General features: G+C 69.5%; 57 protein-coding genes, 1 tRNA gene and 2 riboswitches (2 of these 60 running past the window's edge). Of the genes, 23 read left to right on the forward strand and 35 right to left on the reverse strand.

Going from position 1 to position 55272, the window contains the following annotated elements:
* The 9 genes from ACFC0D_RS04240 to ACFC0D_RS04280 all read right to left on the reverse strand — a co-directional run.
* Positions 1-871: the 5' portion of a 2-aminoethylphosphonate ABC transporter substrate-binding protein gene (locus ACFC0D_RS04240; RefSeq protein WP_376430927.1), read on the reverse strand. The gene continues 197 nt to the left of window position 1, outside the view; only the first 871 of its 1068 coding nucleotides appear in the window; its start codon is at positions 869-871; its stop codon lies beyond the left edge, outside the window.
* A gap of 31 nt (positions 872-902) precedes the next feature.
* Positions 903-1700, reverse strand: a complete 798-nt coding sequence (locus ACFC0D_RS04245) for an ABC transporter permease (RefSeq protein WP_376430928.1) — start codon at positions 1698-1700, stop codon at positions 903-905.
* Complete coding sequence (locus ACFC0D_RS04250) at positions 1687-2601, reverse strand: 2-aminoethylphosphonate ABC transporter permease subunit (RefSeq protein ID WP_376431012.1); 915 nt, start codon at positions 2599-2601, stop codon at positions 1687-1689. Before ACFC0D_RS04250 ends, ACFC0D_RS04245 begins: the two co-directional genes overlap by 14 nt.
* Before the next feature lie 16 nt (positions 2602-2617).
* The gene (locus tag ACFC0D_RS04255; RefSeq protein ID WP_376431013.1) at positions 2618-3679 is read right to left on the reverse strand and encodes an ABC transporter ATP-binding protein; all 1062 of its coding nucleotides are present in this window, start codon (positions 3677-3679) and stop codon (positions 2618-2620) included.
* Positions 3680-3762: 83 nt separating this feature from the next.
* Entirely contained in the window at positions 3763-4416 is a 654-nt protein-coding gene (locus ACFC0D_RS04260; protein ID WP_376431014.1) for an HAD family hydrolase, read from the reverse strand.
* A 44-nt stretch (positions 4417-4460) separates the two neighbouring features.
* Positions 4461-5582 (reverse strand): TIGR03364 family FAD-dependent oxidoreductase, encoded by a 1122-nt coding sequence (locus ACFC0D_RS04265; protein ID WP_376430929.1) that lies wholly within the window; start codon positions 5580-5582, stop codon positions 4461-4463.
* Positions 5583-5719: 137 nt separating this feature from the next.
* A complete protein-coding gene (locus tag ACFC0D_RS04270; protein ID WP_376430930.1) occupies positions 5720-6484 on the reverse strand; it encodes a GntR family transcriptional regulator in 765 nt (254 codons plus the stop codon).
* Positions 6485-6543: 59 nt separating this feature from the next.
* A complete protein-coding gene (locus ACFC0D_RS04275; protein WP_376430931.1) occupies positions 6544-7710 on the reverse strand; it encodes a hypothetical protein in 1167 nt (388 codons plus the stop codon).
* Positions 7711-7834: 124 nt separating this feature from the next.
* The gene (locus ACFC0D_RS04280; protein ID WP_376430932.1) at positions 7835-9082 is read right to left on the reverse strand and encodes an ROK family protein; all 1248 of its coding nucleotides are present in this window, start codon (positions 9080-9082) and stop codon (positions 7835-7837) included.
* 56 nt (positions 9083-9138) lie between these two features.
* Between ACFC0D_RS04280 and ACFC0D_RS04285 the strand changes: the two genes are divergently transcribed.
* Both ACFC0D_RS04285 and ACFC0D_RS04290 read left to right on the forward strand, forming a co-directional pair.
* Positions 9139-10221: a Gfo/Idh/MocA family oxidoreductase gene (locus ACFC0D_RS04285; protein WP_376430933.1), complete on the forward strand. Its 1083-nt coding sequence runs from the start codon at positions 9139-9141 to the stop codon at positions 10219-10221.
* Positions 10218-10694, forward strand: a complete 477-nt coding sequence (locus tag ACFC0D_RS04290; RefSeq protein ID WP_376430934.1) for a heme-degrading domain-containing protein — start codon at positions 10218-10220, stop codon at positions 10692-10694. The genes ACFC0D_RS04285 and ACFC0D_RS04290 overlap by 4 nt, the downstream gene beginning before the upstream one ends.
* A gap of 33 nt (positions 10695-10727) precedes the next feature.
* Here the strand turns inward: ACFC0D_RS04290 and ACFC0D_RS04295 are convergent, their stop codons facing one another.
* From ACFC0D_RS04295 to ACFC0D_RS04310, 4 genes are all read right to left on the reverse strand, one after another.
* Entirely contained in the window at positions 10728-11585 is an 858-nt protein-coding gene (locus ACFC0D_RS04295) for a fumarylacetoacetate hydrolase family protein (RefSeq protein ID WP_376430935.1), read from the reverse strand.
* A 137-nt stretch (positions 11586-11722) separates the two neighbouring features.
* Positions 11723-12445 carry a YidC/Oxa1 family membrane protein insertase gene (locus tag ACFC0D_RS04300; RefSeq protein ID WP_376430936.1) on the reverse strand — a complete coding sequence of 241 codons (723 nt, stop codon included), beginning with the start codon at positions 12443-12445 and terminating at the stop codon, positions 11723-11725.
* Between the two features lie 87 nt (positions 12446-12532).
* Complete coding sequence (locus ACFC0D_RS04305; protein ID WP_376430937.1) at positions 12533-12826, reverse strand: DUF6412 domain-containing protein; 294 nt, start codon at positions 12824-12826, stop codon at positions 12533-12535.
* A 162-nt stretch (positions 12827-12988) separates the two neighbouring features.
* Entirely contained in the window at positions 12989-13762 is a 774-nt protein-coding gene (locus ACFC0D_RS04310) for a class E sortase (protein ID WP_376430938.1), read from the reverse strand.
* Positions 13763-13825: 63 nt separating this feature from the next.
* Between ACFC0D_RS04310 and ACFC0D_RS04315 the strand changes: the two genes are divergently transcribed.
* The 8 genes from ACFC0D_RS04315 to ACFC0D_RS04350 all read left to right on the forward strand — a co-directional run bounded on the left by ACFC0D_RS04315 (position 13826) and on the right by ACFC0D_RS04350 (position 25143).
* Positions 13826-14839, forward strand: coding sequence for an SEC-C domain-containing protein (locus ACFC0D_RS04315; protein ID WP_376430939.1), 1014 nt, complete (start codon positions 13826-13828; stop codon positions 14837-14839).
* Positions 14840-14921: 82 nt separating this feature from the next.
* Positions 14922-15392 (forward strand): very short patch repair endonuclease, encoded by a 471-nt coding sequence (locus ACFC0D_RS04320; protein WP_376430940.1) that lies wholly within the window; start codon positions 14922-14924, stop codon positions 15390-15392.
* A 218-nt stretch (positions 15393-15610) separates the two neighbouring features.
* On the forward strand, positions 15611-18157 hold the full coding sequence (locus ACFC0D_RS04325) for a Z1 domain-containing protein (RefSeq protein WP_376430941.1): 2547 nt from the start codon (positions 15611-15613) through the stop codon (positions 18155-18157).
* A complete protein-coding gene (locus tag ACFC0D_RS04330) occupies positions 18154-19179 on the forward strand; it encodes a PD-(D/E)XK motif protein (protein ID WP_376430942.1) in 1026 nt (341 codons plus the stop codon). Before ACFC0D_RS04325 ends, ACFC0D_RS04330 begins: the two co-directional genes overlap by 4 nt.
* Positions 19176-21161 carry a hypothetical protein gene (locus ACFC0D_RS04335; RefSeq protein WP_376430943.1) on the forward strand — a complete coding sequence of 662 codons (1986 nt, stop codon included), beginning with the start codon at positions 19176-19178 and terminating at the stop codon, positions 21159-21161. Before ACFC0D_RS04330 ends, ACFC0D_RS04335 begins: the two co-directional genes overlap by 4 nt.
* The gene (locus ACFC0D_RS04340; protein ID WP_376430944.1) at positions 21158-22054 is read left to right on the forward strand and encodes a hypothetical protein; all 897 of its coding nucleotides are present in this window, start codon (positions 21158-21160) and stop codon (positions 22052-22054) included. The genes ACFC0D_RS04335 and ACFC0D_RS04340 overlap by 4 nt, the downstream gene beginning before the upstream one ends.
* Positions 22054-23781, forward strand: coding sequence for a DUF6339 family protein (locus ACFC0D_RS04345; RefSeq protein WP_376430945.1), 1728 nt, complete (start codon positions 22054-22056; stop codon positions 23779-23781). Before ACFC0D_RS04340 ends, ACFC0D_RS04345 begins: the two co-directional genes overlap by 1 nt.
* A 9-nt stretch (positions 23782-23790) precedes the next feature.
* Positions 23791-25143: a DNA cytosine methyltransferase gene (locus ACFC0D_RS04350; RefSeq protein WP_376430946.1), complete on the forward strand. Its 1353-nt coding sequence runs from the start codon at positions 23791-23793 to the stop codon at positions 25141-25143.
* 290 nt (positions 25144-25433) lie between these two features.
* Here ACFC0D_RS04350 and ACFC0D_RS04355 read toward each other — a convergent pair whose 3' ends face one another.
* On the reverse strand, positions 25434-26069 hold the full coding sequence (locus ACFC0D_RS04355; protein WP_376430947.1) for an ATP-binding protein: 636 nt from the start codon (positions 26067-26069) through the stop codon (positions 25434-25436).
* Positions 26070-26164: 95 nt separating this feature from the next.
* Here ACFC0D_RS04355 and ACFC0D_RS04360 point away from each other — a divergent pair, with 95 nt between their 5' ends.
* From ACFC0D_RS04360 to ACFC0D_RS04380, 5 genes are all read left to right on the forward strand, one after another.
* Complete coding sequence (locus tag ACFC0D_RS04360; protein ID WP_376430948.1) at positions 26165-27523, forward strand: Tat pathway signal protein; 1359 nt, start codon at positions 26165-26167, stop codon at positions 27521-27523.
* A 59-nt stretch (positions 27524-27582) separates the two neighbouring features.
* The gene (locus ACFC0D_RS04365) at positions 27583-28068 is read left to right on the forward strand and encodes a TrmO family methyltransferase (RefSeq protein ID WP_376431015.1); all 486 of its coding nucleotides are present in this window, start codon (positions 27583-27585) and stop codon (positions 28066-28068) included.
* Between the two features lie 679 nt (positions 28069-28747).
* Positions 28748-29467 carry a hypothetical protein gene (locus ACFC0D_RS04370; RefSeq protein WP_376430949.1) on the forward strand — a complete coding sequence of 240 codons (720 nt, stop codon included), beginning with the start codon at positions 28748-28750 and terminating at the stop codon, positions 29465-29467.
* Between the two features lie 170 nt (positions 29468-29637).
* Positions 29638-30705 (forward strand): excalibur calcium-binding domain-containing protein, encoded by a 1068-nt coding sequence (locus ACFC0D_RS04375; protein ID WP_376430950.1) that lies wholly within the window; start codon positions 29638-29640, stop codon positions 30703-30705.
* 48 nt (positions 30706-30753) lie between these two features.
* A complete protein-coding gene (locus tag ACFC0D_RS04380) occupies positions 30754-31056 on the forward strand; it encodes a hypothetical protein (RefSeq protein WP_376430951.1) in 303 nt (100 codons plus the stop codon).
* Positions 31057-31314: 258 nt separating this feature from the next.
* On the opposite strand, the gene ACFC0D_RS04385 is transcribed toward ACFC0D_RS04380, so the two are convergent.
* The 4 genes from ACFC0D_RS04385 to ACFC0D_RS04400 all read right to left on the reverse strand — a co-directional run bounded on the left by ACFC0D_RS04385 (position 31315) and on the right by ACFC0D_RS04400 (position 35406).
* A complete protein-coding gene (locus ACFC0D_RS04385; RefSeq protein ID WP_376430952.1) occupies positions 31315-32676 on the reverse strand; it encodes a DUF445 domain-containing protein in 1362 nt (453 codons plus the stop codon).
* Positions 32677-32693: 17 nt separating this feature from the next.
* A complete protein-coding gene (locus tag ACFC0D_RS04390; protein WP_376430953.1) occupies positions 32694-33671 on the reverse strand; it encodes an ATP-binding cassette domain-containing protein in 978 nt (325 codons plus the stop codon).
* 3 nt (positions 33672-33674) lie between these two features.
* Positions 33675-34541 (reverse strand): ABC transporter permease, encoded by an 867-nt coding sequence (locus ACFC0D_RS04395; RefSeq protein WP_376431016.1) that lies wholly within the window; start codon positions 34539-34541, stop codon positions 33675-33677.
* A gap of 61 nt (positions 34542-34602) precedes the next feature.
* On the reverse strand, positions 34603-35406 hold the full coding sequence (locus tag ACFC0D_RS04400) for an ABC transporter permease (protein WP_376430954.1): 804 nt from the start codon (positions 35404-35406) through the stop codon (positions 34603-34605).
* 172 nt (positions 35407-35578) lie between these two features.
* Between ACFC0D_RS04400 and ACFC0D_RS04405 the strand changes: the two genes are divergently transcribed.
* Entirely contained in the window at positions 35579-37951 is a 2373-nt protein-coding gene (locus tag ACFC0D_RS04405) for a transglycosylase domain-containing protein (RefSeq protein ID WP_376430955.1), read from the forward strand.
* A 104-nt stretch (positions 37952-38055) separates the two neighbouring features.
* On the opposite strand, the gene ACFC0D_RS04410 is transcribed toward ACFC0D_RS04405, so the two are convergent.
* From ACFC0D_RS04410 to ACFC0D_RS04420, 3 genes are all read right to left on the reverse strand, one after another.
* On the reverse strand, positions 38056-38376 hold the full coding sequence (locus ACFC0D_RS04410) for a multidrug efflux SMR transporter (protein WP_189805276.1): 321 nt from the start codon (positions 38374-38376) through the stop codon (positions 38056-38058).
* A gap of 34 nt (positions 38377-38410) precedes the next feature.
* Positions 38411-38488, reverse strand: a riboswitch (guanidine-III (ykkC-III) riboswitch).
* 65 nt (positions 38489-38553) lie between these two features.
* Positions 38554-38892 carry a co-chaperone GroES gene (locus ACFC0D_RS04415; protein WP_329120126.1) on the reverse strand — a complete coding sequence of 113 codons (339 nt, stop codon included), beginning with the start codon at positions 38890-38892 and terminating at the stop codon, positions 38554-38556.
* 46 nt (positions 38893-38938) lie between these two features.
* Complete coding sequence (locus ACFC0D_RS04420; protein WP_376430956.1) at positions 38939-39259, reverse strand: DUF3618 domain-containing protein; 321 nt, start codon at positions 39257-39259, stop codon at positions 38939-38941.
* Between the two features lie 121 nt (positions 39260-39380).
* On the opposite strand from ACFC0D_RS04420, the gene bcp reads away from it, so the two are divergent.
* The 4 genes from bcp to ACFC0D_RS04440 all read left to right on the forward strand — a co-directional run bounded on the left by bcp (position 39381) and on the right by ACFC0D_RS04440 (position 41428).
* Complete coding sequence (bcp, locus tag ACFC0D_RS04425) at positions 39381-39848, forward strand: thioredoxin-dependent thiol peroxidase (protein WP_376430957.1); 468 nt, start codon at positions 39381-39383, stop codon at positions 39846-39848.
* Positions 39849-39999: 151 nt separating this feature from the next.
* Positions 40000-40650, forward strand: a complete 651-nt coding sequence (locus tag ACFC0D_RS04430) for an HNH endonuclease signature motif containing protein (RefSeq protein WP_376430958.1) — start codon at positions 40000-40002, stop codon at positions 40648-40650.
* Positions 40647-41321 (forward strand): HNH endonuclease, encoded by a 675-nt coding sequence (locus ACFC0D_RS04435; protein ID WP_376430959.1) that lies wholly within the window; start codon positions 40647-40649, stop codon positions 41319-41321. Before ACFC0D_RS04430 ends, ACFC0D_RS04435 begins: the two co-directional genes overlap by 4 nt.
* A gap of 23 nt (positions 41322-41344) precedes the next feature.
* Positions 41345-41428: transfer RNA gene (locus ACFC0D_RS04440), tRNA-Leu, on the forward strand.
* 43 nt (positions 41429-41471) lie between these two features.
* Here the strand turns inward: ACFC0D_RS04440 and rdgB are convergent.
* The 4 genes from rdgB to ACFC0D_RS04460 all read right to left on the reverse strand — a co-directional run bounded on the left by rdgB (position 41472) and on the right by ACFC0D_RS04460 (position 43634).
* Positions 41472-42074, reverse strand: a complete 603-nt coding sequence (rdgB, locus tag ACFC0D_RS04445) for an RdgB/HAM1 family non-canonical purine NTP pyrophosphatase (protein WP_376430960.1) — start codon at positions 42072-42074, stop codon at positions 41472-41474.
* A gap of 8 nt (positions 42075-42082) precedes the next feature.
* A complete protein-coding gene (locus ACFC0D_RS04450) occupies positions 42083-42463 on the reverse strand; it encodes a hypothetical protein (RefSeq protein ID WP_376430961.1) in 381 nt (126 codons plus the stop codon).
* Positions 42464-42547: 84 nt separating this feature from the next.
* Positions 42548-43279 carry a ribonuclease PH gene (gene rph, locus ACFC0D_RS04455; protein ID WP_329120115.1) on the reverse strand — a complete coding sequence of 244 codons (732 nt, stop codon included), beginning with the start codon at positions 43277-43279 and terminating at the stop codon, positions 42548-42550.
* A 73-nt stretch (positions 43280-43352) separates the two neighbouring features.
* On the reverse strand, positions 43353-43634 hold the full coding sequence (locus tag ACFC0D_RS04460) for a glucose PTS transporter subunit EIIB (protein WP_376430962.1): 282 nt from the start codon (positions 43632-43634) through the stop codon (positions 43353-43355).
* A 187-nt stretch (positions 43635-43821) separates the two neighbouring features.
* Between ACFC0D_RS04460 and ACFC0D_RS04465 the strand changes: the two genes are divergently transcribed.
* The gene (locus ACFC0D_RS04465; protein WP_376430963.1) at positions 43822-45123 is read left to right on the forward strand and encodes a PTS transporter subunit EIIC; all 1302 of its coding nucleotides are present in this window, start codon (positions 43822-43824) and stop codon (positions 45121-45123) included.
* Positions 45124-45386: 263 nt separating this feature from the next.
* Complete coding sequence (locus ACFC0D_RS04470) at positions 45387-46652, forward strand: PTS transporter subunit EIIC (protein ID WP_376430964.1); 1266 nt, start codon at positions 45387-45389, stop codon at positions 46650-46652.
* Between the two features lie 71 nt (positions 46653-46723).
* On the opposite strand, the gene ACFC0D_RS04475 is transcribed toward ACFC0D_RS04470, so the two are convergent.
* Positions 46724-47476 (reverse strand): MBL fold metallo-hydrolase, encoded by a 753-nt coding sequence (locus tag ACFC0D_RS04475; protein ID WP_376430965.1) that lies wholly within the window; start codon positions 47474-47476, stop codon positions 46724-46726.
* A 188-nt stretch (positions 47477-47664) separates the two neighbouring features.
* Here ACFC0D_RS04475 and ACFC0D_RS04480 point away from each other — a divergent pair, with 188 nt between their 5' ends.
* Positions 47665-48192 (forward strand): type II toxin-antitoxin system PemK/MazF family toxin, encoded by a 528-nt coding sequence (locus ACFC0D_RS04480; protein ID WP_376430966.1) that lies wholly within the window; start codon positions 47665-47667, stop codon positions 48190-48192.
* A 14-nt stretch (positions 48193-48206) separates the two neighbouring features.
* Here the strand turns inward: ACFC0D_RS04480 and ACFC0D_RS04485 are convergent, their stop codons facing one another.
* The 9 genes from ACFC0D_RS04485 to ACFC0D_RS04525 form a co-directional block, all read right to left on the reverse strand.
* Positions 48207-49157 (reverse strand): PLP-dependent cysteine synthase family protein, encoded by a 951-nt coding sequence (locus tag ACFC0D_RS04485; RefSeq protein WP_376430967.1) that lies wholly within the window; start codon positions 49155-49157, stop codon positions 48207-48209.
* Positions 49158-49162: 5 nt separating this feature from the next.
* Positions 49163-49450, reverse strand: a complete 288-nt coding sequence (locus ACFC0D_RS04490; protein ID WP_329120102.1) for a MoaD/ThiS family protein — start codon at positions 49448-49450, stop codon at positions 49163-49165.
* 95 nt (positions 49451-49545) lie between these two features.
* Complete coding sequence (locus ACFC0D_RS04495; protein ID WP_329120100.1) at positions 49546-49641, reverse strand: putative leader peptide; 96 nt, start codon at positions 49639-49641, stop codon at positions 49546-49548.
* A gap of 44 nt (positions 49642-49685) precedes the next feature.
* Entirely contained in the window at positions 49686-50471 is a 786-nt protein-coding gene (locus ACFC0D_RS04500; protein ID WP_376430968.1) for an ABC transporter ATP-binding protein, read from the reverse strand.
* Complete coding sequence (locus tag ACFC0D_RS04505; protein ID WP_376430969.1) at positions 50468-51721, reverse strand: FecCD family ABC transporter permease; 1254 nt, start codon at positions 51719-51721, stop codon at positions 50468-50470. The genes ACFC0D_RS04500 and ACFC0D_RS04505 overlap by 4 nt, the downstream gene beginning before the upstream one ends.
* The gene (locus tag ACFC0D_RS04510; RefSeq protein WP_376430970.1) at positions 51718-52686 is read right to left on the reverse strand and encodes an ABC transporter substrate-binding protein; all 969 of its coding nucleotides are present in this window, start codon (positions 52684-52686) and stop codon (positions 51718-51720) included. The genes ACFC0D_RS04505 and ACFC0D_RS04510 overlap by 4 nt, the downstream gene beginning before the upstream one ends.
* A 60-nt stretch (positions 52687-52746) precedes the next feature.
* A riboswitch (cobalamin riboswitch) is annotated at positions 52747-52820 on the reverse strand.
* Between the two features lie 31 nt (positions 52821-52851).
* Positions 52852-53280 (reverse strand): M67 family metallopeptidase, encoded by a 429-nt coding sequence (locus ACFC0D_RS04515; RefSeq protein ID WP_329120093.1) that lies wholly within the window; start codon positions 53278-53280, stop codon positions 52852-52854.
* Positions 53281-53357: 77 nt separating this feature from the next.
* Entirely contained in the window at positions 53358-54809 is a 1452-nt protein-coding gene (locus ACFC0D_RS04520; RefSeq protein ID WP_352187449.1) for an amino acid permease, read from the reverse strand.
* Between the two features lie 315 nt (positions 54810-55124).
* Positions 55125-55272 carry the 3' end of a DUF2017 domain-containing protein gene (locus tag ACFC0D_RS04525; protein ID WP_376430971.1) on the reverse strand. It continues 437 nt past the right edge of the window, so only the last 148 of its 585 coding nucleotides appear in the window; the start codon falls outside the window, past its right edge — the gene reads right to left on this strand; its stop codon occupies positions 55125-55127.

The following is a 55272-nucleotide window of genomic DNA, read 5'->3' on the forward strand; positions in this document are numbered from 1 at the left end:
TCAGCATGAAGTCGAGCAGCTTCTTGCCGTTCTCGCTGTGCGGGGCCTTGTTCACCAGACCCGCGGCGTACGGCAGGGCGAAGCTGGTGGGCCGACCGCCGTCCTTGGCCGGGAACCAGATGCCGAGGTTCGGCATGGACCTGGACTGGGCGAAGTTCATCTGGACATCGCCGTTGGCGACGAGGATCTCGCCCTTGTCGACCTTCGGGGCCAGCTTGGAGGTCGAGGAGGACGGGCCGACGTTGTTGGTCTGGAGCTTCTTCAGGTACTCCATCGCCGGCTCCTGGCCGCCGAAGTCGTGCATCGCCTTGATGACCACGGCCGTGCCGTCACCGGCGACACCGGGGGTGGAGTACTGCAGCTTGTTCTTGTACTTCGCGTCGAGGAGCTCCTCCCACGTCCTGGGGGCCTCCTTCAGCTGCTGCTTGTTGTGGATGAAGCCGAAGTAGTTGTTGACGACGGAGATCCACTTGCCGTCGGCAGCCTTGTTCCCGCCGTCGACCTGCTCGGCGCCCTTCGGGGTGTACGCCTGGAGCAGCCCCTTGGAGTCGGCCTGCTGGATGAAGGGCGGCAGGGTCACGATGACATCGGCCTGCGTGTTGTTCTTCTCGCGGACGGCACGCTGCACCATCTCGCCGGAACCGCCCTCGACGTACTTGACCTTGATGCCGGTCTGCTTCTCGAAGTCGGCGAAGACCTTGTCGTACCAGCCGTCGCCCTTCTCCCCCTTGAGGCCGTCGGCGCTGTAGACCGTGACGACCTTCTCGCCGGAGGCGGCGGAGGAGCCACCGCAGGCGGTGAGGCCGGCGGCGAGGACGAGGCTGCCGACGACGGCGGCGATCGGCTTGACGATCTTGGACGAGGTAAGCATGACGTCGTTCTCTCCTGAAGACTTGGCTGATCTATCGGTAGGACGCTTTGGTACGGATACGGGAGACGGCGAGCAGGACGAGCAGGGTCGCGGCCATGAGGACCACGGCGAGCGCCGAACCGGTGAAGAGGGAGCCGCGGTCGGTGGCCGTGAAGATCAGCACCGGGAGCGGCAGCCAGTCCGGCGGGTAGAGCATCATCGTGGCGCTCAACTCGCCCATGGACAGGGCGAAACAGAGCCCGGCGGCCGCGTTGAGCGACGGCAGCAGGAGCGGCAGCTTCACCCGGAGCAGCACATAGGACGGGCGGGCGCCGAGGCTGGCCGCCGCCTGCTCGTACATCGGGTCGAGACGGAGAATGGCCGCCGAAACCGACTGATGGGCGAACGCCGTGACAAGGATGGTGTGCGCGAGGATCACGATCCAGCGCGTGCCGTTCAGGAGCACGGGCGGCTGCGAGAAGGCGACGAGCACGGCGAGGCCGACGACGACCGAGGGCACGGCGACGGGCAGCATGAACAGCGCGTCGAGGAACCGACGGCCGTTCTTCCGCAGGGAGTTGGCCACCAGGGCCGCCCAGGTGCCGATGGTCAGCGCGAGCAGGCTCGCGGTGACGGCGGTGACCAGGCTGGTGGTCAGCGCCTGCAGGGACTCACCGCGCACGGCGGCCGTGTAGTGCTCCGCGGTCGGCCCGGAGGGGAAGGCCCCGGACCAGTTCGTGGAGAACGAGGCGGCGAGGATCACCAGGAGCGGGAGAGCGAAGAGCGGGACGAAGAGGACCGCGAAGACGGCCCAGGTCGTCGCCCTGCCCGTACGGCTATGCACCAACACGACGGCTCACCACCCGGTAGAGGCCGTAGAGGCCCACGGAGATCGCGACGTTGACGACGGCGACGACACAGGCGGCGGCGTAGTCGGACTCGAGGATGGCCTTGCCGTAGACGAGCATCGGGAGGGTCGTGACGCCCTTGGCGCCGGTGAAGAGGACGATCCCGAACTCGTTCAGACACATGACCAGGACAAGGCTCCCGCCGGCGGCGAGCGCGGGCAGCGCCTCGGGCAGGATCACCCGCCGGACGATGCGCAGCGGCCGCGCCCCGAGGGAGGAGGCGACCTCCAGCTGGGCGGTCTCCATCTGCGAGAACGCGGCGAGGAGCGGGCGCATCACGAAGGGCGTGAAGTACGTGATCTCGGCGAGGAGGACACCCCACGGCGTGGTCAGGAACTGGAAGGGCCCCGACTGGGCGCCCGTGACGTCCGTCCACAGGCCGTTGGCCATGCCGACCGTGCCGTAGAGGAAGAGGAGCGCGAGGGTGATGAGGAAGGAGGGGAAGGAGAGAAAGACGTCGATGAACTTCGACACCGCCTTCCCCCCGGGAAACGGCACGAACGCGATGACGAGCGCGAGCACGAACCCGAGGACGAGACACCCGACGGTGGCCCCGACAGCAAGCCACACGGTGGTGACCAGCGCCTCCTGGAAGGCCTCGGACCCGAGGACATCGGCGTAGGCACCGGGGGCGAGGGATTCCCGCATGACGAGGGCGAGGGGGTAGAGGAAGACGAGAGCGAGCGCGAGGACGGGCGGGAGGGCCCAGACCCAGGTGGGAATCGTGCGGCGCCCTTTGCTCTCGGACCGTTGTGGGCGATCGTCCGGCTGGGCGGTGCGGGTCCCCCCTGACGAAGTCTGGGGGAGGGTGGGCCCACCATCACGTGGGCGCTGCGCCGTCATGACCGGCGGCTCGGGGTCACCCATCGGACACCCCCACCCCCAGCAGCACCCCGTCCTCGGGTGCGAAGTGCAGGACCACCTCGTCACCGAGCGCCGGCGTCTCCCGAAGCTCCCGCACGTCCGCCTTGACGCGGTGCCCGTCGACGTCGACGTACAGCCGGTGCGTCGACCCTCGCCACTGCACCTCCGCGATACGACCACGCAGGGCGTTCGGGCCCTCCCCCACGCCGATGAGGTGGGGCCGTATGCACAGGGTCGCAGCGGCCCCCGGGACCACGCCGTCCGTGGCGACCTTCAGCTCGGCGCCGCCGAAGGACACTCCGCCCACGCCCACCGTCACCGGCAGCAGGTTCGCGTTGCCGACGAACGACGCCGTGAATTCCGTACGCGGACGTCGGTACAGCTCCTGCGGCGTGCCGCAGTCCTGGAGCCGGGCCCTGTCCATGACGGCGATCCGGTCGGCCAGGGTCAGCGCCTCGACCTGGTCGTGGGTGACGTACAGGATCGAGACGTCCGGCAACTCCCGGTGGAGTCGCGCCAGTTCGGCCAGCATCCCGGAGCGCAACTGCGCGTCGAGCGCGGACAGCGGCTCGTCGAGGAGCAGGACGTTCGGCCGGATGGCCAGCGCCCGCGCGATGGCGACGCGCTGCTGCTGTCCGCCGGACAGCTCGCGCGGATGGCGCTTGGCGTAGGCCGCCATCCCGGTCATCTCCAGGGCCTCGGCGACCCGCCCGGGAATCTCGGCCTTCGGCGCCTTCTGCGCCTTCAGGCCGAAGGCCACGTTGTCCTCGACCTTCATGTGCGGGAAGAGCGCGTACTGCTGGACGACCATCCCGATCCCCCGCCGGTGCGGCGGGAGGTCGGTGACGTCGCGGTCGCCGATGAACACCCGCCCGGAGACCGGCCGCACGAACCCGGCGACGGCACGCAGGGCGGTGGTCTTGCCGGAGCCGGAGGGCCCGAGGAGGGCCATGACCTCGCCGGGTTCGACGGTCAGGTCGAGCGAGTCGAGAACGGCGTGGTGCCCGTACGCGACGGAGACGGAGTCGAAGCGGATGCCGCTGCGGGCACCGGCCACGTGGGGCGTGGCGCGCGTGGTGTGCGCCACGGCGGTCGCGGAGGTCCCGACGGCCGCGGCGGTCCCGGCGGTCGCGGGCCCGGTCACCGGTCCGCCTCCGCCCGCGCTGCCGCCTCCGGCAGATCCGCGACCGAGGCCAGTACGTGCGTCGCGCCGTGCTCCTCGAGCGCGCCCGCGTCGTGCGCGCCCGTCAGGACGCCCGCGACGATCCCGGCACCCGAACGGACTCCGCTGAGCATGTCGTACGAGGTGTCGCCCGCGACCACGATCTGCCGGACGTCGTCGACGACTCCCGTACGGAGGAGGGCCGCGAGGACCATGTCCGGGTACGGGCGCCCCCGGCCGCCGGCGTCCGCCGGGCAGAGGGTCAGCTCGACCAGGTCGCGCCAGCCGAGCGCGTCGAGGATGGCGTCCTGGGTGACCCGGGCGAAGCCGGTGGTCAGGACCACCGTCCGGCCCTGGCCCTGCAGTTCGGCGATCGCCTCGGCCGCGCCGGGTATCGGGGCGATCCGGCCGCCGGAGACCAGCTCCCCGTACGCCGCCTCGAAGGCGAGGTTGGCCTGCTGGGCACGCGTCTCGTCGCCGCCGAAGAGGTGGCGGAAGACGGAGATCTTGGACTCGCCCATGGTGGCGCGGACGTAGTCGATCATCGTGGCCGGGTCCTCGCCGAGTCGCTCGGCGGCGGCCGTGAAGGCCTGCTCGACGAGGCCGCCGTCGGCGACCGTCGTGCCGGCCATGTCGAGTACGACGAGGTTGTGCTTGAGGTTCTCGGTCACGGTGTTCACCAGCCCAGTTCGTTCGCGGTCGTCTCGGCGATGGCGGGCGAGCAGGTCATGCCGCGTCCGCCGGGTCCGGTCACCAGCCACACGCCCTCGCGGACCTTCTGGCGGTGCACGACCCGGCCGGTGTCGGTGCACTGCGCGTACACGCCCGCCCAACGCCGCCGGATCTTCGGCAGCGGGCGGCCGAGGAAGGACTCCACGACGCGGGTGAGGTGCTCGTAGGGGTCTTCGAGGGTGTCGAAGGCGAACGGGTGCTCGTACTCGTGGGTGTCGCCGATGGTCAGTCCGCCGTCGACGCGCTGCACCATCAGGAGCTGCATCTTGTGCGCGGCGGCGGTCGGGTCCTGCGCCTGTCCCGCGTCGAGCGCGTCCAGAGCGTCGGACCTGTAGGCCGGGTAGTAGCGGAAGGAGTCGGCGTCGGCGACGGAGGTGGTGAGCGGCTCGCCGAGCGGGTCGGTCTGCATCATCTGCAGCCGGACCCGGCGGACCGGGATGTCACCGGCGAGCTCGCGGACGAGGCCGGTGAGAGCGGCGCCGGTGCAGAGGACGACGGCGTCGCCGGTGTGGACCTCGCCGCGGTCGTCGCGTACGGCATGCCCACCGACGACGTCCCGCACCTCGCGGTCGGGCAGGAAGGTGTACTTCCCGGTGGCCAGGAGGGCCTCGCGCAGGGCGAGTTGGGCGGTGCGCGGCTCGACCGCGGCGTCCCGCTCGCACCACAGGGCGGCCTCGAACGCTCCGCGCAGGGCGGGGTTGACGGCGCGGGCCTCGTCGGCGGTCAGCAGCTTGTAGCCGCGCGCCGCCGCGTCGGGCCGGGCCAGGGCGGCCTCGGCGACGGCCAGTTCCAGCTCGGTACGCACGGGGGTGAGCGAGCCGATGGCCCGGAAGCCGAGTCCGGGGACGCGGGCACCGATGCCCTCCCACAGTTCGCGGGCGCGCAGCGCGGTCTCCAGCTCCTCGCCGCCCGCGCGGCCGCTCACCCATATCTGGCCGAAGTTGCGGAGGGAGGCCCCGCGCGCCTCGGCCTCGCGCTCGATGTGTACGACCTCATGGCCGCGTTCCACTGCCTGCCAGGCGTGCATGGTTCCCACCACGCCGGCTCCTACGACGATCACCTTCATGCCGTTCACCGTCCTGGCGACGAGTGACCCGGACGGATCCGGTGGGCAACGGGACAGTGAACGGCCCGACAAGGTTGGCCTAGACCCGTTATCTCTCCGTTATCGAAATAGGTCGATCGGCACCTCGCGGCATGCGCTCAGCCCTGATGCCCCAGGTGGGCGGTGAAGCTGAAGCGGTCACCGCGGTAGAGGGTCCGGACGCGCTCCAGGGGCCGGCCGGAGGTGTCCCGGGAGATCCGGTGGATCAGCAGCATCGGGAGCGCGGGCGGGGTGCCGATCAGCAGGGCCTCACGCGGCGTGGCGAGGACGGTCTCGATCCGCTCGTCGGCGTCGCCGAACGCGATGCCGAGCTTCTCGCGGAGATAGGCGTAGAAGGAGGAGTCGGGGTCGAAGTCGGTGTCGAGGCGCGGGGCGCGTGCCTCGGAGACGTACGTGCTCTCCAGGCCGACCCGCTCGTCGTCGGCGAGCAGCACGCGCTCCATGTGCCAGACGGGCTCGCCGCGTTGGACGCCGATCTCGGGTGCGAGAGCGTCGGGGCAGGGGAAGCGGTCGAGGGAGATGAGCGTACGGCCGGGGCGGCGCCCTTGCCGTCGTACGCCCTCGGTGTAGCTCGCCAGCGATAGCGGCTGTTCCAGCTTGGGCCCGGCGACGACGGTCCCCCGCCCCTGGCGGCGCAGCCGCCCTTCGAGGAGCAGCTCGCGCAGGGCCTGACGGACGGTCTCCCGGGAGACCTCGTAACGGAGGGCGAGATCCCGCTCGGTGGGCAGGAGTCCCCCTTCGCCCAACTCGTCTATCAGAGAGGCGACTTTGGCCTTCACCGCGTAGTACTTGGGGATACGGCCGTGCTCGGGGATGCCGGAGCGGATGGGGGCGCCAGGTGCCTGGTCGTTCGGGTAGTCCACTGGGGGATGCTCGCAGATGGGAATGAACGGGAGGGTGTACGGAGAGCGACCGGAGGGTTCTACGCCCGGCGACGACCGCGGCGGACGGCGGCGACCAGTGCCGCGCCCGAGAGGAGCAACGCGCCGGTAGCGGGAGCGAGGGCGGTGGTCGACTCGGGGCCCGTTAGGGCGAGTTCGGGCCGGGTGGGGGCGGGTGGACGGGTGGTTTCGCCGGCCGAAGCCGAGGGGACGGGGCTCGGGCTCGTCTCCGTCCCTGTCTCCGTGCCCGTGTCCGTTTCCGTTTCCGTTTCCGTGTCCGTGTCCGTGTCCGTGCCGGTCGTCCCCTTCGGCGCGATGGTCAGGCGGTAGTCGTCGGACTCGCCGACCCAGTCCCCGTCGTCCCCTCGACGCTGCACGATCGCCGCGTTGGCGACGACCTCGTTGGGTGCGGTGTCCTCGCGGAAGGAGAGGCGGACGCCGACGGTGACCGTGCGGCCCGCGGGGACGGCGAAGCCGGGGAACCCGTTGAACACCCCGATGTTCTCGTCCTCGTCGGTCTCCTCGAACCGCACCGGCAGCCAGCGGCTCATTTCGGAGTCGTAGAAGTCGAGCCGGATCTGGTCGGGCCGGAGGACCCGGTCGCGGTCGGCGAGGACCAGGACCGGGTGGATGCTGTGGCAGGGCTCGGCGGTGGTGTTGGTGAGCTCGACCTCGAAGGTCCGGAAGGCGCTTCCCGGGACGAAAGTGCCGGGGCCGCCCTTGATCCGGGTGTCGAGGGGGAAGACGAGGTCGGTGGCCTTGCCGCAGGTGGGGGGCTTGGTCTGGGCCTCGGTTGCGGGGTCGGGGGCGGGGGTGGGCGCGGGGAGAGGGTTGGGCTCGGCGCGGAGGCCGGGGGCGGAATCGGGGCCGAGGCGCTCGGTTCCGAGGCCTGAGCGCTCGGTTCCGAGGCCGTGCTCGGTCCCGAGGTCGTGCTCGGTCTCACGGCCGGATGCGTGGCTCAAGCCGGCTCCGAGGCCAGGGGGTTCGGTTCCGGAGTCGAGCCGATCGGTTCCGGTGTCGAGCCGCTCGGCTCGGGAGCCGATGTGCTCGGTTCCCGGGGCGGCGCGCTCGGTTCCGGAGTCCGCGCCGGAGCCGGAGCCCGGGCCGGGGGCGGGCTCCGCCGAGGACGGGGCGACGGCGAGCGCGAGGACGGCGGTTCCGGTCGTCGCCGCGGTCACACCGAGGGCGAGGGCGTTGCGCAGTCGCATGGGCGGGTGCCTTTGCTGCTCGCGGGCGTACGGGACGGCCGCGACGCTGCCACCCGGGCACGGCGGGGTCGGGGAGCGACGCGGCGCGTACCCCCGGACGGCCTGTCCATTCCGCCCGATCAGCCTATTTTCCGAAGATAGGACTGAGGATCAGCTGTGCCGCGCCCTCGGCGACGGCGTACGGCGTGGCCGTGCCCGCGACCGGGGTACCCAGGCCCGCCCCGGCGAGGACCGCGCCCACGCCCTGCGCGAAGACCTCCGGCGCCGCGGTCACGGCCCGGCCGCCGAGGACGACGCGGTCGATGTCCAGGAGCCGTACGAGGTTCATGGCGCCGGTGCCGAGGATCCTGGCCGCCTCGGGGAGGTCACCGCGGGCCACGGCCGCGAGACACAGGACCTCCAGGCACCCGTGCCCGCCGCAGTCGCAGGGCGGGCCGTCGAGCTGGACGGTCTGGTGCCCGAACTCCCCCGCGCCGGTCCGCGCGCCCCGGTGGAGCGCGCCGCCCAGGACGAGGCCGGAGCCGAGCCCCGTACCGAGATGGAGGTACGCGAACGAGTCGGCGACCGGGGCGCGGAGGGCGAGCCCGAGTGCAGCGGCGTTGGTGTCCTTGTCGAGCTCGACGGGCAGCCCGAGCCGCCGCGCGAGGTCGTCCCGCAGCGGGACGCCCTCCCACTCCGGGTACCCGGTGACCCGCCCCGGGGTCCCGGTGAGGTGATCGAGCGGCCCGGGCATGGCGACCCCGACACCGAGGAGGGCGGGGGTGCGGGGGGTGGCGGGGTCCGGGGTCCCCGGGCCGTGGTCCTCTGAGCCTTGGGCCTCTGAGCCTTGAGCCTCAGGGCCGTGGGCCTCAGAACCTCGGGTCCCGGAGCCTTGGGCCTCAGGGGAGGCGGGGCCGAGCGCTCCGAGACCCGCCACCTCCCGCTCCACCACCTCGAACACCGCGTCCACGCCCGCACCGAGGTCCAGCGGAGCCCGGCGCTCGGCCACGCGTACCCCGGCAAGGTCCACCAGAACGGCCGTCAGCTCGTCGCGGTCCAGATGGACCCCGACCGCGTACGCCGCCGAAGGGACCAGCCGCAGGACGGTACGGGGTTTGCCGCCGGTCGAGGCGCGGTGGCCGGCCTCCCGTGCCAGACCCTCCGTCCGCAGCCGCGCCGTGATCTTGCTGACCGCCTGCGGGGTGAGCCCGGTCCGTTCCGCCAGCTCCAGGCGGCTGATCCCGGCCTCCCCCGCCGTACGCAGCAGATCGAGCACCAACGCCGCGTTGTGGCTGCGCAGCGCCGGCAGATTCACGCCCGCCGCGGCAACGGGACCAGCCCCGCCGACCGCACCGACCGCACCGCCCCTGACACCCCTGACACTCCTGTTCACCACCCCATTCTCCCCCTCGCTTGCACTTTGGCAACAGCGTTGCTTAAGTGGGTTCCATGACTGGCACCGACACCGCCCCCCTCCGCGTCGGACTCGTCGGCTACGGCCTCGCGGGCTCCGTCTTCCACGCCCCGCTGATCGCCGCCACCGAGGGCCTCGTCCTCGACACGGTCACGTCCGGCAATCCGGAGCGCCAGGCGCAGGCGCGCGCCGCGCACCCCGGCGTACGGGTCGCGGACTCCCCCGACGAGCTGTGGGCGCGGGCGGACGAGCTCGATCTGATCGTCGTCGCCTCCCCCAACAAGACGCACGTCCCGATCGCCACCGCCGCACTCGAAGCGGGGCTCCCGGTCGTCGTGGACAAGCCGGTCGCCGGCACCGCCGCCGAGGCGCGCGGGCTCGCCGCGCTCGCCGACGAGCGGGGCCTGCTGCTCTCGGTCTTCCAGAACCGCCGGTGGGACAACGACTTCCTCACCCTGCGCGCGCTCCTCGCGGACAGCTCGCTCGGTGACGTGCTGCGCTTCGAGTCGCGGTTCGAGCGCTGGCGTCCGCAGCTCAAGGGCGGCTGGCGGGAGTCCGGCGCGCCGGAGGAGATCGGCGGGCTGCTGTACGACCTCGGCAGCCATGTCGTCGACCAGGCCCTGGTCCTGTTCGGTCCGGCCGTGCGCGTCTACGCGGAAGCGGATGTCCGTCGTCCGGGCGCCGAGACCGACGACGACACGTTCATCGCGATCACGCACGCGAACGGTGTCCGCTCCCACCTGTACGCGAGCGCCACAACCGCCCAGCTCGGCCCGCGGTTCCGGGTCCTCGGGTCCGGCGCCGGCTTCGTGAAGTACGGACTCGACCCGCAGGAGGCCGCCCTGCGCGAGGGTCTGCTGCCGGCGCCCGGCACTCCGTGGGGCGTGGAGCCGGAGGCGATGTGGGGCACTCTCGGGGCCGGGGAGTCCCCGCTGACCGGCGGCGGCACCCCGGTCGAGACACTGCCGGGCGACTACCCGGCGTACTACGCGGCCGTCGCCGCCGCCCTCCGCGGAACCGGCGCGAACCCGGTCACCGCCCTGGAGGCCGCGGCGACCCTGGACGTCCTGGAGGCGGCGAAGCGCTCCGCCCGCGAGGGAATCGCGGTGACGCTGTGAGCACCGCTCCGGAGATCACCGAGCTGGAGGCCCAGGAAGCCCGCCTGGCCCTCCCCCACTTCACGTACGACGACGCGTGGGTGCTCGGCTCGCTCCTCGTCGGCCTGGCGCGCGAGCGCCGGGCGCCCGTCGCGATCGACATCCGGCGCGGCGGGCAGCAGCTCTTCCACTGCGCGCTGCCGGGGTCGAGTGCGGACAACGACGCCTGGATCGACCGCAAGAGGCGGGTCGTCGAGCGGTACGGCGAGAGCTCGTTCCTCGTCGGTGCCCGTTTCCGGGCCAAGGGGACGACGTTCGAGCAGTCCTCGCGCCTCGACCCCGACCGGTTCGCCGCCCATGGCGGTTCGTTCCCGATCGTGGTCGAGGGCGCGGGGGTGATCGGCTCGGTCACCGTGTCGGGGCTGCCCCAGGCCGAGGACCACGCGATGGTGGTCGAGGCGCTGGGCCGCCTGCTCGACGGCTTCGGCGGTTGAGCCCTCGCCGGGGCCCTCGCCGGGGTACGGCCGCTACGCGTCCTTGAGCTCCTGGCGCTGGCGGCCGAGCCCGTCGATCTCCAGCTCCACCACGTCACCGGCCCGCAGGTACGGCTTCGGCTCCGGCTGCCCCATCGCGACGCCCGCCGGGGTGCCGGTGTTGATGATGTCGCCGGGGTACAGGGTCATGAACTGGCTGACGTACCGTACGACCTCCGCGACCGGGAAGATCTGGTCCGAGGTGTTGCCGTCCTGCTTCAGCTCGCCGTTGACCCAGAGCCTGAGCGCCAGGGCCTGCGGGTCCGGCACCTCGTCGGCGGTGACCAGCCAGGGGCCGAGCGGGTTGAAGGTCTCGCAGTTCTTGCCCTTGTCCCAGGTGCCGCCGCGCTCGATCTGGAACTCGCGCTCCGAGACGTCGTGGGCGACCGCGTAACCGGCGACGTGCGCGAGGGCCTCCTCGTCGGTCTCCAGGTAACGCGCGGTACGGCCGACGACGATCGCCAGCTCGACCTCCCAGTCCGTCTTGGTGCTGCGGCGGGGTACGAGCACGGTGTCGTCGGGGCCCACGACCGTGTCGGCGGACTTGAGGAAGACCACCGGCTCGGCGGGGGTCGCCGCGCCGGTCTCCGCCGCGTGCCCGTGGTAGTTCAGCCCGATGCACACGACCTTGCCGATCCGGCCGACCGGCGGCCCGATCCGCAGCCCGGTCGCGTCGAGCGCGGGCAGTACTCCGGCCCCGACGGCCGCCCGGATCCGGTCGAGCGCGGACGCGTCGGCGAGCAGGCTGCCGTCGACGTCGTCGACCAGGGCCGACAGGTCGCGCAGCGTCCCGTCCTGGTCGAGCAGGGCAGGACGCTCGGCACCCGCCGGGCCGACTCGCAGCAGCTTCATGGTCTTCTCCCTGTGGTCGAGGTGGGCCCGGGGTCGGGCCCTACAGATCCCCGGCCGATGGGTTGCGGCCATCGGAGGTTGGTCGATCCTCCAAGAGTTTCGACCACTCGGCAAGACCCCGTTCACGGACTGGACCCTTACGCCTGAGTAGCAAGGGCCTCCGTGGGGCGCTGGTCCCGGAAGAGGACGGCCCGCTCGAAGACGGTCCATGTGGTGCTGGTGACGACGTAGAGCGCGGCGGCGAGCGGGACGACGGCGACGGTGATCAGGGTGGCGAAGGAGAGCAGCGGCATCACCTTGTTGATCGTGTCCGCGCCCGGCGTCGCCGGGAGTCCGGTGTCCAGGGGCTGTGCGGCGAGCTGCCGCTTGGTACGGCGGTAGTTGAAGGTCGCCACGGCGGCGACGATCGCGAAGAGCACGAGGTAGACCTGCCCGGCCGGGCCGAAGGCGCCGCCGTGGCCGAGGGCGTCGGCCCAGTGGTCGCCGAGCGGGGCGGCGAAGAGGGTGTGGCCGGCCATGCGGTCGCCGGAGAACAGGTGGTACATGAGGAGGAACGCGGGCGCCTGGAGGAGGCTCGGCAGACAGCCGGCGAAGGGCGAGACCTTCTCCTTCGCGTGCAGCTCCATGACCGCCTTCTTGAGCCGCTCGGGGTTCTTGGCGTGCTTGGCGCGGAGCTCGGCGAGCTGCGGGGCGAGGCGGGTACGGGCCTTCTGACCGCGGGCGGCGGCCCGCGAGAGGGGGTGGACCGCGAGCCGGACGAGCATCGTGAACAGGACGATGGCGGCGGCGGTCGCGGTGGTGGCGAAGAGCGGCTGGAGCAGGTCGGCGAGCTGCTCGACCAGGGAAGCGAAAACGGACATGGGAGCCCTCCGAGGGGTCTCGTCGTGCCGGAAGAAGAACGTCTCGGCATGACGGATCCGCGCAGGGTCTTGCTGTGTTCTGTGCGCCTACGCGGCCGTCGGGAGGGGACGGCCGGGTGCCCGGGGCCTGCGGCGGCCGGAGGCGTCGGGATCGCGTTGCGGCAGGAACGCGGTGCGCCGCTCGCGGTCGCGCAGGGCGGTGCGTACCAGGGTCGGGGGTACGGACGCGGGCGCGGGGGCGCCGATGAGGGCGCACACGACGCTGGTCGCGGCGAGCGCGACGGCGGCGGAGAGGCTCGAACCGTCGGAGAGGAGGAGATCGGCGAGCGCGAGCAGGAAGAAGAGGGGAGCGAGCACGCGCAGGAGCAGGTTACCGATCACCGCACTTCCCTCCTCGGTTGTCGCTCGACTCGTCTTGTATCAGCCGTTATACACGATCGGCTTCGAGGGGGACGAGGAGTCGTCGCGGCCGGAGGAGGGCCCTGCCGACCGGATCGTTGGGCTCCGGATCGAGCCCGGCACCGGGCGCATCCTGGGCGGCCGTCACCGTACGAGCTTCGCCCAGACGACGAGCCGGTACGCGGAGCTGAACTCGGGTGTGCAGGTGGTCAGGGTGAGGTAGGAGCCGGGGGCGGAGTACCCGTAGGAGGGCTTGACGAGGGAGCGGGGCACGGGCTGGATGACGCCGGTGTCGCGGGGAGCGGTCTGCGCGAGCACCTGGTCGACGACGTACTCGTACTCCCGCTCCCGGGTCTGCACCCGTATCCGGTCGCCCGGCCGGAGCCGGTTGATGTAGCGGAAGGGTTCGCCGTGGGTGTTGCGGTGCCCGGCGAGGGCGAAGTTGCCGGGGCGCCCGGGCGAGGCGGTGCCGGGGTACTGCCCGACGTACCCGCGGTCGAGAACGGATCTCTTGCCGACGCCACGGGCGACGGGGGCGGTGACGCCGATGCGGGGGATGCGGATGATGGCGTAGGCGGAGGAGAGACGAGGGGTGCTGGAGGGAGCGGCTTCGGGCCGGGCTTCCGGGGGCGCCGCGGCGGACTCGACGGGCGCCGGGGTGCCGGCCACTGAGGGCGATTCGTCGACCGATGGCGCCCCCTCCACCGGGGGTGATCCCTCCCACTCCCGCTCGAGGGCGTGGACCTGCCGGGTGGCCTGGGCGCGGGCCTGCTGATTGGTCCACCAGAGCTGGTGGACGACGAGGAGCAGCAGGACAACCCCGCAGGTGACGACGGCCTCGGCGCCGACCCACAACACGCGGGCGGGTGTGCTCCGCACCCCGCGTGTCTGGACGACGACCGGCACCCTGTCCCGCACGCGGGGCACGATAAGCGCTGACGCGCCAACTCTCCAGGGCCGTACAGCAGTACGGTGGTCGACATGCGCCCCGACACGCCTGCCGCCCACGCCACCGAAGCCGAGCGTCTGCTCCGCACCGCCGCGCGGTACCCCGAGGATCAGGAACCGCTGCTCCTCCAGGCAGCGGCGCATCTGGAACTGGCGGGCGAGCGGCCGCAGGCGACGGCGCTGTACGACACCCTCCTGTCCTCGTCGCCCGCCTCCCCCCACCTGATCAGGGCGCTGAAGGCGGCGAACCTGTGGGAGTACGGCCACGAGCCGGAGGCGCGGGCGATCATCGAGGGCGTCCGTGCATCGGCTCCGGCGGACGCGGGGCCGTGGGAGATCGTCGTGGAGACGCTCGAATCCCACGACGAACTGGAGCTGTCGGAGACGTTCGCGACGGAGGCGGCGCGCCTGCTGGTACCGGAGTCGGCGCCGACGGACCTCCCGCACGCCACGCGCTCCCTGCTCGCCACCCGTCACCGGGTCCGCCGGATGCTGGCACTGCCCCACGACGACTGGGACACCCTGGCGGACACGCTGCACACGGGGGACGTCCCGCTGGACGAGCTGCACGACCCGAAGCGCCTGTGGTCGCTCGGCTCCTCGGACCCGGCGGAACTCCAGGCCGAGATCATCCGCCTCCGCAGCGAACTGGGCTCCTACCGCACGGCCCTCTCCCGCCCCTTCCCGGTGGCGGTCCTCCACTGGCCGGAGGCGGAACTGGACGAGCTTCTCGCCTCGTACCCGGAACTCGAGGCGGAGTACCCCACCTACCGCGCCCACCTCACGGACATCGAAGCCTCACTCCGAGAACTCGCGGCGGCGGGCACCCCCAACCTGGGCATCGTCCCGGCAACGGTCCCGTCGTACGAGGCCTTCGCCGCCTCGGAATCCACCTCCCCCGCGAACGCGTCGCTGCTACCGCAGTACGCGACGACCCTGGCGGCGCGCGGCAGGGCGACGGCCTGGCCGCCGGCGCGGGGGGCGGGGTGCTGGTGCGGGTCGGGGAACGCGTACGGGGAGTGCCATGGGGGCGAAGTGCAGGAGTAGGTCCGGGGCGGCACCCCTGCCTGGGGCTGGATCCCAGACACCTCTGTATCGTGCGGCGGCATACTCGACCATGAGGGATCAGATGACCGGCGACTCCGTATCCAAGCTCCCCGAAGGCTCGTGGGCTTCGAGCCCGGGGACCCGCCGGAGTATGCAGTCGAACAAGGGGCGCGACACCAAGCCCGAGCGGGCTCTGCGAAGCGCAGCTCACGCCCTCGGCCTCCGATACCACGTCGCCGAGCGTCCGATTCCGGCCATCCGGAGGACCGCCGACCTTGTGTTCACCCGAGCACGTATCGCGGTGTTCCTAGACGGCTGCTTCTGGCACGTATGCCCTGAACACTTCACCGTCTCTCGGACCAATCCGGAATACTGGGCGGAGAAGGCCGAGAAGAACCGGGCGCGCGATCGACAGACAGACAGGCTTCTCCTGGAAGCCGGATGGGCCGTTCTCAGGGTGTGGGAGCACGAGGACCCTCTTCAGGCGGCAGCCCGCTTGAAGGAGCTCTACGATCACCGCATCGCCACTCAACGTGGCAGAAACACGCGTTGAACGTCGGCGGATCCATCGTATTTCAGCCACAGATCGATCGCTTCCGTACCAGTTGTGAGATCGATGCCCTTTTTCATGAGCCGCGGCACCCAATAATGTGTGACCTTGAACAAAGGTGACGTGCCGGCACTCTGCTCAGCAGATGCCCCCCACGACGTCGGAGCGCCCCTGGGTTCATTCGACCTCAAGCGCACGAGACAGGGGAGCGGTCACTGCCCATGACCGATGCATTCGACGGCATGTACGACACGTTCAAGGCTCTCCTGGACTCGTTCCCCCCTTCGGAAGCGGTCAAGCGACTGGAGCAGCTCGGCATCGGCGCGGAGATCATCCAGCAGATCCGAGAGCGTCACGAGCAGCAGACGGTACGCATCAAGGAGCTGGAGGAGCCGCACGCGGTCGTCCTCGGCAACCGCGACACCTGGTACACCGGGCCGCACGCCAAGGACAAGTGCTGGCCGGCGATCGTCGACACCCTTCGCAAAGACGGATGGCCGGAGGACCCCGCCATCAAGTCCCTGGACGATTCGTCCACCCGCGTCGTCTCCTTGCTGAACCACCCCAAGGAGAGGTCCTTTTCGACACGCGGGCTCGTCGTCGGGTACGTCCAGTCGGGGAAGACGACCAACTTCACCTCCGTCATCGCCAAAGCGGCCGACCGAGGCTACAAACTCTTCATCGTTCTCGCCGGTGTCCACAACGGGCTGCGACGACAGACCCAGGCGCGCCTGGTGCAGCAGCTCGTCGAGCCGAACGCCGCGATGTGGTCGCAGTTGACGGGTCTCGACCGGGACTTCACCCCCCAGGAGAACCCCGCCTCCTACTTCGGCAAGAGCAACGGGACGCGCGTCCTGTGCGTGGTCAAGAAGAACGCGACGGTGCTCCGCAAGCTCTTCCGGTGGCTCGAGGCGGCGTCCGACTACCTCAAAGACTGCCCGACGCTGATCATCGACGACGAGGCCGACCAGGCGACGGTCGCAACCAAGTCGATCAATCCGCTGATCCTGAGCATCATGAGCACCCTTCCGAAGTGCGCCTATGTCGGGTACACCGCCTCGCCGTTCGCGAACCTGCTGATCGACCCGGGTGCCGAAGACCTCTATCCCAAGGACTTCGTAGTCAACCTGCCCAAGCCTGAGGGGCACTTCGGCACCGAGGTCCTCTTCGGTCGCTACGCCCTCGACGGCGAGGACCCCGAACAGGTCGACGACGGCCACGACATGATCCGATCCGTGCCCGAGGACGACGTGCCCTGTGTGCGCCCCATGACGAAGGCGGACGCCGAGGGATTCGAACCGGTCATCACGGACACCCTGCGGACGGCGATCGAGTACTTCTGGCTGGCCACCGCCGCACGGCGTGTTCGCGGCACCGGGAACCGGCACAACACGATGTTGATCCACACCAGCGTCAAGACCACCGTGCACGACAGCTTCCGTGGACCGCTCGAGCACCTGCGTGATCGCACCGTCGCGTCGCTGTCCGACGATGCCCTCCTGCTTCGGCTGCGCAGCCTTTGGGACCGCGAGACCGCGCAGGTGCCGGCCGAGGAGTTCAAAGAGACCAAGGTCCCGTTCGAGGCACTCCTGCCTGAACTGCCCGAGGTGCTCAAGAGTTGCCGCATCATCATGGACAACTCGAACAGCGAGTACCGCCTGGACTACGAGAACGGTCCGGTCACGGCGATCGCAGTGGGCGGCAACACCCTGTCTCGTGGTCTGACCCTCGAAGGCCTGTCGGTCAGCTACTTCGTTCGGGCCGTCTCGGCATACGACACCCTGCTTCAGATGGGACGTTGGTTCGGCTTCCGGAAGGGGTACGCCGACCTCCCTCGGATCTGGATGACGGACGAGCTGGCCGAGTGGTTCCGGCACCTCGCGACCGTCGAGACCGAGATGCGCCGCGACGTCGACATCTACATGACCGAGGACGAGACTCCACTCACCTTCGCGGTACGTCTGCGGACGCACCCCGCCCTCCGCGTGACGGCGGCGGCCAAGATGCGTGATGCCGTGACGGCGTCGTCCTCCTACGGCGGCAAGCGTGTCCAGACCCACTACTTCCACACCGACGGAGAATGGCTGCGCGGAAACATCGACGCCGCCCGTGGTCTGGTGGGCGCCTCGGTCGCGAACGCCGTCACGGCGGAGGAGAGGCCCTCGGACGGCCGGTTCGTGTATCGCGACGTGCCCTACGACCTGGTCGTCGACTTCCTGTCCTCCTACCGATTCCACGAGCAGTCCCCGGAGAACGATGCCGACCTGCTGACGGGCTACATCCGGAAGCGGGTCGCGGCGGGATCGCTGCGCCGGTGGAACATCGCAATCGTCGGCAACCCTCGCGGCGAGGACTTCAAATTCGCTCCCGGTGTCTCTGTGGGACGCAACGTTCGCGCGCGACTCTCCGTGCCGAATCCGACCCCGGGGCTCGCCGACATCAAGACCCTGATGAGCCGCCGAGACGCTGCGGTGGACCTCTACGGGGACGTCTCGACCCTGAAGGAGGAGGGCATCATGGAGCGGCGCCGTGCCGAGCTCCCCGACACCGGCCTCCTGGTCCTCTACCCGATCGACAAGGTCTCGGCGCCGAGCCCCTCGAAGCTGAGGCGTGAGGCGTTGAACGCCGAAGAGCACGTCATCGGCGTGGGCCTGGTCTTCCCGGATACCCTGTACGACAGCACCGTCGAGAAGTACATCTCGGCCGATCTGTCGAAGATCCGCCTCGAGGACGAGGACTACAGCATCCTCGACAGCGACGACGCATGAGCGAGGAGATACTGCGGAGCCTCGTCGAGGAGCGCTGGGCCGCGCTCGAAGCCGAACAGACCACGGGTGAGCGCCGCCTCCGCGTCTCTTACCTCCCGATCGTCGTCGAGCACGACAACCGGCTGGCAGTGGCGGTGGACCATCACGGATACCGCCACGTCCTCGTACCGATACCGGCGCATCGCCGAGTGCGGCCGGGACTGGACGGGCCTGTGCTTCAGCTGCGCAAGCGTCCGCTGGAAGACGACGAGACCTACCAGACATACGCGGATCTCGCGTGCCTGCGCGGCGATCTCAACGATCTCTTCACCGAGCTGTGTGTCGACGTCTTGGGCACGGCCGAAGGACATCCGGAGAATCCGCTCAAGGCCCTCCATCATGTCCTCGACCGCTGGAAGGAACTCTTCCGCACTCAGAGCAGTCCTCTGACCGGCGAGCAGCTCGCCGGCCTGTTCGGCGAACTCACCCTTCTCTGCCATCTGTTGGAGAGGGATCCGAGTGCGCATCGCCTATGGCTGGGGCCTGAGGGCCATCGGCACGACTTCTCATCCGGATCCACGGCCATCGAGGTCAAGGCAGGCAGCGCCACCGGGCGAAGGCCGCGCATCCACGGTCTCGACCAGCTCGATCGCCCGAACGACGGGTCGCTGACCCTCGTGTGGTTCCGCCTGCAGCCCATACCCGGCGGCTCTCTCGGTGGCTCCGTAGTCGAGCTTGTCGATCGGGCCCGCAGTCTCTGTGACGACGAGGGCTCGCTCCTCGAACTCCTCGCGACCGCCGGGTACCGCTCCGCGGACGCCGACCGCTACCACGGCGCGCGGTTCCTCATCGAAGAGGAGAGGTGGTACGAGGTGGGTCCCGGCTTTCCCGGCCTCACTACCAGCGCCCTAGTCGAGGCGGGGCTGTCGGTGTCCGTCCAGAACGTCGAGTACACGATAGATCTCTCCGGCGACGTCCCCGCTCCGCTGACGGACGACGAGGTGTCACAAGTGATCGACGACATCGTTCAGGAGGCGCGGTGATCGAGCCCCGCTGGTTCTCCCAGCCGTATCCGCCGGAGGGGGCAAGCGCCGCCGAAGGCATCCGCAATCAACTCGGTCGCCCTGAGCTCGACCTGCTCACCATCCTCGTGCGTGAGTCGGCTCAGAACAGCTGGGACGCTCGGTCCACGACATCCACGGATCCCGTCGACTACCGCATCGACGTGTCCACCGTCGGCCCCGCCCACATCGGCACGTGGCGCGAACTCCTCCTCGCGGGCGCACCGGCGAATGCGGACGAATTTCCACTGCGCGACACGATCAGGCATGGCGCGGTCCGGCTCCTGTCCGTGTCGGACCGTGGGACCCGCGGGCTGGGGGGCCCGACCCGCGCCAACGACGCCGTGGGGAGCGATCGGGACTTCGCCTCTTTCATTCGCAACATCGGGGAGCCCCGTGACACGGCGCTGGGCGGTGGAACCTACGGCTTCGGCAAGGGCATCTTCTACCTGCTCTCGAAGCCGGGGACGATTCTCGTCCACACGCGATGCCGCACTCCACACGGCGAGTTCGAGACACGGCTCATCGGATGCACCCTCTGGAAGAGCCACGTGGCCGTCCAGAACGGGGCGAGCCGTCGCTTCACGGGTCGACACTGGTGGGGCGACGCCTCCGGAGACGTGATCGAGCCGCTGATCGGAACGCAGGCGGAGACAGTGGCGCGTCGCCTCGGGCTGAGACCGTTCGCCGCCGATGAGACCGGCACGACCGTCGTCGTCATCGATCCGAGCCTGGACGAACTGGAGCCCCCCGAGGCCGCGGACTATCTGGCCGAGACCATCGCCTGGCATCTCTGGCCGAAGATGATCTCTACCGGCGGCGGCAGCCCCGCCATGCGGTTCTCCGTCACCTGCGACGGAGTCGATCACCCGGTCCCGGACCCGCGGGAGACCGCCCCCCTCGACATGTTCGTCTCCGCCTACGAGGCGCTGAACGGGCCCGACGGTCGCAGCCTGGAGTGCCTCAGGCCCAAGCGTCTCCTCGGTCGCTTCGGGGCGGTGAAGCGCATTCGGCCACCCCTTGAGCCAAGCCACGCGGGACGCATGCTGAACATCGAGACCCTCGTTCATCATGTCTGTCTGATGCGTCCGGCCGAGCTGGTGGTGACCTACCGACCAGGCCCGAAACCTCCGAGCGAGAACCATGCATACGCGGGAGTCTTCCGGGCCGACGAGTCCATGGACGACGTGTACGCCAAGGCCGAGCCTCCCACGCACGACGCCTGGAATCCGCAATCGCTGGAACGCCCTGAGAGCACGTTCGTCCAGACGACGTTCCGCCGCATCGAGGATGCGCTCAATGACCTGTTCTCGCTCGGCGGAGTCGCTCGCTCAGGTGCACGCAGCGTGGCACTGGGAGCGGCAAGCACACTGTTCTCGGGGCTGGTCGGCGGCGTCTGGGGTGTCGGCGGAGCGACCGCCTACGCCAAGCCCGGAAGCACTGCTACCCGCTCCGGCGCGCAGGAGGCCTCAAGGAAGACAAGAGGAGCGACGGCTCCGACCGGCGGCGACTTCCCCAGCGCCGCGTCAGAGCGGGACACGGAAACCGGCCGCGAGACCTGGAATTCGAGCGGCGGAGACTTCGACTTCGCCGACACGAACGAGATGGCCGTCCCCGGACGCCGCAGACGGCCGCGAGTCCAGTATGTCGGCGATCCCTACTACGACGATCGCGGCGACCTGACGGTGCTCGTTCAGGAGTTCCGCCTGCCCGTGCCCATATCGCAGCGGGTCCATGCGGACTTGGCTGTGGCGCTGCCTGGAGTCGGCGGCCGCGAGACCGATCCGCCGATCGGGGCGCAGATGCCGACGCTCGTGGGCTGGGAGGACTCCGACGGGCGCCTCCACACGTCGGAGACCTGTGTGATCGACGGCGGCGAATCCGTCTGGCGCGTGATTGTGCAACCCGCGCCGGACACGATGACCGAGATCGGCATCCGAGTGGAGGCGGTGAGCACACCATGAGCCGGCGTGTTCTTCCCTACCGCAGCCCGTCCGAAGACGCCGTCGCTGCCGAACCGTGGCGGCTCATCGTCGACGACGGCGAAGTACCCCTGCCCGAGGCACTACCGCACTGGGACTACAGCATGGACCTGGCGCTCCGGAGAACCGTGCGTGTCGACCTCGATCGCGTTCGTGCCCAGTGCGGACTTCCTGAAGAGGCCGTACTGAATCTGGCCACCGTGTGGACAGCCAGCGGCTCGAATCTGAGCGGCCCGGGACACCGGACGCGACTTTCCGACCGCGGTGTCTCCGTTGTGGAACTGGAGGTTCGACTGCCTGGAGCCGACCTCGGCGGACTCCTCGTCCTCGACACGGCTCTGGTTCTCGCCGAACGCCGGAGCGACGGCCGGCCGTCATCCCCCCGCCGCGCGGGCTCCGTCCTGTGGAGCGAACGGGAATCGGTTCGGCTTCAGGGCGACGCACCGCAGTTCCCCATGGCCGTGATCGACTTCGCCAATACGTCTTTTCCAGACGGCGCCGCCTGGCATCTACAGATCAGCGGCGGCCTGGACAGCGCCACAATGGGCTCCCTTCTGCTTCTGGTCAACGAACAGAACAAGGTCACTGCCGCAGCATTCGAGAACGCCCACAAGCCGCGTGCTGTCGACCAGGTCGTACTCTCTGCGGTGTACGCAGACGCGGCTCGCATCATGATGGAATACGCCCTCTCCCATGAGGACTTCTCAGAGGAGTCCGACTACGCCGAGGGCTCCCTCGGCGCCACGCTTCTGAGTCTGTTCGACCAGCTCTTCCCGGACCAGTCCATCACCGACGTCCGGCTGCGCCGTCTGCAGTCACCGGCGATCTTCGCCTCGGACCTTCAGGCTGCCGTCAAGATCTTCGAGGTGTCGTGATGAGCCTTCTGTATCCGCGCCTGCTGCCCCAACAGGCCAGGCAGCTCTACGAGGAGTACCGGGATCTCTCGGTCCCCGAACTCGCCGAGCGGGTGTCCTACGCACATCCGTCGGCGGTGTACGTCGCCACCGGCGGCGACAGGGTTTCGACGAAGCAGCTCCAAGAGCTACGCCGGGCCGTCGTCGAGCTCGCCGAACGCTCGGGCTTCCCTCACTCGTCCGACCGTGCTCGCAATGCCGAGTTCGATCTCGGGCTGGCCGCGCTCCTGCATGCAGAGATGGGGATGGTCCCTGCGGAGGCGGCTTCCCGAGACGCATGGGCTTTCCTCGCAATCGCCGTACTCCCCGATGTCGCGTACTGGCGCTATCCGAATCCCCCGCGGGACCGTGTTCTCGGGACGGATCTCACCCGGCACGTCTTCGGCCGGCTCTGGTGGCGTGGGCAACTGGTGCGCTCGTCTGACGCTCCGGATCCGTACAGCGCTCTCAAGATCCTCGGCGAGGCCGCCTTCGATCAGATCTATGCACGCCGTGCCGCTTTGGGCGGAAGTCCGCACATGGTGCGTGCCATTCTCCGCGTCTGGAGCGACCTCGACCTTCAGGGGCTGAACGAGCGCGACACATTCCGCGACTTCCTCAAGCGGCTGCTTCGACTCGCCCCCTTCGTGCTCTTCGACGGCATCGAAGACGATGCCCTGGACGACGAGCTTCGCGCCGTCGCGCAGGAGTCCGTCGACGCTCAACGCCCTGCCCCTGCCCCCGTTCCTGCGACAAAGGTCCGGTTCAAGTCGATAGAGATCTGCGCCGGAGCGGGGGCCCAGGCACTGGGGCTTGAACTGGCGGGCTTCGATCCGTTGCTCCTCATCGACAGCAAGGCCGATGCGTGCTTCACCATCGACCTCAACCGCCCCGGCTGGGATGTCGTCTGCATGGATGTCGTACAGTTCCATGCCGATATGCGTCCGGACGTCTTCGGCGTCGATCTTCTGAGCGGCGGATTGCCCCGTGTGAAATCGCCCGCCACTGTAGGACGCGCTGAAGACGCGGAGGAGCGGCGGGTCCTTAGAGCTGCGGTCGAGTTGGCATGCTCGATCAAGCCGAAGGCCGTGCTTCTGGAGAACGTGCCGGATCTGGTGGAGAGTCCCGCCTTCGAGGTGGACCGCGCCTGGATCGAGGCGGAGCTGATCAGCGCGGGCTACCGCTCGAGCTGGCGAGTCCTCAATGCTTCGAACTTCGGTGTTCCGCAGAATCGGAGCAGCGGCTTCTTGATCGCACTGCGAGAGCCTTACTACTCACGTTTCCAGTGGCCAGATGGACACGAAACCGCACCGCCGACAGTCGGTGCGGTGCTCGGCCCCTCGATGGCCTCACACGGCTGGCCCGGCGTGGAACAGTGGATCAAGAACGCCGATCGCATCGCGCCGGCCTTGGTCGGTGGTTCCGATCGCCGTGGGGGTGCCGATCTCGGGCCCACCGGCAGCAAGAAGGCGTGGGCCTCTCTGGGGGTGAACGGAAACAGCCTTGGCGACGAACCGCCGAGCCCCGACTTCCCCGCCGACGATCACCCCAAGCTGACGGTCGAGCAGACCGCGATGATCCAGTCGTTTCCCACCGACTGGAACTTCTCTGGCGGCAAGACGTCCAGGTACCGTCAGATCGGTCATGCCATGCCGCCTCCTCTGGCAACGGCGGTCGGACTTGCCATCGCAGCGGCTCTACGAAGCTAAGATCGCACCATGCGTGCGTCCCGTCCCACCTCCCCTGGGCCCATCACCGTCCTGGACCTCTTCGCCGGCTGCGGCGGCTTCACCCAGGGTTTCCACGAGTTCAGGCCGGACGGGATGGCCCACGACGGGCCTGTCTTCCACAGCGTCGCGGCGGTCGAGCACAACAAGGCGGCGGCTGCCACATACGCGATGAACTTCGGCAGCGGTCGACCCGATAAGAGCCTTCCTGAGGCTCGCGTCTACTTCGGCGACATCGAGGAGTGGAAGCCGACGAAGGAGACTCTTCACGCGGATGTCATCGTCGGAGGACCCCCGTGCCAGGGGTTCTCCGCATTGAATCGCAAGAAGAAGGGCAGTGAGCGCAACCGCCTTTGGGAGGAATACGTCCGCATCGTCGCGGAAGTCCGACCGAGGGTCTTCGTCATCGAGAACGTCGACCGCTTCCTCAAGTCGGATGAATTCCAGAATCTGCTGAACGAGGTGCGCCCAGGGGGGCTCCTCGCGGACTACCGGCTCGTCGACCCTCCGGGACACCAGCCGTCCGATACCGAGGAAGGCAAGACCCGCCGCTACCTCCTCAACTCCGCGGACTACGGGGCGGTTCAAGCACGGCGTCGCGCGATCGTCATCGGCGTGCGCCGCGATATCGAGGGCGGCCACTCGATGACCTACCCGCCTCAGACACATTTCCGCCCTCCCAAGAAGACAACCGAAACGCCCGCCCAGCCGCTCGACGGATTCGACGGAAGCGTCCGATCTTGGAACGCCGTCGACAGCGTATTCGCGGAATCGGCGAAGATCCCTCTCAGGGGAACCGAGCTTCCCGATACCAAGGATCACATCGCCGAGGTGGATTCTGTCGTACCGGGAGTATTCGAAACCAACGACCTTCACATCCGCCGCAACCCTGAGATCCTTTCACTCGCACGCTACGGCGCGATTCCGCCTGGCGGGAACCGGAAGAATCTGCGCGACATGTGGTTCACGGTAAACGAAGCCGGAAAGATCAAGTACTTCAAGGAACCGAATCCGCCGGGAGTGACAACTCCTGTGAGGCGCCTGTCCACTGACAGCTGGGATAGTCACAACACCGGCTCAGGAGACGTCATGGGACGCCTCCGCCTTGGAGAGCCGTCTGTCACGATCAGAACCGAGTTCTTCAAGCCCGAGAAAGGCCGATATCTGCATCCTGAAAAGGACCGCCCGATTACCCATTTCGAAGCTGCCCGCATTCAAGGATTCCCTCCCACATTCCGGTGGTGCGGTTCCAAGACGGAAATCGCCATGCAGATCGGGAACGCGGTTCCGATTCCCCTCGGCAGAGCAATAGCGTCCGCCATCTACTCCTTCCTGCGCGGCTGACATCTGGCCAGGGCGTCGCCCGGCCGGCAGAGGCAGGGCGCGACCACACGGGGCGCCGCACACCTCGGGCCTTCCGCTTTCATGCGCCGGCCCGGGCAGCGTCCCGTCCCTGAGTGTGGTGCCGCCACCCGCCGGCCGGCTCTGTCAGCGTGAGCTTCTCGGGGTCTTCGGCATCCCAGGTGTCGCCCCGCCCCAGAAATGGCGAAGGACGCACACAGGGCCTCCTCGAACGTCGGTCACGATGGCCTTCCTGTTGGTGCCCTCGTCGCCCACCCAGGGCTTCCCGTCCTTCACGCGTTTCCCTCGCTGAGCTCGGCCCAGACCTGCTTGCCCCACCGGTACAGCTCGGTTCCCCACTCGTCCGTGAGCGTGTCGACCAGGATCAGCCCCCTCCCCCGGAGCTGGTCGCCGCTGAAGTCCGCGCCCAGGATCGGGAGGGCCCTGGAGCGGTCGACCACCCCCACGCGAACCCCATTCGCGGAAGGCCGGGAGACGATCACTCTGATCGACGGGAGTCGACTGTGGGCGACCGCGTTGGAGACCAGCTCAGTGATCACGAGCGAGGCGTCCTCGGTCAACGAATCCAGGCCCCAGAGGGTCAGTACTGTTCGAACCAGACGGCGAGCGACTCCGGCGCTCCGCGCCTCGCGGGGAAGGGTCTGGGAGTAGGCGGGGTGACCTGTGGGACGAGACGTGGCAGTCGCAGCGTCAATCAAGGCGGCTGGAGGGGGTACGGGCCTTTCACCCACTCGCGTTACCTGCTTGGGACGCGAATGGAGGCGAGTCGGTGTCGTAGATGACGAGCCGGCGGGCTCTCGGCCCTCCTCGTCACCCACGTGGCTGAAAGTCACCAGTTGCCCTCCCATCGTTGCCGGTTGGTGGTTTTCTGTCCTCTCAGCGAACCGTGATTCGCGATGGGCAGGCATCCCCGCTCAGGCCCCGATGCCGTCAAACCCGTCAAAGATCGTTCTCTGGTGAACAGGGGCGCAGCATGGCGCGTAGGAACGACGAACTGGCCGCGGTGATCGCGGAGACGGGCTGGTCACAGCCCGTGGTGGCCGCTGCCGTCGTGCGTGTCGCGGCAGAGGCCGGCGTCGACGAACTCCTCACCGTCAAGCGCTCGCACATCGCCATGTGGGTCGCCGGGACCCGACCCCGAGGCCGGGCCGCCGACATCCTGCGCGAAACTCTGTCGCGGCGGTTGGGACGTCCCGTCACATTCGCGGAGATCGGTCTCGCGGGGACCGCCTCGGATACGGTCACCGAGTCCGAGTGGGACACCGACACGCTGACGACTCTGGTCGACCTGGGGAGAAACAGCATGGACCGCGAACGCCGCCGGCTCCTCACCGGCGCCGCCGTCTACTCCGTCGGCGGATTGGTCCTGCCACGAGACCCTTGGTGGGACGAAGCTCCTCAGCGGGCGCGCTCCCGCGCGATCGACCCGCACCGGAGAGTCGGCGATACCGAATTGCGGGCCGTTCGCGAGATGACCGAATTCTTCGCCCGCCGCGATCAACGACACGGTGGTGTCGACGGTCGAACCGCTCTCTACCAGTACATCGTCGACGATGTCGCCCGGTACATCAGCGGAGTCTTCAGCAGTGAGAAGTCCCGCCGGTCGCTGTACGCGGCAGCGGCCGAAGCGGTGTACGTGGCAGGCTGGATGAGCTTCGACGCCTCGCAACACGAGCCGGCACGACGCTACTTCACCCTCGCACTCAGGCTTGCCGCCGAAGCCGACGACGCTCCCCTCGCCGGGCACATCCTGCGGGCGATGGCCCATCAGGCCATAGACCTGGGACACATCAGGGAGGCCTTGAACCTCGCCACCGCCTCCGTCGAACGCAAAAGGTACGCGCACGCCACTCCGCGCGAACGAGCCCTGATCGGCGTCGTGCGTGCGCGGGCGCTGGCCGTGGACGGACAGAAAGGCAACGCCGTCGTCGCGATCAACCAAGCCGAAACCGACCTCGGCCAGGCAGCAGCGGGCGACGACGAACCTCAGCGAGTCTGGTTCTTCCAGGAAGCGTCCCTCGCCCATGAAACCGCCCGCACGCTGTGGGCCTTGGGCGACCTCGACGGTGCCCTGCGCCACTTCCGCGCCAGCGTTCGACACCGCAGGGCGGACTCCTTCAGTCGAACCCACGCTGTCACGCTCGGCTACATGGGCACCGTCCAGGCCGAACAGGGGAACGTCGATGCGGCGTGTCAGACCTGGTCTCGAGCCCTGGACGCCATGGACGGCGTTCAGTCTGGCAGAACACGGGAAGCGGCCCTCACCATGCGGACGACCCTGTCCCCGTTCCGCAATCGCGGAATCCCCTCTGCCACCGAGGTGGACGAGCGAGCCCGGGGCGCACTCCGACGAGTAACCTGACGGCGTTGAAGTTGCTGTACCCACAAGTGGCCGTGTCTATAAGGAAGAAGGGGAAAATCGTGCCTGCGCAGGTCATCGAGGTGCCGGTCATCGCCGACGTGGTCGGGGGCCATACCGGACGGCTCGACGACTTCAAGGGCGGCGTGGAATCGGTCATCCGCCTGCGGCCGGAGTTCCCCGTGGAGACCCTGCAGGGCATCGAGGAGTTCTCCCACCTCCAGGTCACGTGGTTCTTCAACCTCGGATCCCCGGACGATGTCGCGCTTCACGCACGCAGCCCTCGCGACAACCCCGCATGGCCGGCGACCGGCACCTTCGTACACCACAACCATCGCCGCCCGGCGCGGCTGGCTACTTCCTTTCCGAGACTGCTCAAGGTCGACGGGAACGACCTGCACGTCGTGGACCTCGACGCCGACGACGGCACTCAGATCGTCGATCTTGTCGCGGTGTTCCAGGAGATGCTCCCTCGTGGGCCCGTGACTCAGCCGACGTGGCCGGGCGAGATGCTCGCGGATTACTGGCGAGACGCCTCCGAACGCTGAGGCGGGGAGGCGGTGGCTCGACATATAGGCCTCGCGTGAGGTCGGCCCATTGGGTGGGCCGGGTTCGCGGGTGTCGGGTGGGACCGCCCTCTTTCCGAGAGTCGCTCCTTCCGGCGGCGCGTCAACGTCGCGTCGCTGCGCGATGACCTTCGGCCACCCTTGACCCACCATCTCCAGGAGCGAAAACACTCTCGGAATGAGGGCGGCCGCACCCGAGGGGGAACTGCTGCCCAGCCCTGCCGAGCCTGCTCTTCACCCACACGAGCGCTCTTCACCTAACGCGCCCGCCCGAACACGATCCGTGCGTTACGTTCGCGCAAAACGGCCCCCGCCGATGGTTGCACCCATCTGCGAGGGCCTGAACCACTAGTGGAAACAGGCCTCCACCGTGATCTACCGGCACTTTAACGCGCCCTCCCATGCCTTCAGTCAGTTCTCGCACGAGATCATTCGGCATCCTCGGCTCAGTTCCGACGCCGTTCGACTCCTGACCTGGCAACTCTCCCTCCCTCAAAACGCGCGCGAGTCGCTTTCCGCGACCGCCCAACGTGCCCGGATCGGGGGATGCGCCTTCACCCGCGCCAAGCGGCAGCTCAAGGAGGAGGGATTCGTGCATGAACGGCGAGTTCAGGGACCAGGTGGGCGGTGGACCACCCAACAACTCGTCTCCAGTACCCCGTTGACCTCTGGCGAGGCCGCCAAGCTCCTCGCCCGCACACCCCTCTCCGCCTGCACGGATCGCGTGACCCCGCAGGTCGCACCGAGCCCTCGGAACCCGGCCGCCGGTCGGCCGACCACTCCGTCGACCGACGGTCATCCAGAAGAACACCTGAGGAAAGACACCTCCAACCTTCCGGCCGAGTCGGCCGAGTCGGCCGAGTCGGCCGAGTCGGCCGAGGCCGTCGATGAGCCTGCGCCTGCCCCCGCGCCTGCCGACGGAACGCCCACCAGCCCCCACATCGAGGCCGCCCGCGCCCTCGTCGGGGCGCTGCACCTGCTCTCCCCCACCCTGCGGCACATCCCGCCCGGCATGCGCGACGAACTCGCCCGCCTCGCCGCCCGCTGGCTCGACGCCGGGCACTCGTCCGCCGACGTCCACGAGCACGTCCTACGCGGCCTGCCCGGCGCCGGGACGCCCGTTCACCGACCCGGCGGACTCGTCCGCTATCTCCTCCGCGATGTCCCACCCCGCACCCTGCCGACCCCGCCCGCACCTGCACCCACGCGGATCCGGCTCTCCGTCCGCCTCGAAGGCACACGCGAGTGCACCGGCCACCACACCCAACCCATGCTGTTCCGGCCGCTCGCCGACGAGACCCTGTGCGCCGCATGCGCCGCTCCCACCCGTGACGAGCCGATGCCGGTGCCGGACGGAGAGCGCATCCGCACTCCCTTGTAGGGTCGAGGGGCAACCCACCTCACGCGAACGAGCGTCCGCCCGGCAGCATCGAGTCGCAGCGCGCGGGCATCCGCAGGATGCTCGCCGGCGTCCTCGGCGATCTGGAACATCCCGGTCCCCGCATCCAACGAGCTGGACTGCGACGTCGCCACCTTCCAGCACACCGCCCCGTGTTCCCGGCCGTCTTCTTCGCCGATCGCGGCCAGAGCACGTCGGCCAAGTTCAACTCGCCGCTCGGGGCCCTGAGGTGTGTCCCGAGCGGCGCTGACGAGGCAAAGAAGGATGATCTTCACTCGAAGTTCACGATTCCACCACATCTCACGTTCGCACGTGGCAGCATCGGTGCCTTCTCCGTAACCGGAATGCCGTGGGGGTTCGTTGTGCGTACGGGAAACATGCGCCGGGGTCGTAGAGCGCTGATCGCGTCGGCCGTGGCCGTCGTAGCCCTCGCTGGGTGCGGTGGTGAGGGTGGAGGCGGCCGTGCTGAGGGTGCCAAGGAGGTTGAGGCCGTGGCGACGAGTGCTACGCCGAAGCCGGGGGGCACGCTGACGTTGGTCGACGATGAGGAGAGCGCTGAGGCCTCCCCGCTCACCGTCGCCGTGCTCGCCAACGACACGGCCACCGAGGCCGCAGGGGGCGAGCAGAAGCCGTTGACCAGCGTCCTGGGCGGGAGCGAGTACGAGCTGACCGTCGACTCGCAGCCCGGTCACGGCACGGCTGTCGTCGACGGCGTCTCCATCACCTACACGCCCGATGCTGGGTACAGCGGAGAGGACGAGTTCACCTACCGGGTGAAGCCGAACTCCCCTGACGTAACTGGCGGGACCGCCGTCGTCCGCATCACGGTCGACGCCCCCGTGCCGTCCCCGACCCCCACTCCTACACCGAAGCCGAAGCCGACCCGGACGCAGAAAGCGGAACCCCCGGCCGTCTACTACCGGAACTGTGACGCCGCGCGCGCCGCAGGCGCGGCACCGGTCCGTCGCGGTGACCCCGGGTATGCGAGCCATCTCGATCGAGACGGGGACGGGGTGGGGTGCGAGCCGTACTCCGGAGGGTCTGGAGGTTCCGGCGGGTCGGTCACTGGGGGAAGCGGCAGTGGCGGAAGCGGCGGCAGCACGTACTACGAGAACTGCAGCGCCGCCCGCGCCGCCGGGGCCGCTCCCGTGCGCCGTGGCGACCCCGGGTACGGGCGTCACCTCGACCGGGACGGGGACGGCGTCGGGTGTGAGGGGTGAAGTTAGGCTCGTAGGTCGAGACCGTCATCCGTGAGAGAGGCCCCCGCCATGCCCCGCATCCCCTCCCCCGCCATAGCCGCCGCCGGGCTCGTCGGTGGGTACGCCGTCGCGCGGTGGACCAAGAAGCGGCCCCTCGGTGGAGTCGTGCTCGCGGCCGCGGGAGCGATCTCCGCGCGGGAGTGGCAGCAGGTGGCGGGTGGGAAGGCCGCGGCCGCGCTGACCGGGGTCTATGTCGCCGCGTTCGCCGGGTCCCACCCGCTCGCCAAGAAGGTCGGGGCCTGGCCCGCCGTGTTCGGAGTGGCCGGGGCCATGGCCGGCGCCTCGTGGGTCGTCACCCGTAGCAAGGGCTGAAGTCCCGCGGCACTCGCTGAACGGCCCCGCCGTTCCGTACGTACTACCCAGTGCCCTCCCCATGAGCGCTGGGCGGGCAGGTTCCCCTACCCCCTTGCCCGCCCAGCGCACCCCTACGAGGCACAGAAGCCCTGCCCGGCCCCCGGGCCCAACCACCCGGCCCAACCACCCGACCAGAGCCCCCCAGAAGCCCTGTCCCGACCCAGCACCCGGCCGGGCGGCACCCGCCCAGCCCCCGCCCTCAAGCGCAGCGCCCCCTCAACCCCCCACCGCGTGGCTCACCGTATAGATCAGCAGGCCCGCCAAGGCGCCCACCACCGTGCCGTTGATGCGGATGAACTGGAGGTCCCGGCCGATGTTCGCCTCGATCTTCTTCGACGTCTGGTCCGCGTCCCAGCTCGCCACCGTGTCGCTGATCAGCGACGTGATCTCCGCGCGGTACGTCGTGACCACATAGGCCGCCGCGTCCTCCGCCCAGCCCTCGACCTTCGCCTGCAGCCGGCCGTCCGTCACCAGCCTGCCGCCCAGGGAGATCAGGGACGCCCGCGCACGCAGGCGCAGCTGGCTGCGGTCGTCCTCCGCCGCCGCGATGATCAGGTTCCGCACCGACGACCAGGCCGAGGCGATGATGTCCTGGACCTCCGGGCGTGCCAGCAGGTCCGCCTTCAGGCGTTCCACCCGCGCCCGGGTGTCCGTGTCCGCCTGGAGGTCCGCCGCGAAGTCCGTCAGGAAGCGGTCGATCGCGCCGCGCGCCGGGTGCTCCGGCATGTCCCGCATCTCCGTGACGAAGCGCAGCAGCTCCTTGTAGACCCGCTCGCCCACACGACGGTCCACGAACCTCGGCGTCCAGCCCGGCGCGCCGCCCTGGACCGCGTCCATCACCGAGTCCCCGTGGAACACCAGCCAGTCGTGGGCCCGCGCGCACACCAGGTCCACGGCCCGCCGGTGCGCCCCGTCGGAGACGATCTTCTCCAGCGTCTTCCCTATCCCCGGCGCGATCTCCGCCGCCTCCGCACGCCGGGTGATCGCCTCGCCGACCACCGCCTGGACGTCCGAGTCCCGCAGGACCGTCAGAGCTCCCCGGAGAGCCGTCGCCAGTTCGCGCGTCACCCTGTCCGCGTGGTCCGGCTCCGCGAGCCACGCACCCAGGCGACCGGCAATGCCCAGCGCGTGCAGCCTCCCCCGTACGACATCCGCCGACAGGAAGTTCTCGCCGACGAAGGAGCCCAGCGTGGTCCCCAGCTGGTCCTTCTTCGTCGGGATGATCGCCGTGTGCGGGATCGGCAGCCCGAGCGGGCGCCGGAACAGCGCCGTCACCGCGAACCAGTCCGCCAGCGCGCCCACCATGCCGGCCTCCGCCGCGGCCGCCACATAGCCGGCCCAGGCGCCCCATCCCGCGTTCTCCGCCCACGTCGCCAGGGCGTAGATCACCGCCACCACGAGGAGCAGACCCGTGGCCAGGGCCTTCATCCGGCGCACCCCGCGGTGCCGCTCCGCGTCCGCCGCCGTGTACGCGAACGCCACCAACGGCCGCCGCGCCTCGCCCGACGGCCTGCCCGGCGTCTCGCCGAGGGCCTCTCCCCGCGCGCCGCCCCGGGCCCCGCTCCTCGTGTCGCTCATCACCCCACCTCCCTACATCAGGGACTTCCCGGACGCACCTCAAGTTCCCGTTCCCCGTACATCTTCGCGATCACCGCCTCGATGTCCGGCTCCCGCACCGACAGATCCACCAGCGGATACGCCTCCGCCACCGCCGCCACGAGCGGCGCCGCGGACGCCGAGGCGGGGAAGGCGAGCACCTGCCGCGGGCCCTCCGACCGTACGAATCGCGCCCCCGGCAGCTCGATCGGCGGCAGCTCGCGCTCCAGGTCCACCACCAGCTGACGCTCGCCGGCCCCCACCTCGTGCAGTCCCGCCAGCTCCCCGTCGTACATCAGCCGGCCATGGTCGATCACCATCACCCGCTTGCAGAGCTGCTCGATGTCCGTCAGGTCGTGCGTGGTGAGCAGGACCGTCGTGCCCTGCGTCGCGTTGAGCTCGCGCAGGAACTCCCGTACCCGCGCCTTCGACACGACGTCGAGGCCGATCGTCGGCTCGTCCAGGTAGAGCACGTCCGGGTCGTGCAGCAGCGCCGCCGCGATGTCGCCGCGCATCCGCTGGCCCAGCGACAGCTGCCGTACGGGTACGTCGAGCAGCTCGCCCAGTTCGAGGAGCTCCACGCAGCGGGCCAGATTGGCGGCGAAGCGCTCGTCCGGGATCCGGTACATCCGGTGCATCAGCCGGTACGAGTCCTTCAGCGGCAGGTCCCACCAGAGCGTCGTCCGCTGCCCGAACACCACTCCGATCCGCTGCGCGAGCCGCGTCCGCTCCCGCGACGGGTCGATGCCCGCGACCCGCAGCCGGCCCCCGCTCGGGGTGAGGATGCCCGTCAGCATCTTGATGGTGGTCGACTTGCCCGCGCCGTTCGGGCCGATGTAGCCGACCATCTCGCCGCGCTCCACGCCGAAGCCGATCCCGTCGACCGCCCGCACCTCACGCTTCTCCCGGCGCAGCAGCCCCGCCCTCCGCCGCACCGTGAAGACCTTCTCCACGTCTTCCAGCTCGATGAAGGCCATGCCTCAGCTCCCTGTGCTTCGGTACGAACGAAGTCCCGCGCGCCATGCCACACCCGCGAGGGCGCAGCACACCAGCGCCACCAGCGGCGACGCGAACGCCAGCCAGGACGGCACCCCGGCCGGCGCGGGCCGCCCCAGGATGTACAGCGCCGGCAGCCAGTTCACGAACGCCAGCGGGACGACGTAGACGACCCCGCGCACCAGATCCTGCGCGAAGATCGCCGGCGGGTACTGCAGCAGCGTGTTCCCGCCGTACGTGAAGGAGCTGGTCACCTCGGCCGCGTCCTGCGCCCAGAACAGCGCCGACGCACCCACGACCATCACCGCCGAGAAGATCAGCGTGCCGCAGAGCAGCATCACCGGCAGCAGCAGCACCTTCACGGCCGTCCACTCCACGTCCAGGAGCAGCAGCGCCCAGATCAGCACGAACAGCCCCTGGGCCACCCGGCCGAGCCGCCGCAGCGCGAACTTGTCCGCCGCCACCTGCGCGAGCACCGGCGCGGGCCGCAGCAGGAACATGTCGAACGAGCCGTCCCGTACCCGCTTGCCCATCCGCTGGAGCGAGCCCATCGTCAGGTCCGCGAGGCCGAAGGACGTGCCGGTCGCCCCGTACAGGAACGCGACCTCGGCGAAGGCGAAGCCGCCGAGACCCTCCACCTGACCGAACATCAGCAGGATCACGACGAAGTCGAAGAAGGTGACGGCGAAGGAGGTGACCAGCGTCAGAGCGAAGGACGTGCGGTACGTCATCGTCGAACGGATCCACATGCCGGCGACCATCCGGTACGTCCGCCAGGACTCCGCGAGCCGGGACGACGCGAGGACCGCCGCCGTGGGCGCCGTACCACCGGCTGCCGGCCCGGGCGCCATAGCGGCCTCCGGCCCGCCGTACGTCCCGCGCACCGCTTCCGTCTCCCCCAGCACAGGCGTCTCACCCACCCTGCACCACCACCTTCCGCGTCGCCAGCGACTGCGCCAGCCGCCCCGCCACCAGCAGCACGACCGCCCAGCAGATCTGGAAGGCGTACGCCCCCAGCAGTCCCCAGCCCGTGTACCTCTCCAGGTACACATCCGCCGGGATCTGCAGCATCGACGCCCACGGCAGCATCCGCGCCACCTCGCCCAGCGCACCCGGGAAGACGTTCAGCGGCAGCAGCATCCCGGAGAAGAACAGCCCGCCCAGCCACGCCACCTGCACCACGCCCTGACCGTCCATCAGCCAGAACGCGCTCATCGCCACCAGGTACCAGATCGCGAAGCTCACCGTCGCGCCCAGCGCGATCGCCAGCAGGAACGCGAGCCAGGTCGACGCCCGCTCGGGCAGCGTGAAGTCGAAGACGAGCGCGCCGACCACCATCGGGGCCACTCCACGCCCGAGCAGCTGATACGCGCTCCGCCCCGCGTTGGCCGCGAACCACCAGGCCTGCAGATCGGCCGGCCGGTACAGGTCGACGGCGATGTCGCCCGTCCTGATCCGTTCGATCAGCTCGTCCTCGAACCCGCCGCCCATCAGCCCGCAGACGGTGATCAGCCCCTGGCCGATCCACACATAGGCGAGCGCGTCGGCCATGTCGTACCCGCCGAGCTGCGGTCGCTCGTCCCACAGGGCGATATAGGTGTACGACAGGATGAACCCGAAGACGCTGTTGGTGAACACCCCCGCCGCCGTGGCCATCCGGTACGTGGCATGGCGCCGGAAACCACCCGCGGCCACCGTCGCGTACAGCAGCCGCATCCCGCTTCCTCCCGTGCCGTCTCCTCCGTGCCCCGACGGCACCAAAGCGCACGACCCTAGTACCCCGCGTGCCGCCAACGCGAGTGCTTTTCGAGTCGTATTACTCGGGTTCTGTCCCGGTGCGTGCAGTATGGGGGATCCATCCGCCTTCATCCGGTACGGGAGCTCCACCATGAGCGACGACCAGCCACATCGGCCCGGCTGGGCGCCCAGGGACCCCACCGTCCCCACCCCGCCCCCCAAGCGCCCACGCCGTTCCCTCCCCCGACGCATCCTGCGGGCGCTCCTGGGCACCTTCCTCCTCACCACACTGCTGCTCCTCGGCGGCCTCGTCGCCGGCTACCTGCTCGTGGACATCCCGCCCGCCAACTCCGCCGCGATCGCGCAGTCCAACGTGTACCTCTACAAGGACGGCACCCAGATCGCCCGCGACGGCGAGGTCAACCGCGAGAACGTACGGCTCATGCACGTCCCGGCGACCGTCCGGCACGCCGTACTCGCCGCGGAGGACCGCGACTTCTACACCGACCGGGCCGTCGTCGACCCCAAGGCCATGGTCCGCGCCGCCTGGAACACCCTCACCGGCAAGGGAAGGCAGTCCGGCTCCACCATCACCCAGCAGTACGTCAAGAACTACTACCTGGGCCAGGAGCAGACCGTCACCCGCAAGGTGAAGGAGTTCTTCATCGCCATCAAGCTCAACCGCGAGAAGAGCAAGGACGAGATCTTCGAGGGCTATCTGAACACCAGTTACTTCGGCCGCAACGCGTACGGCATCCAGGCCGCCGCCCGCGCCTACTACGGCAAGGACGCCGGGCACCTCGACACCGCCGAGGGCGCGTACCTCGCCTCGCTGCTCAAGGCGCCCAGCGCCTACGACCTCACCACCCACCCCGAGAACCGGACCAAGGCGCTCGGCCGTTGGAGCTACGTCCTGGACGGCATGGTCAAGGAGAAGTGGCTCTCCCCCGCCGAACGGACGGACACCGCCTTCCCGTCCCCGCAGACCGCCCGCCCCGCCACCGGCCTCTCCGGGCAGCGCGGCTACCTCGTCCAGGCGGTCGAGGAGTACCTGACCGGCAACGACATCGTCGACGAGAAGACCCTGGCCGGCGGCGGCTTCCGGATCACCACGACCCTGGAGAAGGAGAAGCAGGACGCCTTCGTCACGGCCGTCGAGGACCAGGTCATGTCGAAGCTCGACCCGGCGCAGAACCCCACCGACCGCTTCGTCCGCGTCGGAGGCGCCGCGATCGACCCGGCGACCGGGCGGGTCCTCGCCCTGTACGGCGGCATCGACTACACCAGGCAGTACGTCAACAACGCCACGCGCCGCGACTACCAGGTCGGATCCACCTTCAAGCCCTTCGTCCTCACCGCGGCGCTCCAGCACGGATCGCTCACCCAGCAGGGCGAGCGGATCACCCCGAACACGTACTACGACGGGACCGACAAGCGCCCCGTCCAGGGCTGGGACGGCGACTACTACGCCCCGGGCAACGAGGACGCCGAGTCGTTCGGCGACATCACCGTACGATCCGCCACCGACAGCTCGGTCAACGCCGTGTACGCGCAGATGGCGGTGGACGTCGGGCCCTCGCGGGTGAGGGAGACGGCCGTCGCCCTCGGCGTACCGAAGAGCACCCCCGACCTCAAGGCCTCCCCCTCCATCGCCCTGGGCCCCGCCACCGCGAGCGTCCTCGACATGGCGGAGGCGTACGCCACGCTCGCCAACCACGGCCGGCACGGCACGTACAGCCTCGTCGAACGGGTCACCAAGGACGGCCAGGATCTGGAGCTGCCGGCCACCGGGAGCCGGCAGGCGGTGAGCCGGGAGGCCGCGGACACGACGACCTCGGTGCTGCGGAGCGTGGTCGAGTTCGGTTCGGGAACGGCGGCCCTGGCCGCGGGCCGGCCTGCGGCGGGCAAGACGGGCACGGCGGAGGACGACAAGGCCGCCTGGTTCGCGGGCTACACCCCGGACCTGGCGACGGTGGTCACGATGATGGGCCAGGACCCGGAGACGGGCGAACAGAAGTCGCTGTACGGGGCGCTCGGGCTGCCCCGGATCAACGGGGGCGGTCCGCCCGCGGCGATCTGGGGCCAGTTCACACGGGACGCGCTGGCGGGGACGGAGCCTCGGGAGTTCGAGCTCGAACTCGGGGAGGGCGCGGAGGAGTCGTGGGACCCGATGGAACCGCTGCGGCCGGACGGATCGGACGCGTCGGAGGAGTGGGAGGAGTCCGAGGAGGGGACGGAGGGGCCGCAGCAGACGCAGGAGCACCCGCGGACACCCCCGGTATCACTGACGCCCCTCACGCCCCAGGCACCTCAGACAGCTCACACACCTCAGCGGCCCGCTCGCCCCGAGCCCCGGCCGGAGCCGGAGCGCCCGGGAACACCGGAAGGGACGGACGGCGGCGGCGATACGGAGACGGAAGCAGACCGGGGCGGGGACGGAACACCTCCCCTCACCGCTCCCGCGTCGGCCCCCGAGGCGGCTCCCGCACCGCCGCCGCTGTCGCCACGGGCCTCGCCGAACTGATGGCGTCGCCGGGCTGATGGCGTCGCCGGGCTGGGGCTGGTGGCCTCGGCGAACCGCTGGCGTCGCCGAGGCAGTGGCCTAGCCGGGCCAGTGGCCTCGCCGGGCTAGTGGCCCGAGGTCGCCTTCAGACCCACCACCGCGACCAGGAGCAGACAGACGAAGAAGATCCGGGCGGCGGTCGCCGGCTCACCGAGCACCACCATGCCGAGCACCGCCGCACCGGCCGCGCCGATGCCGACCCAGACGCCGTACGCCGTACCGATGGGAAGCGTCTTGGCGGCCTGCGACAGCAGCAGCATGGAGGCGACGATCCCGGCGCCCGTGAAGACACTGGGCCAGAGGCGGGTGAAGCCGTCGGTGTACTTCATACCGATCGACCAGCCGACCTCGAGCAGACCGGCGACGATGAGAAGAACCCAGGCCATGACGACGAACACCTCCGCGAGACGGAACAACAGGGGTGCGTCGTCTTTGCGTACTGCGGTGCAGTGGGCCCGGTACGGCGCGTCTCGTCGGGTGGCTCCAGAGTAGCAAAATACATACGAAAGGCCTGGTGACACCGGTCACCAGGCCTTCGATTCGGAACGTTCGGCGGAGCCGTTCTACAGATACAGCCCGGTGGTGTCCGTGGACCCCTCGAACCGGTCCGCGGCCACGGCGTGGAGATCGCGCTCCCGCATCAGGACGTACGCGACGCCCCGCACCTCGACCTCGGCGCGGTCCTCGGGGTCGTACAGCACGCGGTCGCCGGTCTCGACCGTACGGACGTTCTGGCCGACCGCGACGACCTCCGCCCAGGCCAGCCTGCGGCCGACGGCGGCGGTGGCCGGGATGAGGATGCCGCCGCCCGAGCGCCGCTCCCCCTCGGGGGAGTCGGTCCGGACCAGCACACGGTCGTGGAGCATCCGGATGGGCAGCTTGTCGTGGGTGTTGTCGCTCACGACTCGAACCTACCTGTCCGGGCGTGTCGGCCGTACTCGGGAGCGGTCATCCCTTGTGCTTGCGCGTGGAGACCGCGAGCAGCCCGACGAGGGCCACGGCGACCAGCGCCACCGGAACCACCCGCTCCAGGCGCGGCGTGCCGTCGTCGTGGGTGAACCGGGCCTTCACGTCGGAGAAGGTCCTGTTGACGGCGACGGCCGCGCGTCCGACGGTGTGGTCGACCGTGGAGACGACCTTCGCCTTCGCGTCGCCGACGATCGTCTTCGGGTGCATCCGAATGCCGATCTCGTCGAGAGTGACGGCGAGCTGCTCGCGCCGGCGGACGATGTCCGCCTCGATCTGCGCAGGGGTCCTGGCCTCCGACACCGCGCTGCCTCCGTAGTCGTAATCGGTCGTTGACGGACAGTCTCTCAGTTTCTCCGTCCGTGGTCTGTCTCAGGCCCCCATTAGGCTCGGTCGTGTACGCCCAGACATCCCGAGGAGAGCCATGAGCGAGCGACTTCAGCCCGGCGACACCGCCCCCGCCTTCACCCTTCCCGACGCCGACGGCAACGAGATCTCGCTCGCTGACCACAAGGGCCGCAAGGTCATCGTCTACTTCTACCCGGCGGCGCTGACGCCGGGCTGCACCAAGCAGGCCTGCGACTTCACGGACAACCTGGAGCTGCTGGCGGGCGCGGGCTACGACGTCATCGGCGTGTCGCCGGACAAGCCGGAGAAGCTGGCGAAGTTCCGCGAGCAGGAGCACCTGAAGGTGACGCTGGTGGGCGACCCGTCGAAGGAGACCCTGGAGGCGTACGGCGCGTTCGGCGAGAAGAAGCTGTACGGCAAGACGGTGACGGGCGTGATCCGCTCGACGGTGATCGTCGACGAGGACGGCAAGGTCGAGCGCGCCCTGTACAACGTGAAGGCGACGGGCCATGTAGCCAAGATCATCAAGGACCTGGGTATCTGAACCGGGCTCTCGCGTCGACGGGTCGCACCGCTTTCGAAAAGCGGTGCGACCCGTTCCGCATTTCGGACGAATGAGGACGTGACTGTCCGATATTCGGCTCGTTACTCCGTGCGAGACCACGAACGCGTGGTCGGGGCGGAGGGGTGGCGGGATGCTGGAGAGTCCATACACGAGGGAACGGCTGGCGGAGGCGGCGAGTACGTCGCGGACGCTGTCGGAGGCACTGAGGAAGCTGGGGGCGGATCCGAGGAGCGGGACGCGGCGGTATGTGCGCGACCGGATGCGGAGGCTGGGGGTGGACACGTCGCACTTCGAGCGGGAGGGGGCGAAGTGGACGCGGGAGGTGCTTGAGCCTGTGGTGGCGACCTCGGCGAGCGTGTGCGAGGTCCTGCGGCGCCTGGGGGTCGAGGTGGTCGGCGGCCAGCACACGCACATCAGCCGACGGATCCGGGCGCTGGGGATCGACACCTCGCACTTCACCCCGCAGGTACGCACAGAGGCCATGAAAGACAACCGCCGGCGTCGTACACCCGAGGAGATTCTCGTGGACGGCACCGCGACACAGACCACGCGCAAGCCCAACGAACGACTGAAGCGGGCCATGTCCGAGGTCGGAGTCAGCGAGCGCTGCGCGCTCTGCGGGATCGAGGCGACTTGGCTGGGATATCCGCTCCCGCTTGAGGTGGACCACATCGACGGCAACTGGCGCAACAACCAGATCGAGAACCTGCGGTTCCTCTGCCCCAACTGCCACTCGACGACGGACACGTACCGCGGGCGCGGGAAGGGTCGCCGCTCATGAGCGCGGGAGTCCGCTACACACGGGAGCGACTGATCGAGGCCGCCGCGAAGTGCCGGGACATCGAGGAGGTCATCGCCTTCTTCGGTACACGACCATACGGACGCCTGCGCCGCTATCTCTGGTGCCGCTTCGAGCACTACGGCATCGACGTCTCGCATCTCCACCGACGTGGCTACCGCAGGGGAGGCCCCCGCCCGACGACCGCAGAGCTCGCCGAAGCCGTGGCTTGCTCCGTTTCCCTGGCGGAGACCCTCCGGCACCTGGGCAGGCCGGAAAACTCGAGCCAGAAAGCGTCCTTGAAGCAGTGGATCGTCGAGGATCATCTACCGACTGCGCACTTCCTGGGGCAGGGCCATCAGCGAGCCAAGCCCGGCACGAATCCACCGAAGAAGGCCGTGGATCTGCTGGTGAAGCACAACGGCATGCGCCGAACCAAGACCAGACATCTGCGCCGAGCCCTCTCCGAGATCGGCGTGCCAGAGCAGTGCGCAAGGTGCGGCACCGGACCCGTGTGGCTCGGAAAGCCCATGACCTTGGAGGTCGACCACATCAACGGCGACTGGAGCGACGACCGCGCCGAGAACCTCCGACTGCTATGCCCCAACTGCCATGCGATCACCAGCACCTGGTGCCGCGGGGGACGTCGACGCACCTCTCAATCGAGCGGATGATGACCGCTACCATGGCCGTGTACGCGGCCGTGTTGTAACTGGCAGCCAAGCGGCGCTTAGAACGCCGTGGGAGAAATCCCGTGTGGGTTCGAGTCCCACCGGCCGCACGCATACAGAGTGGCCGCCCAATACTGGGCGGCCACTCTCGTCTCAGCCCAGCAGCTCCCGCACCACCGGTACCAGCGCCCTGAACGCCTTCCCCCGGTGGCTGATCGCGTTCTTCTGCTCCGGGGAGAGTTCCGCGCACGTCACCTCGTAGCCCTCCGGCTGGAGGATCGGGTCGTAGCCGAAGCCGTTCGTGCCCACCGGGGTGTGGCGGAGGGTGCCCGGCATGCGGCCCTCCACCACGCGCTCGCGGCCGTCCGGGAGGGCGAGCGCCGCCGCGCAGGCGAAGTGGGCGCCTCGGTGGGTGTCGTCGATGTCTCCGAGTTGGGCCAGGAGCAGGTCCAGGTTCGCGCGGTCGTTGCCGTGGGTGCCGGACCAGCGGGCCGAGAAGATGCCGGGGGCGCCGTTCAGGACGTCGACACAGAGGCCGGAGTCGTCGGCGACGGCCGGCAGGCCGGTGGCCTGGGCCAAGGCGTGTGCCTTGAGGAGGGCGTTCTCGGCGAAGGTGACGCCGGTTTCCTTGACGTCGGGGATCTCCGGGTACGCGTCCGCGCCGACGAGCTCGTGGGTGAGGCCTGCGTCGGCGAGGATCGCGTGGAGTTCGGTGATCTTTCCGGCGTTGCGGGTGGCGAGGATCAGTCGGGTCATGGTCCCGATTATCCCGGGGTGCAGACCTTGCCGATCTCGGCGGCGGCGTCGGTGACCGGCTTGATGTCCGGGGTGGTGTCGCCGTTGTTGACAGCGGTCTTCACGGATTCGACGCCCTTGGTGAGGTCGTCGACGGCCTTGGAGAGGTCGGCGTTGTCCGTCGTGTCCTTGAGCTTGCCGAGTTCGGTGGAGATCTCGTTCAGGGACTCGTTGAGCTGCGTCGGGTCGTTGGAGGCGTTGGATGCCGCCTGCGAGAGCTTGTCGACGCTGGTGGCTATCGCGTCGGCGGTCGCGACACAGTCCATCGCCTTGTCGAGTGCTCCGCAGCCGACGAGGGTGGTGGTGAGTACGGCTGCCGAGGCCACGGTGAGTGCGAGACGGCGCTTCAAGACGGTTCCTCCCCAGGGGATATGGATGTACGGGCGTACGGCGCTTCGGCCGTACGCCCGTGTTCATGGAGACGCCGTGGCGCCTCAGAGAGTTCCTTCGAGCGCCTTGCGCTGGATCTCGGCGAGGTCTGCGCAGCCGCCGGAGGCGAGGTCGAGGAGGGCGTTGAGCTCCTTGCGGTCGAAGGGCTCGGCCTCGGCGGTGCCCTGGACCTCGACGAAGCGGCCGTCGCCGGTGCAGACGACGTTCATGTCGGTCTCGGCGCGTACGTCCTCCTCGTAGCAGAGGTCGAGGAGGGGGGTGCCGTCGACGATGCCGACGGAGACGGCGGCGACGGTGCCGGTGAGGGGCTTGCGGCCGGCCTTGACGAGCTTCTTGCCCTGGGCCCAGGCGACGGCGTCGGCGAGGGCGACGTAGGCGCCGGTGATGGCGGCGGTGCGGGTGCCGCCGTCGGCCTGGAGGACGTCACAGTCGAGGACGATGGTGTTCTCGCCGAGCGCCTTGTAGTCGATGACGGCGCGCAGGGAGCGGCCGATGAGGCGGGAGATCTCGTGCGTACGGCCGCCGATCTTGCCGCGGACGGATTCGCGGTCGCCGCGGGTGTTGGTGGCGCGCGGCAGCATCGAGTACTCGCCGGTGACCCAGCCCTCGCCGCTGCCCTTGCGCCAGCGCGGGACGCCTTCGGTGACGGAGGCGGTGCAGAAGACCTTGGTGTCGCCGAAGGAGATGAGGACGGAGCCCTCGGCGTGCTTGCTCCAACCGCGTTCGATGGTGACGGGGCGGAGCTGTTCGGGGGTACGGCCGTCGATACGAGACATGGCACGAGCGTAGCCGTACATGACGAGGGGCCCGTTCCCCTGCCGGAACGGGCCCCTCGGCCGATGGGGCTGGTTACATCATGTCTTCGATGTCGGCGGCGATGGGGTCGGCGTCGGTGCCGATGACGACCTGGATCGCGGTGCCCATCTTGACGACGCCGTGGGCGCCTGCGGCCTTGAGGGCGGCCTCGTCGACCTTGGAGGGGTCCACGACCTCGGTGCGGAGGCGGGTGATGCAGCCCTCGACCTCTTCGATGTTGTCGATGCCGCCGAGCCCGGCGACGATCTTCTCAGCCTTGCTGGCCATGTTCTCTCCCTGTCCGTTCCGTCTTAAGAAACGTGAGTCTCGGCGCACCGACGGTCCGCTTTGTCACGGTAACCCACGGTTGGCCCAACTTCGCGAGCGGGCGCCCTCGTTCTGTCGAATGATGACGATCACCGGCAACCTGCCCTCAGCGGGCTCCGGGAGCCTATCGCAACTGGTCTACACCAGTGTGCAACGCGAGTCGGGCCCGGCTTGTTCCGGGTCAGGGAGGACGCCGATGAGCACGGAAAGCGCCGCCGCCCCGCCGCAGAAGTCGAGGTGGGGCGGACTCTTCCAGGGCCTTCAGAAGATGGGCCGCAGCCTCCAGCTGCCCATCGCCGTGCTCCCGGCGGCCGGCATCATCACCCGGCTCGGGCAGCCGGACGTCTTCGGAGCGGACGGACTCGGCTGGGACAACGTCGCGAAGGTGATGGCGGGCGCCGGCGGCGCGCTGCTCGACGGCAGCCTCGGCCTGCCTCTGCTGTTCTGCATCGGTGTCGCGATCGGCATGGCGAAGAAGGCTGACGGCTCGACGGCGCTCGCGGCGGTGGTCGGCTTCCTCGTGTACTACACGGTGCTCCGTCAGTTCCCGAAGGGCTGCCCCGAGGACACGAAGGACATCAGCGGAGGCTGCCTCGGGCCCGACGACACCTTCGCCGGCTACACGTACGAGAACCCGGGCGTCTTCGGCGGCATCGTCATGGGCCTGCTGGCGGCCTGGTTCTGGCAGCGCTACCACCGGAAGAAGCTCGTCGACTGGCTGGGCTTCTTCAACGGCCGCCGCCTCGTGCCGATCATCATGACGTTCGTGGGGATCGCCTTCGCCGCGCTCTGCCTGTGGATCTGGCCGCCGATCGGTGACGGCCTGGAGAACTTCAGCGACTGGCTGGTCGGGCTCGGCGCGTGGGGCTCGGGCATCTTCGGTGTCGCGAACCGGGCCCTGCTGGTCATCGGCCTGCACCAGTTCCTGAACGTGCCCATCTGGTTCCAGTTCGGGACGTACGAGAAGCCGGACGGGACGACGGTCCATGGCGACATCCCCATGTTCCTCGCGGGCGACCCGGACGCCGGCCAGTTCCTGACGGGCTTCTTCCCGATCATGATGTTCGCCCTCCCGGCGGCCGCGCTGGCGATCACCCACTGCGCGAAGCCGCACCGGCGCAAGGAGGTGGGCGGCATGATGCTGTCGGTCGCGCTGACCTCGTTCGTCACCGGCATCACGGAGCCGATCGAGTACTCGTTCCTCTTCATCGCCCCCGCGCTCTACGCGATCCACGCCGTGCTCACGGGTGTGTCGATGACGGTGACCTGGGCGCTCGGGGTGAAGGACGGCTTCAGCTTCTCGGCGGGTCTGATCGACTACGTCATCAACTGGAACCTCGCGACGAAGCCGTGGCTGATCATTCCGATCGGCCTGGGCTTCGCGCTCGTCTACTACGTGATCTTCCGGTTCGCGATCACCAGGTTCGATCTCCCGACGCCGGGGCGGGAGCCGGACGAGCTGGGCGAGGAGATGGATCGGGACGTCACGAAGGCGTAGCCGAATCGGGGCCTTTCGGCCCGGCGCGTGGAGCCCCTCAGGGCCCTCGGACCTCGTGGTCCGGGGGCCTTTCGTCGTTCACTCCCCGCTATGGCGCGGCCACACAGAATTCGCAGGTTCCTTATCTAAGTCTCACGTGCTAAAACAGGTCTACACCACTCATTGGTGTAGACCACGCGGTCCAGACCACCGCGTTCCACGAGACGTCGCCGTCCCCCCGTAACACCAGTCCCCTGGCGGCGCCTTGCCTACTGGAGGAAGTTGTGTCTACGGCCAGTGCCGCCCCCGCGGCCGAGAAGAAGAAGGGCTCCGGCCCGATGGCTGTCATGCAGCGCATCGGTCGCAGCCTCATGCTGCCGGTCGCGGTACTGCCCGCCGCCGCGCTCCTGGTGCGGTTCGGCCAGCCCGACATGCTCGGCAAGGAGTCGTTCCCGGACTTCATCAACAAGCTCGCCGGCTACATGGCGGCCGGTGGCGGGGCCATCCTCGACAACATGGCCCTGCTGTTCGCCGTGGGTATCGCGATCGGCTTCGCCAAGAAGTCGGACGGCTCCACCGCGCTCGCGGCGGTGACCGGCTACCTGGTCTTCCAGAAGGTGCTCGCGACCTTCACCGACAAGAACCTGCCGCAGGTCGCCTCCGTCGCCGACGGCAAGATCGTCATGAGCGACGCCCCGGTCAACGCCGGTGTCCTCGGCGGTGTCGTGATGGGCATCGTCGTCGCCCTGCTGTACCAGAAGTTCTACCGGACCAAGCTGCCCGACTGGGCCGGCTTCTTCGGCGGCCGCCGCCTGGTCCCGATCCTCTCCGCCTTCGCCGGCCTGGTCGTCGGCATCGTCTTCGGTGTGATCTGGCCGGTCCTCGGCACGGGCCTGCACAACCTCAGTGAGTGGCTCGTCGGCTCCGGTGCCGTCGGCGCGGGCATCTTCGGTGTCGCCAACCGTGCGCTGATCCCGATCGGCATGCACCACCTGCTGAACTCCTTCCCCTGGTTCCAGGCCGGTGAGTTCGAGGGCAAGCACGGTGACATCGCCCGCTTCCTCGCCGGCGACCCGTCCGCCGGACAGTTCATGACCGGCTTCTTCCCGATCATGATGTTCGCCCTCCCGGCGGCCTGCCTCGCGATCGTCCACTGCGCCCGCCCCGAGCGCCGCAAGGTCGTCGGCGGCATGATGTTCTCCCTCGCGCTCACCTCCTTCGTCACCGGAGTGACCGAGCCGATCGAGTTCACCTTCATGTTCATCGCCCCGGTGCTGTACGCGATCCACGCGGTCCTGACCGGTGTCTCGATGGCCCTGACCTGGGCGCTCGGGATGAAGGACGGCTTCGGCTTCTCCGCCGGCGCGGTCGACTTCCTGCTGAACCTCGGCATCGCGAGCAACCCGTGGGGCCTGGCCCTGGTCGGCCTCTGCTTCGCGGCGGTCTACTACGTGATCTTCCGGTTCGCGATCACCAAGTTCAACCTTCCGACGCCGGGCCGCGAGTCCGACGAGGAGCTCGCCGAGCTGCTGAAGGCCGAGGCGAAGTAAGCCCCCGAGCCCGTACGCGGTACACGGAAGGGCCCCGGAACCGAGAGGTTCCGGGGCCCTTCCCGTATGCCTCAGACCTCGTACACCGCGCCCGCGTAGGCCAGCTCCGACGGCCCGTCGTACACCGCCCGCGCGTCCTCCAGGTTCTGGGCGCCGTCCGTCCACGGCGGGATGTGGGTCAGCACCAGCCGGCCCACCGAGGAGCGGGCCGCCTCCGCGCCCGCCTCCCGGCCGTTGAGGTGGAGCGCCGGGATGTCCTCCTTGCCATGGGTGAAGGACGCCTCGCACAGGAACAGATCCGTGCCGTCCGCCAGTTCGTGCAGCGCCTCGCAGACGCCCGTGTCACCCGAGTACGTGAGCGAGCGGCCGCCGTGCTCGATGCGGATGGCGTACGCCTCCACCGGGTGGCACACCTTCTCCGTACGCACCGAGAACGGGCCGATCTCGAAGGAGCCGGACTTCAGGGTCCGGAAGTCGAAGACCTCGCTCATCGACTTGTCCGAGGGCGTGTCCGCGTAGGCCGTGGTCAGGCGCTGTTCGGCGCCCTCCGGGGCGAAGACCGGGATCGCCTCGCAGCGGCCGCCCTCGTGGCGGTAGTAGCGGGCGACGAAGTACCCGCACATGTCGATGCAGTGATCGGCGTGGAGGTGGCTGAGGAAGATGGCGTCGAGGTCGTACAGACCGATGTGGCGCTGCAGCTCGCCGAGGGCGCCGTTGCCCATGTCGAGGAGCAGCCGGAAGCCGTCGGCCTCTACGAGGTAGCTCGAGCAGGCCGAATCCGCGGACGGGAAGGACCCGGAGCAGCCGACGACGGTGAGCTTCATGGAGCGTGAACCTCCGAGGGCGGAGAGCGGCGGGGGAGGTCGTGCGATGCGTCGAGCGTAAGGCGCGTCAGGGCTCGTCGCTCCTCCGCGGCGTCCCGTTGTGGGCGAACTCACGGGCTCTGTCACCGGTTCGGATGGACCTGGGGCGGGAGGGCGCGGGGTACGGGTCGCCGGTAACGTCTTGGGGTATGGACACGTCCTGGTGGCCGGCGCTCGTCGCGGTCGTGGTGATCGCGCTGGTCGTGGCGGTGGCGGACGGCCTGAAGCGCTCGAGCCGGCGGCCCGGTGGGCGGACGCGGCCTCCTGCGCGCCCCTCGGCCCGGCCGCGCGCCCCTGGGGAGGCACCCGCTCGGGTGCCGCGGGCGGGCGAGATCTGGTGGGCGGACGTGCCGTACGAGGACGGGCCGACATCGGAAGGTGCCGCGCGAAGCGCGTCGGGCAGGGCGGTGGCGGGAGACGGGCGGGCGAAGGACCGTCCCTGTCTGGTGCTCGCGCTGCGGGGGGATTCCGCGCTGGTCGCCAAGATCACCAGCAAGTACCACGACGAGCGGCCCGGGGTGATCGCGCTGCCGCCGGGGTCGGTGGGGGACGCGCGGGGGCGGCCCAGTTTTCTGGAGACGGACGAGCTGCGGGAGGTCCCGGTGTGGGAGTTCCGCCGCAGAGTGGGAACGGCGGACCCGGTCGTCTGGGACCAGGTCCGCCATTTGGCGTCGTGAGCGGGCGGTAGGGGCTACGCCCAGAGCTGGCCCTGGACCGTCTCGATCGCCTCTTCGGTGGTCGCCGCCGTGTAGAGCCCGGTCGAGAGGTACTTCCAGCCGCCGTCCGCGACGACGAAGGCGATGTCCGCGCTCTCGCCGGCCTTGACGGCCTTGTTGCCGACACCGATGGCCGCGTGCAGCGCCGCGCCCGTCGAGACGCCGGCGAAGATGCCCTCCTGCTGGAGGAGTTCCCGGGTGCGCGTCACCGCGTCGGCCGAGCCGACCGAGAAGCGGGTGGTGAGGACGGAGGCGTCGTACAGTTCGGGCACGAAGCCCTCGTCCAGGTTCCGCAGGCCGTAGACCAGGTCGTCGTAGCGCGGTTCGGCGGCGACGATCTTGACGTCGGGCTTGTGCTCGCGCAGGTAGCGGCCGACGCCCATGAGGGTGCCGGTGGTGCCGAGGCCCGCGACGAAGTGGGTGATGGAGGGCAGGTCGGCGAGGATCTCGGGGCCGGTCGTGGCGTAGTGGGCGCCCGCGTTGTCCGGGTTGCCGTACTGGTAGAGCATCACCCATGTGGGGTTCTCGGCAGCGATCTCCTTGGCGACCCGTACCGCGGTGTTCGACCCGCCCGCCGCGGGGGACGAGATGATCTCGGCGCCCCACATGGCGAGCAGCTGACGGCGCTCCTCGCTGGTGTTCTCCGGCATGACGCAGACGATGCGGTAGCCCTTGAGCTTGGCCGCCATCGCGAGCGAGATGCCGGTGTTGCCGCTGGTCGGTTCCAGGATGGTGCAGCCGGGAGTGAGCCGGCCGTCCTTCTCGGCCTGCTCGATCATGTGGAGCGCGGGGCGGTCCTTGACCGAGCCGGTGGGATTGCGGTCCTCCAGCTTGGCCCAGATGCGGACGTCGTCCGAGGGCGAGAGCCGGGGCAGCCGGACCAGAGGTGTGTTGCCGACCGCCGCCAGGGGGGAGTCGTAACGCATGTGGATCAGACCATGCCGCCGGCGACGGCCGGCAGGATCGTGACGTTGTCGCCGTCGGTCAGCTTGGTGTTGATGCCGTCCAGGAAGCGGACGTCCTCGTCGTTCAGGTAGACGTTGACGAAGCGGCGCAGCTCGCCGCCCTTGGCCTCGTCGACGATCCGGGCCTGGATGCCCGCGTGACGGGTCTCGAGGTCGGTGAAGAGCTCGGCGAGCGTCGCACCGCTGCCCTCGACGGCCTTGGCGCCGTCGGTGTAGGTACGGAGGATGGTCGGGATGCGGACCTCGATGGCCATGGCGTGGGCTCCTGTCGGAAGTGGCGTGAAAGGCGCGCGGCTCTGATGCCCCCGCGCGGGGGGTCGTGCTCCTGGGTGCGCTCGTGCGCCCCCGCTCACATCGCGCTGGCGAGGCGGCACAGGTCGACGTGCAACCGCGCCACGAGCAGCACGCTGCCCGGCGTCACTTCGCTCACGTCGTGGGAAACCATGCGGTCATCGTATCGATTCCCGGTCCGGGTTCCGGAATGTGATCTCACATGACGGACAGATCGCGCTCAACTGGCGGACCGGGGAGATAGAGGACGGTCGGGGTGCCGGTCCTGGGATGCGGGACGACCTCGGCTTCCACCCCGTACACGGCCGACAGCAACTCCGGAGTGAGGACCTCGGCGGGCGCGCCCTCGGCGACGATCCGGCCCCCGGCGAGGACGTAGAGCCGGTCGCAGTAGAGGGCGGCGAGGTTGAGGTCGTGGAGGGCGAGGAGGTTGGTGGTGCCCAGGTCGCGGACGAGGCGCAGGACCTCCAACTGGTAGCGGATGTCGAGGTGGTTGGTGGGCTCGTCCAGGACGAGGAGCGCCGGTTCCTGGACGAGGGCGCGGGCCACGAGGGCGCGCCGGCGTTCGCCGCCGGAGAGGGTGGGGTACGGGCGGTCGGCGAGCTCCGCGACGCCGACGCGGGCGAGGGCCGCGTCGGTGCGTGCGAGGTCGTCGCCGGTGTCGCCCTCCCAGAAGCGCTTGTGCGGGGAGCGGCCGAGGGCGACCAGCTCGCGGACGGTCAGCTCCCACTCGGCGTCGCCGTCCTGCGGGACGGTGGCGATCCGGCGTGCCCGCGCCTTGGCGCCCAGGCCGTGCACGTCGACGCCGTCGAGGAGGACACGGCCGGAGGTCGGGACGAGCGTGCCGTAGACGCAGCGCAGGAGGGTGGTCTTGCCGCTGCCGTTGGGGCCGACGAGTCCGACGGTCTCGCCGGCCCGGGCGGTGATGTCGACGCCGTGCAGACGTGTCCCGTACGAGAGTTCCCGCGTACGCAGCTCGGTCATACCGGGCTCCCTTCCGCGCGGCGGCGCATCAGCCAGAGGAAGAACGGGCCGCCGGTGAGGGCGGTGAGGACGCCGACGGGGATGTCCTGCGGCGCGGCGACGGTACGGGCGGCCAGGTCGGCCAGGACCAGCGCGGTCGCCCCGCCGAGCGCGGCGACGGGCAGCAGACGGCGGTGCGGCGCGCCGACGGCCATGCGGGCGGCGTGCGGGACCATCAGGCCGACGAAGCCGACGGCTCCGCTGACGGAGACCATGACGGCGGTGACGAGGGAGGCCAGGACGAAGACGGCGGCGCGGAAGCGGGCGGTGTCCAGGCCGAGGACGGTCGCGCCCTCCTCGCCGACGAGGAGCAGGTCGAGCGGGCGGGAGAGGGTCAGCAGGGCGGCGACACCGAGGGCGAGGACCGCGGCCGGCAGGGCGAGAGTGTCCCAGCGGGCGCTGCCGAGGCCGCCGAGGGTCCAGAACGCCGCCTCCTGGAAGTGTTCGGGGCGGCCCGCGAGGACCAGGATCAGGGTGGTCAGCGCGGAGAGGATGTACGAGACGGCGACGCCGGCGAGGACGAGCCGGGCGCCGGTCATCGTGGAGCCGCGGCGGGCCAGGGCGTAGACGAGGACGAGGGCGAGCAGGGCGCCGACGAAGGCGGCGGCCGGCATGGCGACGGTGGTCGTGGCCCCGCCGCCGATGCCGAGGACGAGCACGAGGACGGCGCCGGTGGACGCCCCGGAGGAGATCCCGAGCAGGAAGGGGTCGGCGAGGCGGTTGCGGACGAGGGCCTGCAGGACGGTGCCGACGACGGCGAGTCCGGCGCCGACGATCGCGCCGAGCAGGACGCGGGGCAGCCGGACGTCGAGGACGATCGTGCGGTACGGGGAGGGGGCGGCGCGGCCGGTGAGGCTCTCGGCGACGTCGCCGACGGGTATCCGTACCGACCCGAGGGCGAGGCCGGCGACGACGGAGAGCGCGAGGGCGGCGACGAGCCCGGCGACGACGAGCAGGTACCGTCCGGGGCCGCCGGCCCCGGACCGGCGGGACCGGGCGGCTGCCGATGTCGTGGCCTTCGCTGCGACGGCGGCGGAGGCAGGAGCGGTCGGGGCGGGGGCCGGGGCGGCCGAAGCCGAACCGGCTCCGGCCGAGCGGGGCCCCGGACCGGGCAGACCCGGACCGGCCGGGGCCGCGCCCTCCAGGCCCGCGCCCCCTTCCGCGCCCGCGCTCCGCTCCGCGCCCGCGTCCGGGAGCGGGGTCGCCGTCATCGCGCCGGGTGGAGCTGGGCCGCGAGCTTCTCGATCGCCGCCGGGACGCGGACGCCGAGGACCGCGTCCGAGAGGGGCATGACGGCGAAGCGCTTGTTCCTGATCGCCGGGACGTCCTTGAGGGCCGGGTCCTCCAGAAGCCGCTTCTTCTTCTGTTCGACGGTCGTGGAGCCGTAGTCGTAGATGACGATCACGTCCGGCTTGCGGGCGACGACCTGCTCCCAGGTCGCGTCGCCGAAGGCCTTGTCGAGGTCGGCGAAGACGTTGCGGCCGCCGGCGCGGGTGATCAACTCGTTGCCGATGCCCTTGCCTCCGGCGGTGAACGCCGTCTTGTCACCGCTGTCGTAGACGAAGACCGACACGGGGGCGAGACCCGCCAGCTTCTTCTCGGTCGCCGCGACGGTCTTCTTCGCCTCGGCCGTCCAGCGCGCGCCGCGGTCGGGGACGCCGAAGGTCCGGCCGACCTCGTCGACCTCCTGGTAGAGGTCGGTGAGGGAGGAGGCGCCCGAGGGGCAGTACTCCATGTTCAGGCGGGTGTTGACGCCCGCCGCCTTCAGGTCGTCCCGGCTGCGGCCGGCCTTGGCGTCGAAGGCGCTGGCGTAGCCGCCGTAGACGAAGTCGGGGTTCGCGGCGAGCAGCGCCTCCTTGGCGGGGTACTCCTTCGCGAGCACCGGCACCGTGTCGTACGCCTTCTTGTACGCGGGCAGGATCCGGTCGTCCAGATAGGCGGTGCCGGCGAGGGACTTCTCCAGGCCGAGGGCGAGCATGACCTCGGTGACGTGCTGGTTCATGGTGACGGCCCGCCGCGGCGGGGCCTGGTACGTCGTCTTCACACCGCAGTTGGAGACGGTGTACGGGAATCCCGGTGCGGCCTTCGCGGCCGGGTCCTGTTCCGAGGGGGCCGAGCAGCCGGCCAGCAGGGGCACGAGGGCGGCGGCGGGCAGCAGGGTACGGCGCCAGGTCATGGCGGAATGCCTCCTCCGGGGATTTCCACGTCCCCAGTCGGTGGTGAGAAGGCGGCAGGTCAGTTCCTGGCTTCCGGCGCCCGAGGGCGCCGGTCACAGTGGCGGGACCGTGCCGGATTCTCACCGGCTTCCTGGGCCCTGCCGCCCTGGTGTCGGGTCAGTCTCTCAGGCGTCGTACGCCTCGACGACCTTGACGTCCTCCTCGGTCACGACGCCTTCGACGATGGTGAACGAGCGGAACTGGAAGGGGCCGGAGCCGTCGCTGTCGGCGGTGGAGACCAGGACGTAGTGGGCGCCGGGCTCGTTCGCGTACGAGATGTCGGTGCGCGACGGGTACGCCTCGGTGGCCGTGTGCGAGTGGTAGATGATCACGGGCTCCTCGTCCCGGTCGTCCATCTCGCGGTACAGCTTCAGCAGGTCGGCGGAGTCGAACTCGTAGAACGTGGGCGAGCGCGCGGCGTTCAGCATCGGGATGAACCGCTCGGGGCGGCCTGCGCCGACCGGGCCCGCGACCACGCCGCAGGCCTCGTCGGGGTGGTCCGCGCGGGAGTGTTCCACGATCTGGTCGTACAGGGCCCGGGTGATGGTCAGCATGTCGGACAGGATAAGCAAAGGAGCCGCCCCGTACCGAGGAGTGGTACGGGGCGGCCCGAATGCTGGACAGACCTGCGTTATGAGCGCTTGGCGAACGCCGCGCCCTCGGGGTTGCGGGCCTTCAGGACCAGGTAGGCGACCGCGAGGATGAGGCCCCACAGCGGCGCGCAGTAGAGCGAGATCCGCGCGTCCTTGTCGATGCCCATCAGCACGATGACCATGCCGATGAAGGCGAGCGCGAAGAGGCTGCACCAGATGCCGCCCGGCGCCTTGAAGGACGACTGGGGCAGCTCGCCGCGGTCGGCCTTGAGGCGGAAGCGGACCTGGCAGACCAGGATCATGATCCAGGCCCACATGCCGGAGATCGTGGCGAAGGAGACGACGTAGTTGAAGGCGTCGCCGGGCCACTGGTAGTTGATCCAGACGCCGACCATCATCAGGCCGGCCGAGAACGAGGTGCCGACGAGCGGCAGACCGTTCTTGGTGAGCTTGGTGAAGAACTTCGGGCCCTGGCCGTTGAGCGCGAGGTCGCGCAGCATGCGGCCGGTGGAGTACATGCCCGAGTTGCAGGAGGAGAGCGCGGCGGTCAGGACGACGAAGTTCACGATCGCGGCGCCGACGCCGAGGCCCATCTTCTCGAAGGCCGCGACGAACGGGGAGACGCCCGGCTGGAAGTGGGTCCACGGGACGACCGAGAGGATCATGATCAGCGCGCCGACGTAGAAGACCGCGATGCGCCACGGGACGGTGTTGATGGCCTTGGGCAGGACGGTCTTCGGGTCCTTGGACTCGCCCGCGGTCACGCCGACCAGCTCGACGGCGAGGAAGGCGAACATGACCATCTGCAGGGTCATCAGGGTGGAGCCGATGCCCTTGGGGAAGAAGCCGCCCTCGGACCACAGCAGGGTCATCGAGGCCGTGTCACCGGCGTCGGAGAAGCCGATGGTGAGGATGCCGGCGCAGATCAGGATCATGCCGACGATCGCGGTGACCTTGACCATCGAGAACCAGAACTCGAGCTCGCCGAAGAGCTTGACGGAGATCAGGTTCGCGAGGAACAGGACGACCGTGAAGATCAGGGCGAAGACCCATTGCGGCTGATTGAGGATGCCGTCGGTGTTCTTGGTCCAGTACTGCATGTACTCGGACGCCGCGGTCACCTCGGTGATGCCGGTGACGACCCAGAAGAGCCAGTACGTCCAACCGGTCACGAAGCCCGCGAAGGGGCCGATGAACTCGCGTGCGTACTCCGAGAAGGAGCCGGACACGGGGCGGTACATGAGGAGCTCGCCGAGCGCCCGCATGATGAAGAAGATGACGAGGCCCGCGATGGCGTACGCGAGGATCAGGCTGGGGCCTGCCTTGGAGATGCCCTTGCCCGCGCCCAGGAAGAGGCCGGTGCCGATGGCGCCGCCGATCGCGATCATCTGGATCTGGCGGGCGCCGAGTGCCCGGTGATAACCCTCGCCGTCGGCGGAGTCCGCGGCCTCACTGCCGTCGTGCTGCTTGTCGACCTGCACTGAGGTCATGGTGGTGCGCCTTTCTCCATGCTGATCCGCGCCGACTGAGTCTGGCTGCGGATCAGGTCCTGATCCCCCCGGATATGGATGGAGTGCTACCGGCGGTCAGCCGGTCCAAGCGCCCCCGGGAACAGGGGTGGCGTCCCCGGGCGGTCGTGAAGATTTATCACGGGGGAAACACTGATCGGCGTGCGTCGAGGTGACGCACGCCACAGGGAGAACCGGACAAAAGTCACTCAAGAGGGCCAACGAGAAGACTTTGGTGACGTATTCGTTATCCGGATTTGAGCGTCCGCTGAGCGAACATCGCTCGAACGCGCGGCATCAGGCGCCGGACATCAGCGTCTCGACGAGCGACTCCTGGAGCGCGCCGAGCCAGAGGTACGCCATCACCATCGGCTTGCGCGGATCGGTGTCCGGCAGCCGGTAGAGCTCACCGCTCTCGTCCTCGTCGGTGACCTCGAGACGGGTG

The sequence above is a fragment of the Streptomyces sp. NPDC056222 genome, from assembly GCF_042264065.1.
Taxonomy (GTDB): domain Bacteria; phylum Actinomycetota; class Actinomycetes; order Streptomycetales; family Streptomycetaceae; genus Streptomyces.

Excerpts from the sequence above, each read along its gene's own strand:
- ACFC0D_RS04340 (WP_376430944.1), top strand. The coding sequence starts at position 21,158 with ATGAGCCGGCGTGTTCTTCCCTACCGCAGCCCGTCCGAAGACGCCGTC.
- ACFC0D_RS04295 (WP_376430935.1), bottom strand. The coding sequence starts at position 11,585 with ATGAAGCTGCTGCGAGTCGGCCCGGCGGGTGCCGAGCGTCCTGCCCTG.
- ACFC0D_RS04315 (WP_376430939.1), top strand. The coding sequence starts at position 13,826 with ATGCGCCCCGACACGCCTGCCGCCCACGCCACCGAAGCCGAGCGTCTG.
- ACFC0D_RS04385 (WP_376430952.1), bottom strand. The coding sequence starts at position 32,676 with ATGAGCGACACGAGGAGCGGGGCCCGGGGCGGCGCGCGGGGAGAGGCC.
- ACFC0D_RS04435 (WP_376430959.1), top strand. The coding sequence starts at position 40,647 with ATGAGCGCGGGAGTCCGCTACACACGGGAGCGACTGATCGAGGCCGCC.
- ACFC0D_RS04490 (WP_329120102.1), bottom strand. The coding sequence starts at position 49,450 with ATGGCCATCGAGGTCCGCATCCCGACCATCCTCCGTACCTACACCGAC.
- rdgB (WP_376430960.1), bottom strand. The coding sequence starts at position 42,074 with ATGACCCGACTGATCCTCGCCACCCGCAACGCCGGAAAGATCACCGAA.
- bcp (WP_376430957.1), top strand. The coding sequence starts at position 39,381 with ATGAGCGAGCGACTTCAGCCCGGCGACACCGCCCCCGCCTTCACCCTT.
- ACFC0D_RS04505 (WP_376430969.1), bottom strand. The coding sequence starts at position 51,721 with ATGACGGCGACCCCGCTCCCGGACGCGGGCGCGGAGCGGAGCGCGGGC.
- ACFC0D_RS04390 (WP_376430953.1), bottom strand. The coding sequence starts at position 33,671 with ATGGCCTTCATCGAGCTGGAAGACGTGGAGAAGGTCTTCACGGTGCGG.
- ACFC0D_RS04260 (WP_376431014.1), bottom strand. The coding sequence starts at position 4,416 with ATGGCCGGCACGACGGTCGCCGACGGCGGCCTCGTCGAGCAGGCCTTC.
- ACFC0D_RS04285 (WP_376430933.1), top strand. The coding sequence starts at position 9,139 with ATGACTGGCACCGACACCGCCCCCCTCCGCGTCGGACTCGTCGGCTAC.
- ACFC0D_RS04380 (WP_376430951.1), top strand. The coding sequence starts at position 30,754 with ATGCCCCGCATCCCCTCCCCCGCCATAGCCGCCGCCGGGCTCGTCGGT.
- ACFC0D_RS04465 (WP_376430963.1), top strand. The coding sequence starts at position 43,822 with ATGAGCACGGAAAGCGCCGCCGCCCCGCCGCAGAAGTCGAGGTGGGGC.
- ACFC0D_RS04300 (WP_376430936.1), bottom strand. The coding sequence starts at position 12,445 with ATGTCCGTTTTCGCTTCCCTGGTCGAGCAGCTCGCCGACCTGCTCCAG.
- ACFC0D_RS04475 (WP_376430965.1), bottom strand. The coding sequence starts at position 47,476 with ATGAAGCTCACCGTCGTCGGCTGCTCCGGGTCCTTCCCGTCCGCGGAT.
- ACFC0D_RS04275 (WP_376430931.1), bottom strand. The coding sequence starts at position 7,710 with ATGCGACTGCGCAACGCCCTCGCCCTCGGTGTGACCGCGGCGACGACC.
- ACFC0D_RS04345 (WP_376430945.1), top strand. The coding sequence starts at position 22,054 with ATGAGCCTTCTGTATCCGCGCCTGCTGCCCCAACAGGCCAGGCAGCTC.
- ACFC0D_RS04480 (WP_376430966.1), top strand. The coding sequence starts at position 47,665 with ATGGACACGTCCTGGTGGCCGGCGCTCGTCGCGGTCGTGGTGATCGCG.
- ACFC0D_RS04325 (WP_376430941.1), top strand. The coding sequence starts at position 15,611 with ATGACCGATGCATTCGACGGCATGTACGACACGTTCAAGGCTCTCCTG.
- rph (WP_329120115.1), bottom strand. The coding sequence starts at position 43,279 with ATGTCTCGTATCGACGGCCGTACCCCCGAACAGCTCCGCCCCGTCACC.
- ACFC0D_RS04330 (WP_376430942.1), top strand. The coding sequence starts at position 18,154 with ATGAGCGAGGAGATACTGCGGAGCCTCGTCGAGGAGCGCTGGGCCGCG.
- ACFC0D_RS04320 (WP_376430940.1), top strand. The coding sequence starts at position 14,922 with ATGACCGGCGACTCCGTATCCAAGCTCCCCGAAGGCTCGTGGGCTTCG.
- ACFC0D_RS04495 (WP_329120100.1), bottom strand. The coding sequence starts at position 49,641 with ATGGTTTCCCACGACGTGAGCGAAGTGACGCCGGGCAGCGTGCTGCTC.
- ACFC0D_RS04410 (WP_189805276.1), bottom strand. The coding sequence starts at position 38,376 with ATGGCCTGGGTTCTTCTCATCGTCGCCGGTCTGCTCGAGGTCGGCTGG.
- ACFC0D_RS04250 (WP_376431012.1), bottom strand. The coding sequence starts at position 2,601 with ATGACGGCGCAGCGCCCACGTGATGGTGGGCCCACCCTCCCCCAGACT.
- ACFC0D_RS04500 (WP_376430968.1), bottom strand. The coding sequence starts at position 50,471 with ATGACCGAGCTGCGTACGCGGGAACTCTCGTACGGGACACGTCTGCAC.
- ACFC0D_RS04400 (WP_376430954.1), bottom strand. The coding sequence starts at position 35,406 with ATGCGGCTGCTGTACGCGACGGTGGCCGCGGGTGGTTTCCGGCGCCAT.
- ACFC0D_RS04515 (WP_329120093.1), bottom strand. The coding sequence starts at position 53,280 with ATGCTGACCATCACCCGGGCCCTGTACGACCAGATCGTGGAACACTCC.
- ACFC0D_RS04485 (WP_376430967.1), bottom strand. The coding sequence starts at position 49,157 with ATGCGTTACGACTCCCCCCTGGCGGCGGTCGGCAACACACCTCTGGTC.
- ACFC0D_RS04510 (WP_376430970.1), bottom strand. The coding sequence starts at position 52,686 with ATGACCTGGCGCCGTACCCTGCTGCCCGCCGCCGCCCTCGTGCCCCTG.
- ACFC0D_RS04355 (WP_376430947.1), bottom strand. The coding sequence starts at position 26,069 with ATGCCTGCCCATCGCGAATCACGGTTCGCTGAGAGGACAGAAAACCAC.
- ACFC0D_RS04395 (WP_376431016.1), bottom strand. The coding sequence starts at position 34,541 with ATGGCGCCCGGGCCGGCAGCCGGTGGTACGGCGCCCACGGCGGCGGTC.
- ACFC0D_RS04520 (WP_352187449.1), bottom strand. The coding sequence starts at position 54,809 with ATGACCTCAGTGCAGGTCGACAAGCAGCACGACGGCAGTGAGGCCGCG.
- ACFC0D_RS04350 (WP_376430946.1), top strand. The coding sequence starts at position 23,791 with ATGCGTGCGTCCCGTCCCACCTCCCCTGGGCCCATCACCGTCCTGGAC.
- ACFC0D_RS04265 (WP_376430929.1), bottom strand. The coding sequence starts at position 5,582 with ATGAAGGTGATCGTCGTAGGAGCCGGCGTGGTGGGAACCATGCACGCC.
- ACFC0D_RS04430 (WP_376430958.1), top strand. The coding sequence starts at position 40,000 with ATGCTGGAGAGTCCATACACGAGGGAACGGCTGGCGGAGGCGGCGAGT.
- ACFC0D_RS04405 (WP_376430955.1), top strand. The coding sequence starts at position 35,579 with ATGAGCGACGACCAGCCACATCGGCCCGGCTGGGCGCCCAGGGACCCC.